Here is a 44,854-nt window from a genome sequence, read left to right as displayed (position 1 = left end):
TCATTGGGTGGCTCCTTTCCTAGCAGTCGATGACAACTGCACTTTGGCACATTCGATGCCGGTGGAGCAGGAGCCACCCACCTCATCCGGTAGGGCTGTCTGTCCGAATTCACCGCGCGCTACAAGAACACCGTGGCGATGCACAAATGTTCATTGATTGATGGAAACATTGCTAAATCAACGAGTTGACCTCTCTAACGAACGGTAGATTCTGTGCGGCCCGAATCTTGGGTCATGCTGCGTTGGCATAGGGCGACTGCGAGCCTCAAAGTGCCATTAGTAGGTCCGTATCTGCGCAAGCATCGGGCAAGAAACGTTTCCGATGTTACAGTTGGCCGTAAGTTCATTCAGAGCGGCCTCCAATCGCTTTAGTTCGTTTATCTTCATACGCACATTGGAGATATGAAGCTCGGCCAGTTCCTTAACGGATTGGCAATCCTCGCTATCACCTTCGGACAGGTTGAGAAGCACCTTTGCATCGGCAAGCGAAAAACCCAAGTCTCGGCACTTCCTTATAAAACAAAGCCGTCCCACATCGTGCGCAGAGTACATGCGTCGATTATTCGACGCCCTTTCTGGTTTCGGCACGATCCCTTCGCGTTCGTAGTAGCGGATAGTTTCAATTCCGACACCGCTTTGCCGGGATGCCTCCCCAATCGCAAACATGTGAGATTTCCTGTCTTGATCCTGTAGTGGCTACAGAAGTTAAACGAGTGGTTGTTGTCTCTACAACTCCGCGCGACGTAGTCCATCAGGGAAACAGAATGCAGAAGTACCTTAGCCTCAGCTATTTGGGATCGCTATCAGCGCTTGGCGTCGCGACTTGCTGCGTTTTGCCCATGACGATGATTTTACTGGGGCTGGGTGGCAGTTGGTTGGCAATCTTTGGGAAGGTTGCGGCAGCGAGTTACTATGTGCTGACGATGTCAACGGCGCTCGTCGTGATATCATGGATGGTATCTTATCGGCGCGGTTCCTTGCCGACGTTGAAATGGCGGCTTGCAGGAACGACTCTAATCACCGGCGTGGCTTGGGTCGTTGTGTTTAACGAGGCACGGATTAACGATTACCTGATCATGCAGATGTGAGACTATGACAAAACAAACTGTAGTCCTAGAAAGCACCCTGATTTGCCCGAAATGCGGCCGCAGCGAAACCGAGCAAATGCCAACGGATGCTTGCCAGTGGTTCTATGAATGCAAGTCGTGCAAAACAGTTTTGAAGCCGTTGGAAGGCGACTGTTGTGTTTACTGTTCATATGCCACGGTCCCGTGTCCACCAATTCAGCTAGGCGATAGCTGTTGCGGATGAAGTGAAGGACGGTTTTGTTGAGCGAACTGTGAGCTGCCGCCGCGAGCATCGCTGCTATTTGCATGAATGACAGTTCTTTCCGCTGCTTGGCCGCACAAGATATTCGGCAGTTGCAATGTTGTGGCTCTGTTGCAAAGTTTTGGCTGTTGACGCGCTTGAGTTTAGCGTTTGGATGGCTTTCGGTCCCAACTAGTAGAAAGCCAGCTCATGATCTCCTTTAAAGGCGCACAATATCCCAAGGATGTGATCCTCTTTGCTGTGTTCTTCTACGTCCGATACGGCGTGTCGTATCGTGATCTTGAAGAAATCATGTCTGAGCGTGGCGTTGCGGTAGATCACACGACGCTGAACCGGTGGGTGACAAAATACGCTAGTGCAATTGCCGAAGTCGCGCGCAGGCGCAAGGGACCGTGTGACCGGTTCTGGCGGATGGACAAAACTTACATCTAGGTTAAAGGTGCGCGGGTCTATCTCTACCGAGCCGTCGATAAACACGGCAAGACACTTGGCTTCATGCTTTCACGACGTCGAAACAAACCAGCCGCCACCAAGTTCTTCGTTCGAATGCTTGAATGCAATGGCCTTCCACGAAAGATCGTCATCGACAAGAGCGGCGCCAACACTGCTGGTATCAAAGCCGTCAACACCATGCTCAAGAGTTTTGGATGTCCAATTTCAATTGAGATGTTGCATCGGAAGTACCTTAACAATCTCATTGAACAAGACCATCGTTTCATCAAACGCCGGATCCGCCCAATGCTAGGATTCAAGTCGTTCGCTTCCGCCTCCGCTACGCTGGATGGGATTGAAGTTGCGCACATGATCCGCAAAATTCCCCATAACCAGAGCCCCCCACCTTACTATGCGCAAAATTCACCACTTTTGCTCGTTTCTTATGTCGTGCAATCAAATTCCTATTATACATGATAAGTACCCCTTATCGTGTTTGATTGATTTTGCCGGGAAACAGGTACAGACTGGCTGCCATGAAGCCTCCTGCCCCACACCTTCCCGGCCCTTTCCCGGCCCTCTCCCAGGCGGATCAGGAGGCCCTGACCGACCTCTATGTCCGCGGCACGCCGGCCAATACGCTGCGGGCCTATGAGCGCGACCTGCTCTACATCACGGCGTGGGCCAATGTGGCCTTCAAGAAGCCGCTTGAGTGGCCGGAGCGTCAGGACATCGCGCTGGCCTTCATCCTCGATCACGCCCGCGATCTGAATGACGCGGCACCAGACGATCGCGCCCGCCGGACGGCGGAAGCATTGATAGATCAAGGGCTGCGCAGATCGCTGGCCTGTCCGGCCCCATCCACCCTGGACCGGCGCATCGCCTCCTGGTTGGCCTTCCACCGCATGAAGAACCTCGCCAGCCCGTTTGACGCGCCACAGGTGAAACAGGCCCGCGCCAAGGCGCGCCGCGCCGCCGCCCGGCCCCCTGCCCCGAAATCGCAACACCCTATCACCCGCGATGTGCTGGAACAGCTGCTGGCCACCTGCCGCGGCTCCCGCCGGGATTGTCGCGACCGGGCACTGCTGATGCTGGGCTGGGCCAGCGGCGGCCGCCGTCGGTCGGAGATCACCGGGCTGATGCGGGAAGATGTCTCTTTCAAGGAGTTCGACAAATCCGGTGTGGTCTGGCTGTCCCTGCTGGAGACCAAGACCACAGCCAAGGGGGAAACGCCCCGGCTGGTGCTGAAAACCCGCGCCGCGCAGGCGTTGGTGCATTGGATCGAGGTTGGCCAGATCAGCGACGGCCCCCTGTTCCGCCCGGTCTCCAAGGCGGATCGGGTGCTGAAGCGCCGCCTGTCACCGGATGCGATCTATCAGATCGTCAAACACCGGTTGAAACTCGCAGGCCTGCCTGAAGGCTTTGCCTCACCGCACGGGTTGCGCTCGGGCTTCCTGACGCAAGCCGCTTTGGATGGCGCCCCGATCCAGGCCGCCATGCGCCTGTCCCTGCACCGCTCCATGGTACAGGCGCAGAAATACTACGATGATGTCGATATCGCAGAAAATCCGGCGACTAATCTGCTGGGGTGACTTTCGATAACGGGAAACGCCGGGCGATTGGCCCGGCGTTCGTCACAGTGCAGAATTCGATATCAAAACCTTACCCGTGGGTAAGATCGTCCTCTTCCTGCAGATCGCCGATCAGAGTTGCAATTGCCTGCTCCAGCCGGGCACGGTCGACGCGTGAGAAATCCAGGTCATAGCGCAATTCGAGCCGCCCGCTAGAGGCTGAGCATTTCGCAACCCCTGCCCGTCCCGACACCTGGAATGTGGTTTTTGCACGCCGCGTTTTTCCACCCGAAGCGGTGACCGGTCTCTTGGGGACGCTCCCTTCGGCTTCAACAAACGACCGCAGTATTGCCACTTCACGCGGGCCGTCACGATCCGGTTCACTCATCACCGCAGTGCTGACCTGACGGATCAAGCCCGGACTGGCGTCGAGCTTGCGTTTCAACTCGACCCCCAAATTGCGCGGAATATCGTTGGGATGCATCAGCACCTTGTCCAGCATCATCAGCAAGCTGGCGAAAGACCGGATATAGCTGCGCTTGGTATAGCTGGCGGATTTGAACAGGATCGCAACCGCCTTGTCGACATCGGCGCAGTCATTGGCCGGATCGTCAGCATAGGCCCGGGCCAGCGCCCCCATTTCGGCAAATGAGATATCCTTGCGGATCAGGTTCTCATCCACCATGCGGCGATAACTGTCATTCAAATCACTCGCGTCGGAGATGCCAGCCGGGATTTTGGAATAGATTTCTTCACCGGTCTCCTCGAACAGCGCCTGATATGCCGACAGGCGACGCATGCCCTGGATCAGGTCGAAACGACCATCGGAACGACGTTCCAACCGGATCGGGTTCGACAGGCCGATATCACGAATTGAGTCTTTCAACTCGTCCAGCTCAGGGTCAGGGCCGGGCTTGCGGTCTCGGGTCAGCTTCTCGGTGACCACGTCCACCAGAGCCACATGTTCGGTCACCAGACCTTCGGACCGCAAGCGGACAAGCTCGTGCGCCAAGCGGTCGTTTTCGGCCCGGATGGTTTCTTCGGTCGATCGCTGATCGCGCAGGGCGTCGGCGTTTTCCGAGATTGCCGTGGCCATCGGACCGCGCCGTTTCTCAAGCACCTTGTCCGGAACCTTGCCGACCGGGATGTCCTCCATGGCCGGCATGTCGATGTCAAACATTCTGCGTTTACGGCTCATGCGTCACCCTCCAGCTTGTCCCAGGCCGACAGCATCACGCCCCGGAATTCTTCATACACATTATCAAAGGTCGAGCGCGCGCGGCGCCAGGTTTCCCGCGTCATTTCGCGGTAATCCATCTCGTAGACCGAACTCAGGAAGCGACCGGATTGCTCGACGGCGCGGGTCATTTCCACCGGATGTTCGGCGACATGCTCACCGAACACTTTCCTGAACGCATCGAACATGGCCAAATGCAACGCGTTGCCCGGTTCATACCGGGTCAGCAGAAAGCGTATCTCGCAGAACGTCTTGGGCAGGCCGATCTTACCCGTGGGTAAGGTCTTATCGAAGCCATAAGCCAGATCCTCCAACGCCTCGGCCAACTGACCGATGAAGGAGGTGGTCGAGTCGTATTCCCAATATCCGGGCCCTGAAGGGACATAAAGCATGTCAGCGGCAAAAACCGCGTTCATCGACTGATACCCAATGGCAGGCGGGCAATCGAACAGGATCAGGTCATAAGCATCGTCCGGGATCTGATCCAGATACCGTGACACGGCGGCAAAGAACGACCATTCGGGGTTCAGGTGCCGGTACTGCGCCGAAGCAAATTCCACGAAGGCCGCGTTGGCGCAGGAGGGAATGACATCGATGGTCGACCACGAGCTCTGCTTTATGAAATCCGATATGCGCAGATCACCAAGCCCCATATCGGTGATCGAGGGCGGCAATTCGCGGCGGGGCAGGGCGGTTCCGGATTCGGCGGCGGCAGGGCGGCTGTTCATCCGCCCGGTCTCGCGGATCAGGTCTCGAGCCATGATGCCCCAAACGGTGAAGTCCTCGGCCACGTCGGTCAGACCCATGGAATGGCTTAGCGTCGCTTGTGGGTCGAAATCCACCACCAGCACGCGATAGCCATCCAGCGCCGCCGCATGGGCCAGGTGCAGGGCGACTGTGGACTTGCCCGCGCCACCTTTGAAGTTGGCTACCGCAGCTCGGATGGCACGCTTGCCCACGGGCCGGGGTGGCATCAGCGACTTGCGGTTCACCTTGAGCCGCCGGCGCAGCTCATTCACCTCTTCCAGGCTGAACCAGCGCTGACGGCCTTCGGGCTCCACTTCACCGCCGGGAAGGGATGGGTCAGCCGCAAGCTTGCCGCGGAAAGTCGATTGATTGACGCGAAAGATCAGCTCGGACACCTCCCAGCTTGAAAACCGGCGGAGGGTCTTCTCCATCTCGGGGCTGAAGGTCTGCTGGCGAATCCAGCCCTGCAGTTTGAGGGACTGATTGCGCAATGCGTTCAGGTCTTCGTGCGTGTACATGCCTCAAGTCTCATCGTTTGGGACGCTATTTTTTATGTGTTTCCTATTTACGCTTGATTTGCGCTTTAGGCAAAAGGAAATATGATGACACTGTGATCTTACCCACGGGTAAGAAATAAAGGGCCTCGCGCGTGTTGGCCGATTCGAAGCCCTGATGATTCGGAGCGGGACGAATTCACCGGCTTTGAAACAGGATTTAGGGGGGCATAAAGGCTAACGCCACTCCATATGGGGGGACAAAACTACTCAATAAGGGGACAGCCAGTATGTCCCCCATCACCAATACTTCACCAATATTTTTTTTGATTTTTGATTTGGGACAAGCCGGGACCTGGCTTCAATTCAGACTCCGCTTGACAGAATCGTCCGATTGGACGCTAATCAGGACATCAAGGCGAAAAGCGTTGGCAAACAGCGCGACGTTGGCGGTATAAACCGTCTGAGGCAGACAGAGCGGTGAGAACTGGAATGCAGGTTGCAAAACCGGTCGGGCGAAATGCGCCCGCGATCAAGTATGATATATTGTCAGCACTGACCGTGCACGCCCTGTCGGGCGACAAGCATCGGCAGCGCAGCATCCTGAGGATCATCGCCCTGATCACAACCCGATACAACTGGCGCAACAATGAGCTGTCGATCGGCCGAGAGGAAATCGCCCGTTTGTGGTCGGTGAACGAACGCACCGTCAAACGTGAAATGGCCAAGCTGCGGACAATGGGCTGGATCGCGGTCAAGCGCCCCGCAGCCCGCGGGCGCGTCGCGGTCTATGAGCTGGATCTGAAACAGTTGATGATCGACACGTCCGAAGTGTGGCCGACAATCGGGCCCGATTTCCTGGCGCGAATGACAGAGGAACCTGAGTCAGACACCAATGTGGTACCTTTTACGGCCAAACCGGCGCCGCCGGATACTTCGGATGGGGATGTCTGGACGCAAGTTCAGGCCATCCTGCACGGACGAGACCCCGAGCTTTGGGCTAGCTGGTTTCGGCATCTGGCCGAAGCCGACAGGGCAGGGGGGGCGGTTACACTTGTGGCGCCGTCGCGGTTCATGGCGGACTATATCGCGCAAAAATGGAATGGGAGGTTGCTGGCTGCCTACAGCCGCGTTGACCCGGATGTGCGTAGTGTCCGGGTCGAAGCTACGGAGTAGGGTTCAATCACAGCTTGAAGTTTTCACCTCTATGCGCGACCTGAAGCGATGCAGGATTTTAATTGCCCAAATTGCGGGTCTTTATGCCCGATCATTTTGAAAGCCGCCAAGCTCGTGACCTGCTCGTCATGTGGCACAACCCTGTTTTTGAAGGGCAACCACATCGTACAGGCCGGAGATCAAGGTGTGATGCATGATGCACCGCTGCTGTTCGCTGTCGGAGACACCATCGAACTGGGGCGCAAGACCATTCAGATCCTCGGCCACGCGCGCTTTTCCTATGGGCGGGGGTTCTGGGACGAATACTGCGGGATTTCGAAAAAGGGCGCGACCTCGTGGATTTCAGTGGACGAAGGCGACGTTGTTGAACAAGTCCGCATCCCGGAAGCGCAGATACCTAAGTCCCAGCCTCCGTTCAAACCCGGCGAGACGCTGGACTTCAACGGTGCCACCTACACCGTAACCGAAGTCGAACAGGCCGAGTGCATCGCCTTGCGCGGGCAGTTCGACGAGGAACTGCAGGTGGGCGAGACATATCGGTTCGTCAATGCCTCGACCGATGGTTTCCGGCTGCTGTCTGGTGAGTTCTGGGGCGAAAACACAGCGTGGTATGAGGGGCGCTGGTACGACCCGTTCGGTGTGAAGGTGCAGAGACAGGCATGACCCGGACACCCGAGCTTACATCCATCAATTGCACCTCCTGCGGAGCCGGATTGGACGTTTTGGGCGGTGGACGGGTAGTGGTTAAAATCTGCGAATTTTGCGGATCAGAATTGAATGCGCAGGACAATTATAAGGTTCTGCGTAGGTTCGCCGGGCTGAAGCGACCAGATACACCGCTGTCGATTGGGATGCGCGGCAGATTGTATGACGTCGAGTTTGTCATCATCGGCCTGATCCAGCACACCGAACGCTGGGCGGGGCGCGAATTCACCTGGATCGATCATCAGCTTTATTCGCCGACCCATGGCTATGCCTGGTTGACCCTTGAGAACGACCACCTGGTGTTTTCGCGTCGATACAGGGGAACAGGCTGGCTGTCCGAATACGTGGTGGAGAGCGCTGAGCATCGACCAACCATTCATATCAATAGGGAACCATTCCGCTACTACGAGACCACGACCAGCAAGATCACCTATGTCGAAGGCGAATTTACCTGGCGGCCAAAGTTCGGTGAGAGGGCGGTGACCGTCACGGCCATGTCCAACTCGGCGATGCTTGCGTTTTCGCAAACGGGCAGCGAGCGCGAAACCTACCGTTCGATCTATGTGACCAAGGCCGAGGCCGAAGCGGCCTTTGGCGTTACGCTGGACCTCAAGCCCTACCGCGTCCATCCGTTGCAACCCTTTGTGGCAGGGCAAAACTACTGGTTCCTGTTGTGGAGTTCGTTTGTGTTCGCGGCCATTTGCCTGGTGACGGCTTTGGCGTTCAACGTGCAGGACGGGCGGGTCGTGCTGCGCAACACAAAAGTGGACCTGCGGGACCTTCCGGTTGAGATCGCCATTCCGCTGGAGGCCGACAACAGGTTGACCTCGATCCGGGTGGCCGGGAACCTGCGGAACAGCTGGGCCCATCTGGAGATGGAGATGCTGGACCCTGACGGCCAGCCGGTGTTCGAGACCGGGCGCACCATCGAATCCTATTCCGGCCGTGATTCCGATGGCAACTGGAGCGAAGGGTCCCCGGCGACCCGGCTGCGCTTTCGACCTGAAATCAGCGGAACCTACACTCTGACTCTCTCGGCGGCCGAAAAAGGGCTGTGGCATGGGGGGAACGGACGGCAACACCCGTCAGGTGAACCGTTCACCCACCTGTCACTGGATGTCCGGACGGGTCTGTTCACCGGCAAGTGGATGGCCTATCTGGGCGCGGTCTTCGGGGCGTTGTTCCTGTATCAGTTCGGGCGTAAATGGCTGCATCGAAAGGCGCGCTGGTCGGGGACTGACTGGGTGGACGAGGATTAATGTGACAGCTTTCCGGATCATCTTCCTACTGATTTCCACCGCGGCCGTGGGGGCCACGGGATACGTAACTTACTACGGTTACGGCAGCGAAAGCCGTGACCTGGACAGGTCGGTTCGCGTCGGCAGCGACGGTGGCGGCTATTATCGATCAAATCGCGTGAAATAACGGGGACATCATGGACTATTTAGCAGCCATTCAGATTGCAGAGATTATCAGCACAATCTTTTACACTTTTCTCGGTGTCACGCTGATGTGGGTGGTGTGGAAGGTCATCGACTGGCTGACCCCGTTTTCGATCGTGCGCGAGATCGAGCATGACCAGAACGTGGCGCTGTCGATCCTGATCGGGCTGCTGTTCGTCTCGGTTGCCATCATCATCGCGGCCGTCATCCTGTCATGACGGCGGCCCGGGCGGTTGAGGCCCGCGCCGCGTGGCTGCTGGCCGCGACGTTTCTGGTTGCCGTCGCCGGGCTGATCTATGAGCTGATCGCGGCCACGCTCTCCAGCTATCTGCTGGGGGATTCGGTACGGCAGTTCTCACTGGTCATCGGGATATTCCTGTCGGCCATGGGGCTGGGCGCGTGGCTGTCGCGCTATGTCACGCACGCGTTTTCCGGCTTTGTCTGGGCGCAGATCCTGTTGGGGATCGTCGGTGGCTTCATGGCGCCAGTGCTGTTTCTGAACTATGCGTGGATGGGGCATGTGGCGACCCCGCTTTATGCCGCGCTGATCACCATCGGGGTGCTGTCGGGGATGGAAATACCCCTGATCGCGCGGGTACTGGAAGAGATCGGCGCGCTGAAGTTCCGGTTCGAAAATGTCCTGAGCGTCGATTACGTGGGTGCGCTGGTGGCCTCGCTGGCTTTTCCCTTGCTGGTGATCCCGCATCTGGGATTGATGTCGGCCAGTCTGGCCTTTGGCGGGTTGAATCTGGCGGTGGCGGGGCTGTCGCTGTTCCTGTTCCGGCACTGGGCCAGCCGGTTGCAGGTGGGCGTCTGGGTGCTGGCCTTTGCAGCGACCATGGTGGCGTTGTGGCATTCCGAGAAACTGGTTTCGGTCACAGAGGCGGAACTGTTCGAGGATGACGTGATCCTGTCCGAGGCGACGCCCTATCAGCAGATCACGGTGACGCGCTATCGTGACCGGGTGCGTCTGTTCCTGAACCACTCGATCCAGTTCGATACGCTGGATGAGCACCGCTATCACGAGCCGCTGGTGCATCCGGCCATGGCGCTTGCTCCGCGGCGGGTGGATATTCTGGTTCTCGGTGGCGGCGACGGTATGGCCGTGCGTGAGGTGCTGCGTTACGCAGACGTCGAAAGCGTGACGCTGGTTGATCTTGATCCTCGCGTCACACAGGTGTTCCGCGACCATCCGGACCTGTCGGCATTGAACGACAGGGTCTTGTCCGATCCGCGCGTCACCATCGTCAACAAGGATGCGTGGAAATTCCTGGAAGGGGAGGACCGGGTCTTTGACGTGATCCTCATTGATCTGCCGGACCCGAAATCCATCGCGTTGTCGCGGCTATATACACGGCAATTCTACGGGCTGGCTGTCGAGCGGCTGAGCGGGCAGGGGCTGTTGGTCACACAGGCCGGGTCACCATTCTTTGCGCGGCAGGCCTTCTGGTCGGTGGTGGAAACCCTGAACAGCAGCCGTAATCCGCAGCACCCGGGGCGAGGGCTGCATACTTTGCCTTATCACAGCTATGTGCCCAGTTTCGGCGAGTGGGGGTTTGTGCTGGCCTCACCCGAACCGCTGCCGGGTCGGGATCTGAACCTGCCAAAGGGGCTGAGTTTTCTGACCGATGACGTGTGGCAGGCAGCGCAGGCGTTCGGCTCGGACATGGACCGCGTCGCAGTCGAACCCAATACGCTGCAGACCCATGTTCTGACCGGGTACTATCTGGACGGCTGGGACTACTGGTTTCGATGAGCCGCAGCCAAGGCGTTCATCACCCGAACGCGTTCGATCGGCGCAGATGGTCCCTTGATATTCTCCGCAGAATGGTATACCGCCGCATACAAACAAAGCGCCGGGTCTCGCCAGAGCACCGCGAATCCGGCAGACAGCGTCATAAATTGCAAACAGCCGGATCAGCCATGAGCCTTTATACAGACTACCTCAGCGAAATCGAAACCCGTAAGGAACAGGGGCTGCACCCCAAGCCCATCGATGATGGCGCTCTTGTCAAAGAGATTGTCGATCAGATCAAGGATACCGGCAACGAACATCGGGCGGAGTCGCTGAATTTCTTCATCTATAACACGCTGCCCGGCACAACCAGCGCCGCAGGTGAGAAGGCCAAGTTCCTGAAAGAGATCATTCTGGGCGAGGCCTTGGTCGAGGAAATCTCGGTTCCTTTCGCGTTCGAACTGCTGTCGCACATGAAAGGCGGCCCCTCGGTTGAGGTTCTGCTGGATCTGGCGCTGGGTGACGATGCCGCGATTGCGGGTCAGGCCGCCGAGGTTCTGAAGTCGCAGGTCTTCCTGTATGACGCCGACACCGACCGGTTGAAGGCCGCTTTCGAGGCTGGCAACGCGGTAGCGAAAGACATTCTGGAAAGCTATGCCAAGGCAGAGTTTTTCACCAAGCTGCCCGATGTCGACGAAGAGGTTCAAGTCGTGACCTATGTCGCGGCCGAGGGCGATATCTCGACTGACCTGCTGTCGCCGGGCAACCAGGCGCACTCGCGCGCGGACCGGGAACTGCACGGTCAGTGCTTTGTCACCGAGAAAGCGCAGCAGGAAATCGAAGCCCTGAAAATTCAGCATCCTGACAAGCGAGTGATGCTGATCGCCGAAAAGGGCACCATGGGCGTGGGCTCGTCGCGGATGTCGGGTGTGAACAACGTGGCACTGTGGACCGGCAAGCAGGCCAGCCCCTATGTGCCCTTCGTCAACATCGCTCCGGTCGTTGCAGGCACCAATGGTATCTCGCCGATCTTTCTGACCACCGTGGGTGTGACCGGCGGTATCGGCATCGACTTGAAGAACTGGGTCAAGAAGGTCGACGAAGACGGCAATGCGATCCTGAACAATGACGGCAACCCGATTCTTGAAGAGAAGTATTCGGTCGCGACCGGCACGGTTCTGAAGATCAACACCAAAGAGCACAAGCTGCTGAGCGAAGATGGTGAAGAACTGGTGGATGTGTCCGCGTCCTTCACGCCGCAGAAAGTGGAATTCATGAAGGCGGGCGGTTCCTACGCCATTGTCTTCGGCAAGAAGCTACAGACATTTGCGGCCGAGACGCTGGGTGTCGAAGCACCTCTGGTCTTTGCTCCATCGAAAGAGATCAGCCACGACGGTCAGGGCCTGACCGCGGTTGAGAAGATCTTCAACAAGAACGCTGTGGGCACAACTCCGGGCAAGACCCTGCACGCCGGTTCGGACGTGCGTGTGAAGGTCAACATCGTCGGGTCGCAGGACACCACCGGCCTGATGACCATGCAGGAACTTGAATCGATGGCCGCGACAGTCGTGTCCCCCATCGTTGATGGTGCCTATCAGTCGGGTTGTCACACTGCATCGGTTTGGGATGCCAAGGCACAGGCAAACACGCCTCGCCTGATGAAGTTCATGAACGATTTCGGCCTTGTCACCGGTCGCGATCCCAAAGGCGTCTATCATGCGATGACCGACGTGATCCACAAGGTGCTGAACGACATCACGGTGGATGACTGGTCGGTTATCATTGGCGGCGACAGCCACACCCGCATGTCCAAAGGTGTGGCCTTCGGGGCCGACTCGGGCACCGTGGCGCTGGCGCTGGCCACCGGGGAAGCCTCGATGCCGATCCCGGAATCGGTCAAGGTGACGTTCAAAGGCAAAATGGCCGATCACATGGACTTCCGCGACGTAGTGCACGCCACGCAGGCGCAGATGCTGGAACAGCATGGCGACAACGTGTTCCAGGGCCGCGTGATCGAAGTGCATATCGGTACGCTGCTGGCGGACCAGGCCTTTACCTTCACCGACTGGACCGCCGAGATGAAGGCCAAGGCCTCGGTCTGTATCTCCAACGACGACACCCTGATCGGTTCGCTGGAACTGGCCAAGTCGCGCATCCAAATCATGATCGACAAGGGCATGGAGCATGATAACGGCATGCTGCAAAAGCTGATCAACATCGCTGATGCCCGCATTGCCGAGATCAAGTCGGGTGAAAAACCGGCACTGACCCCGGACGACAATGCGAAATACTCCGCCGAGGTCGTCGTCGATCTTGACCAGATCGTCGAGCCGATGATCGCCGACCCGGATGTCAACAATGCCGACGTTTCCAAGCGGTACACCCACGATACGATCCGTCCGATCTCGTACTACAATGCTGAAAAGCACGTTGATCTGGGCTTTGTTGGCTCGTGCATGGTGCACAAGGGTGACATCAAGATCGTCGCGCAGATGCTGAAGAATCTGGAAAAGGAAACCGGCAAGGTCGAATTCAAGGCCCCGCTGGTGGTCGCGGCACCGACCTACAACATCATCGACGAGTTGAAGGAAGAGGGCGACTGGGAAGTGCTCGAGAAATACTCGGGCTTCGAATTCGACGACCTGTTCCCGAAAACACAGGCACGCACCGAGTATGAGAACATTCTCTACCTTGAGCGTCCCGGCTGTAACCTCTGCATGGGTAACCAGGAGAAAGCCGCCAAGGGTGACACGGTTCTGGCCACGTCGACCCGCCTGTTCCAGGGCCGTGTCGTGGCAGATGCGCCGGACAAGAAAGGCGAAAGCCTGCTGGCCTCGACCCCGGTTGTCGTGCTGTCGGCCATCCTGGGCCGGACGCCGAAGATCGAAGAATACAAAGCAGCGGTCGAAGGCATTGACCTGACCAAGTTCGCCCCGCCGGTGGTGCCGGAAAACACCAAGTCGGCGCACTTTTAAAATTTTTTCAGGCCGGTTCAATTTGAACCGGCCTGATCTTTTCCGACACGGCGTTGAAACGCCTGTCAGTTTTAAAACCAGCGTTTGTGCCGCAAGCTTTTGGCACGGCCAGAGTCAGCGACTTCCTGGAAACACCCATGCTGCGATCTCGGTAAATAGCAGCAAGCCAGACGTCGCAGTGCTGGGGAATTGCCTCTTTGGGATCATGTTGGCGACCGCGATGCTGCCCTGAGCAGCCGAGGGGGATCTGAACGATTTGAACCCGCACATGTGCTGAATGAGACCTAAGTCGCTCAGACCAAGGTACAATATCGAAACACTGTTCTACTTCCTATGTTTGGCCCAGCACCGGTCCGGTGCCTGAACCAATGAGGATTGAGGCCATGGGATTCGCTGCATTTCTTGGAACTCTTTTAAAGGGGAGGAATGACATGAACATTCAAAACGTACAGGTCAGCACTGCGCTGGACACCTCGCACCTTGGCGTCGAATTCCCATTCAAAGCGCGCTATGGCAACTTCATCAACGGTGAATTCGTTGAACCCAAGTCGGGCCAGTATTTCGAAAACACCACACCGATCACCAACGAAGTGATTTGCGAAATCGCCCGATCGAACGCTGATGACATCGAGGCAGCGCTAGACGCCGCCCACGCCGCGTTCCCGGCCTGGGGCAAGACCTCGACCACCGAGCGCGCCAACATGCTGCTCAAGATTGCCGACATCATGGAGGCCAACACCCAGACCCTGGCAGCCGCTGAAACTCTGGACAACGGCAAGCCGATCCGCGAGTCCATCGCTGCTGATCTGGCGCTGTGCGTCGATCACTGGCGTTACTTTGCCGGCTGCATCCGTGCCGAAGAGGGCCATGTCTCGGAAATCGACGGCGACACCTATGCCTATCACATCCCCGAACCGCTGGGCGTTGTTGGTCAGATTATTCCGTGGAACTTCCCGCTTCTGATGGCGGTCTGGAAACTGGCGCCAGCGCTGGCCGCAGGCAACTGCGTTGTTCTGAAACCTGCCGAACAGACCCCGGCCTCGATTCTGGTTCTGGCTGAGCTGATCGCCGATGTCCTTCCTGCTGGAGTTCTCAACATCGTCAACGGCTATGGTCTCGAAGCCGGGAAGCCGCTTGCCTCTTCCAACCGCATCGCCAAGATCGCCTTCACCGGCGAAACCACCACCGGGCGCCTGATCATGCAGTATGCGTCGCAGAACCTGATCCCGGTCACCCTGGAACTGGGCGGCAAATCACCGAACATCTTCTTTGAAGACGTGATGGAAGCGGATGATGAATTCTTCGACAAATGCCTCGAAGGTTTCACCATGTTTGCCTTGAACCAGGGCGAGGTCTGCACTTGCCCCTCGCGCGCGTTGATCCAGGAATCGATCTACGACGATTTCATCGCCCGCGCTCTGGAGCGCGTAAAGGCGGTCAAGCAGGGCAACCCGCTGAGCATGGACACGATGATCGGTGCGCAGGCCTCGATCGAACAGAAGGAAAAAATCGCTTCCTACCTGCAACTGGGCAAGGATGAAGGCGCCGAATTGCTGACCGGTGGCAACGTGTCGACTCTGCCTGGTGTCGAAGGTGGCAACTATATCGAACCCACCGTGTTCAGGGGCCACAACAAGATGCGGATCTTCCAGGAAGAGATCTTTGGCCCGGTTTTGTCGGTCACCACATTCAAGGACGACGCCGAAGCGCTGGAAATCGCCAACGACACGCTCTACGGCCTCGGTGCCGGTGTCTGGACCCGCAACGGCAGCCGCGCGTTCCGGTTTGGCCGTGAAATTCAGGCCGGTCGTGTCTGGACCAACTGCTACCACGCCTATCCGGCCCACGCGGCCTTTGGCGGCTATAAGCAATCGGGCATCGGTCGTGAGACCCACAAGATGATGCTGGATCACTACCGTCAGACCAAGAACCTTCTGGTCAGCTACAGCCCCAACGCGCTTGGCTTCTTCTAAGAAATCCACGAACGGGCCGTTCCCGCGGTAATTCGGGGACGGCTTTTCCTTTGTGTTCCCGAAAGGCCACGCAATGACCGACACCATGACCGTTACCGCGACCGACGCAGCTTTGGCGCTTATTGCGGATCTCAAATGCCGGTTTGGAGAACATCTGCTGTTTCACCAGTCGGGTGGATGTTGTGACGGCTCGGCCCCAATGTGCTTTCAGCAGGACGACTACATAGTCGGGGACAACGATGTTCTGGTCGGTATGATTGGTGATGTTCCATTCTACATGAACGCTGATCAATACGAACGTTGGAAACACACGAACCTGATCGTCGATGCGATTGATGGGATCGGCGGCATGTTCTCGCTTGAAAATGGATCGGGGCGGCGGTTCCTGACGCGGTCGGATGTCTGTTTACGCTAGGTGGATCGTGTGCAGCAGATGCGTGCCGGAACAAATACCGAATTACAGTAATCCAATGCTCTAACCCGCTGTCCGGAGCCACCTTACAGACACTCAAGCAGACTTAGTCCCCGGTCCCTGCCAATGCATCTTCCAGAAATCCGCGAAGCTCATCCGGATCAATCGGTTTGTAGAACAGAGCCGCGTCGAGCGTTTCGCAGATCCCCTGCAGATCGCGCGAGCGGTTGGCAGTCACCAGACAGGCCGGCACCGGACCATGTATGGCGCGGATCGAGTTGATTGCATCGATACCGAGCGCCCCGTCATCCAGTTGATAATCGGCTATGATTACGTTCGGAGCTGTATCGACTTCCCGCAGCAGTTCTTGGGCCTCTTCCAGGTTCGCACAGGGCAACACATCAAGTCCCCAATTGTCCAGAGTGATGGTCATGGCGGAGCGCAGCTCGGCGTCGTTTTCGATCAGTACAGCGATCTGGTGTTCCAGTGATTTGCCGCTTGAGGCGGGAATTTTGGCGGGTTGTTTGCTTGGGGTCGCCGCGCTGAGCGGCAGTTCAACTTTAAAGCAGGTGCCGTACCCTACATGCGAGGAAAGGTGCAATGGGTGTTGCAGAAGGCGGCAGGCGCGTTCGACAATGGCGAGACCAAGGCCCATGCCCTCGGTCGGATTGGCCGTCGCGTTCAGGCGGTGGAACTCATAAAACACTTTCTCCTGCTGATCCTCGGGGATGCCGGGGCCCGTGTCCCAGACTTCGACACGGACCGAACCCGAACCGCGCCGTACGCCGACCAACACCTTGCCATGTTCCGTATATCGAATTGCATTCGAAGCAAGGTTCTGAAGGATGCGGCGCAGATAGGATGCGTCGCTTTCGACCCACGCGTCACAGTTGACCAGTCGAAACTCCAACCCTTTTTTCCGGGCCAGTGGTTCCAATTCATCGTTTAGCTGGGTCAGCATGTCCCGCAGGTTGATCGACGAGACGTCGACCGAAGCGAGACCTGAATCCAGTTTGGAAATATCCAGCAGGGCCGCGAGGATCTGCTCGACACTGACCAGCGCATTGCTGACTTTGGAAACGCGTTCGCGAAGTTCGGACCGTTGCAGATCGCAATCGAGGGATGCCACATAGAGCTTTGCCGCTGAAAGTGGTTGCAACAGGTCGTGGCTCGCCGCGGCAACAAAGCGCGATTTCGAAGCATTCGCCCGTTCGGCTTCGGACAAAGCGTCCTCAAGGTCCAGGGTACGTGTGGCCACGCGCTGTTCGAGGGTTTCGTTCGCTTGCTTGATTGCGCGGACGGCCGCCCGTTCCGCAGTGATGTCGGTGAAGCTGATCACGAATCCCTGATCGGGCATCTGTTGGGCAAAGACGGCGAGGACACGATCGGCGCCAATGCCAATTTCGAATGACAGCGGAGCGCGCGTGGTCTTGCTCGCCACCCAGGCTTCGACATCGGTATTGTCGATCGGGCCAAGGAATTCCAGATCGTCACGGATTTCGCGGTAGAACGATGAGAAAAAGGTTCCAAGCTGCATCTGGTTTGCCGGTATCGCCAAAAGCTCACCGGCGCGGCGGTTCCAGCCAACAAGCTGGCTTTGGTCGTCAAAGATAAGAACGCCTTGATTCAAATGCTCGAGCGTGGCCTTGATCAGCTTTGCCTGATCGTCCAGCAGGCGTTCGCGTTCCTGTAACTCGAGCCGCATCATTTCGGTGATGTCAGTCTGGATGATCACGGTGCCGCCATCCGGCGTGCGATGCTCGCTGACTTGCAGCCAGCGGTTGTCGGCCAAGCGGACGCTAAAGGCGGCGTGACTGTTCTTGTGCTGGGCCAGTCGGTAGGCCTCCCAACCCTGTGGAGTTTCGCCATCGGGCAGCGACAGATAGGGGCTGTGGGCGATCAGGTGGACATAGTTTTCGAAATTCAGCCCCGGCTTGAGCAGGTGATAAATATCCCGCATCTGCTTGCTGAACCGGCTGTTGCACATGACCAGCGCATCGCTTGGATCGAATAGGGCGAACCCTTCTTTCAACGTCTCGATCGCATTGGCGAGGTTGGCCCGGGCCGCTTCGGTTTCGGCGTTGGCATCTGCCAGTTTCGCGTTCGAGACGTTCAATAGATCCAGCGCGTGCTCGAGTTCCTTGGTACGCGAGCGCACTTCCTCCTCAAGCATCACCGCCCGCTGAAACTGGGTGTAGGCGGCACCTGAGGCTTCGGAACTCTGTTCGACCCGCCGCATCAGTGTTTCGGTGATCTTAAGCAGTTTTTCGTTTTGACGCTCGAGCGTGTCCCGGGGATCGATCAGTTCGCTGGTCATGGCTCAGCCATCCTCGGGCGGATAAATCGCGACGCCTGTGAGCGTCTGATTCACATGCATCGAGTTGACCTGTTCGCCATAGGTGGAAAAGCCGACAACACGGTTTTCCCCGAGCACCCGTGAGATGTCGGTTGTCATCTGCTTCTGCTGGGCTTCGAGGCGGCGCAGGATGCAATCGCAGGCCAGCACGATTTCCGGCTGTTTCTGCTCCGACAGGGCCGCCATTTCACGGGACAGATGCGTGACCATATTCTCAGCATCGGCCAGCGTGAGGACGACACCCTCGTCAATGGCCGAGAAAAACACCAGATCGCCGTTTTCGGCCACCTGCTGGATCGCGCGCACATGGTGCTGATCACCGATCTGCACCACCACCGGATGGGCCGCAAAAGTAAAGGTTGTCAACTGCTCGGGATCCTTGTCGAGCAGACGTGCGTATTCCCGCGCAGCCGGTTCGGCATTGATCTCGTGGACGATGCGCCGGGCCGGATCGGCTCCGGTCACCACCATGCGTTTCTGGGCCGGGATGAGATGGTCGGTCTTGAAAACGTGGATAGGGCAGCGGCTGCGGACCTGAATGAGAATGGCGGCGTTGGAATGCGCGCGCCCACCATGCAGCACATAAGTTTTTCCGAAATCAGTGCCGTCGCCGGCCGAACCGCCAAAAAAGGGGACTGGTCCGAGTCCGACGGACAGTTGCGACGTTAGCATATCTTCCTTGGTGGACAGTCCGTCGATTAACAGAAAGGTAAAATCCGAGATCCAGCCCGGCGTTTCCCGCGCCATATGGTTTCGGTTGCGGATCATGCGCTCGATCAGGTTCTGGGCGTCAAACCGATCGAGATCGTCGATGAGGATGGTCCGGGTGTGAAAGTGGGTTTGCGGAAACCCGACAGCCACGATCTTGCCATCGGTATAACCCTTTTCGCCGATCTCTCCGGCCGTGGTGCAGCCAACCACCTGGGCTGGCGCAAAAACCCGCTGGGCTTCGTCGATCAGCCGGGACACATCAGTTTCCGGAGACAAAAATAGTAAAACCAGGGACAGATCTCCGGGCCTGAGCGCCCTGGCCAGTTGCGTAACCGCATCCGGGGCCAGGCAATCGACTTGTCCAGACCGCACGATTTGTGCCGCCCCGGACAGACCATGAATATGGCCCATCTCATTTCCTCCCCTGAAAACCGCGGGCCAGATTAGCCGTGTGGTGTTTGGTCGTGCAAGACATTTGCAAAGCTGGTCTGCTTTGCGATCAGTACCGCCTGCGTACGGCTCTGAACACCCAGTTTCCGCATGATCGCGGTGACATGCGCTTTGACCGTAGTCTCGGCAATCGACAGATCATAGGCGATCTGCTTGTTCAGCTTGCCTTCGCAGATCAGCTGCAGAATGCGGCCCTGCTGATTGGTCAGCGATGCCAATCGCTTCATTGCATCGTCCTTTTCGGCCGCGTCCGTTTCTTCGAGCAGAACGCAGTCGGACGGGATAAAGGTTTCCCCGCGCTTCAGTGTTTCCAGCGCCTGATAGAACACGTCCCGCTGGCTGTGCTTGGGAATGTACCCGGCGGCCCCGGCGTGAATTGCCGAACTGATGATGCGATTGTCGGCCATTGACGATGCCACAAGGATCGGGCATTTGGTGGCGTTGCGCAGACGCAAAAGCCCATCAAGCCCGTTCACGTCCGGCAGGTTCAGATCGAGCACGATCAGATCCGGTTCAGTGCCACGCGAGATCATGTCAAGCGCCCCTTGAAGAGTCGGGGCGGTGTGCATGCTGGTGATCGACGACACAACCTGCAATGTCATCGACAGGGCATCGCAAAACAAGGGGTGATCGTCCACGATTAGGGCGGAATTGAAAGTGATCGCCTGTGCTATGTCGGTGTTCGCGTGCATTTGAATCCAGATCAGATAGCGTTGCCTGCCATCATACCAAAGTAGCGGCTTAGCAGGATATACGCCTAAAGTCGTAGAACGACAAACGCGCACCTCGGGAGTGCGCGTTCTTGGTTGAGTGTATCGGTGCCGGATCAGTCGGCTGCAGCCAGTTCCTTGGGCAGCTTGAATGTCCAGACCATGCCACCCTGGTTCAAATAGTTGACCTTTTTGGCCACTTCACCGCCCCAGAGAGGAACCGCGCCGCCCCATCCCGAGACAATCGAGACATATTGCTCGCCGTCCTGCTCCCAGGTTACGGGCTGGCCAACAATGCCCGAACCGGTCTGGAACGACCACAGCTCTTCGCCTGTTTCGTCGTCAAAGGCGATGAACTTGCCTTCCGGCGTGCCGGTGAAGACGAGGCCGCCGGCAGTGGTCATCACACCGCCCCAAAGCGGTGCGTCGTTCTTGAATTCCCACTTGACCTCGCCGGTGTCGGGGTCGATCGCCTTGAGGCTGCCGATGTGGTCCTCGTAATTGGGCTTGATGGTGAAGCCTGCGCCCAGATATGCGGCGCCTTTCTTGTACGAGATCGGTTCGTTCCAGATATCCATGCCCCACTCGTTCGACGGGACATAGAAATTTCCTGTGCGCTGCGAGAACGCCATCGGCATCCAGTTCTTGCCGCCCAGGAACGAGGGCGAGGCAAAGATCACGTCACCCTTCTTGCCGTCTGCCGCATCTGCCGGGTTACCGGGCCGGTTTTCCTCTACAAAGATCGGGCGCCCAGTCTCGTCGATGCCGCTGGCCCACGAGATGTCCTTGACGAAAGGCGTGGCGCTGACAAAAGCACCGTCCTCGCGGTTCAGCACGTAGAAGAAACCGTTACGGTCGGCGGTGGCAAAGCGCTTGTTGCCTTCGCGGTCGGTATAAGCGACCACTTCGTTGACACCGTCATAGTCCCAGCCTTCGCGCGGGGTGGTCTGGAAATGCCACTTGATCTCACCGGTTTTCGGGTCGATGCCGATGCGGCTGGCGGCATAGAGATTGTCGCCCTTGTTGCCTTCTGTCGGGGTGCCGGCGTTACGTAAATGGCTGTTCCAGGGTGCGGGATTGCCGGCACCAAAGACGAGCGTATCGGTGTCGGCATCGTAGGAACCACCCAGCCAGGTTGCGCCTCCACCGGTTTTCCACATATCGCCCGGCCAAGTCGCGTTGAGCGTTCCGGTCATGGTGGATTCTTCACCGTTGAGCGTGCCCATGTGACCTTCGATCACCGGGCGGGTCCAAACAAGCTCGCCGGTTTCGGCGTCGCGCGCCTGCACTTCACCGATGATGCCGAACTCACCACCCGAGTTACCGGTCACGACCAGACCGTCCACGATCAGCGGTGCGGCTGTATAGGAATAGCCGGCCTTGTAGTCGGCGATTTTCTTACGCCATTTCACGTCGCCGGTTTTCAGGTCCAACGCCACGATGCGGGCATCCAGGGTGCCGAAATAGAAATTGTCGCCATAGATGGCACCGCCGCGATTGATCACGTCACAACAGGGCAAGATGCCTTCGGGCAGGCGTGCGTCGTACTGCCAAAGCTCTTCACCCGTGTTCACGTCGATGGCATAGACACGGCTGTAAGAGCCAGTGATATACATCACCCCGTCATAAATCAGAGGCTGGGTTTCCTGACCGCGCTGCTTTTCGCCGCCCAGGCTGAAGGCCCAGGCCGGGATCAATTTATGGATGTTTTCCTTGTTCAGCGTGTCCAGCGGGCTGAAACGCTGCAGGTGGCGTCCCATACCGTTGGTCACGATCTGCGACGTGACGGACTGGTCATTCCTGATTTCTTCTTCGGTCACTCCGGCGTGGCTCGCGCCAGCCAACATGACCCCTGCAACTGCTGCAGTGATAAAGCGATTCATGTGGGCTCCTCCCATGATGTATTTGTTCCAAAGCCAGGCGCCTAGTCGCGCGGGTTTCCGGCTATGTGCATTATTGGGAACAGGTTGACCCCGGGGTATTGCACAAAGGTCGTAAGACAGATCAGGTCATGCGCCGTGTCAGCCCCCGTGCGGGATCGAACCCCCTGACCGACAAGCCAAGAAACACCACTGAGGCAACACAGGTCCACATCAGCGCGATGCCATTGAGCAGCTGGATCAGGCAACGGGCGATTTCCAGTCGCCTCCGGTGACCACCGCTGAGGTTGCGCACGGTTTCCTTTGACCGGTTGCGCGTGATGAGCCGGTCCAGAACGGCATCGGCGCGGGATTGGGTCAGCTTGCCCGGCAATCCGTGTAGCGCGGCGAAATAGGTGAGGGTGAGTATAACCGAGAGATTCAAATCAAACGTGGGCTGCTGAAAGACAACTCGGATGTTTTTCAAGGCAATGCGGGGGTCCCTTGCCATGTCGTGTTAGGCAATTTCGATGCGGTCTTGGGGGACGTAAACAGCCGGATTAGAAGGCCGAACAGGGTGGATTCCCGGCCCAGTTCGGACCCAGCAACGTACAGAAAGCGCCGGACGGGACGTGAAAATTCTTATCGTCCCACGCCTGTTTCGTACTTTTGGCATAGCTCAGGTTTTGGACACTGAGGCAGATCACTGTATGGCGATCTCTAGTTTCTGGGTCTCGCCGGTAGAGCCGGGAACCTTGAGATGGTAGCGACCTGGTTTCAGTGCGATGAAGCCTATCTCCATTTCGCCGGCCTCATCAAACTCGATACTGTCGAGCCCCAGCGGGCGGATTTCGAGCCCTTCGACCACGATTTCGTCGATCCAGATGGCGCGGAAGAATTCAGAGCCGACAAGCGCCAGCTCCTGGCTGCCGTCGCCCTGGATTTCGAATTCGTAATAAGTGCCGGATTTGAGTTCCCAGGGGGCGTCCGTCAGGGGCATGCCGGCAGAGAGGATGATCGGCGGCAGATCTTCCTTGTTGGTGGCCGAGAGCAGGCCGGCCATGCCGAACTGGGGTTCGTCATCGTTGTTATCTGCTATGGCAGCGGCGGGCAGAACCAGGGTCAGAAGGGCGACGGTTAGGGGTTTGGTTAGCACGGTTAATCTCCTGTCGGTTCGTTTTTTGGGGCTAATAGGCACCGGACTTGCATCGCGCGTGCCCTAACTGGCAGCCCAGGCGGAGGATGGCGGATGGGGAGCGTTACGGTCGCATCGCCGCGCCCCAGGGGAAGCGGCCCACTTTGACGGATTTCAACGCCTCGCGGCTGGCCACGTCGATCACGGTCACGTCGCCCGAAACACCGTTGGTTGTGAACAGCAGCGATTTGTCCGGGGAGAAATCCATGTGCCAGACCCGGCGGCCGACAAGGATATAATCCTCGACCTCATACGTTTCTGCATTGACGACAGCGACGTGGTTTGAGGGGCCCAGTGCGACGAAAACGGCCTTTTCGTCTTCGGTGAATTCGAAGCCGACGGGTTGTACACGGTCGGGATGCACGCCCTTGACAGCGAATTCGATCTTGGCCTTCTCGGATTGGTTGACTGTGTCAAAAACAGTGATGGTGCCGCCAATCTCGGAACTCACCCAGAGCTCGGAACCGCCTGCGGTGAATTCGGCGTGACGCGGCCGGCTGTCAACCAGCGTGTTGGCGAACAACTCGCGGGTTTCGGTGTCGATCCAATGCGCCATGTTGGTGGTTTCCGAGGTGGTGATGGCGATCTTGCCGTCGGGGCTCACGGCCATGCCTTCAGGTTCGATGCCTACATTGATCTGGGCGATCACCTTGCGGCTTTCGGTGTCGACTACAGTGGTTACCGCGTCATCCTCGTTAGCGATGTAGAGATGGCGGTCATTGGGGTGCAGAACGAATTGTTCCGGGTCTTCACCCGATGGCAGGTCGTGCAGGATTTGACCTGTATTCGGATCCATTACCTGAACCGTGTCGCTGTCCGAGGCACAGATATAGACGCGGCTGTAATCCTTGGAAAAGGTGATGCCGCGCGGGCGCTCGCCGGTTGGAATCGTTCGGGTAACTTCAAGCGTGTCCACATCAATCACGCTGATCGTGTCGTCCTTTTCGTTGGTAACCCAGATCTCGGCGGCATGAAGCGGCGTCGTGATGCTGAGGGCGGCAGTGAAGAGCAGGTGTTTCATTGTGCGGCTCCGTTGGATGCCTCTCGCGAGAATTTTCGAAATAGATGAAAGCAGGTCATTGGAAGGCTTTGCAGGCGCTGTCCGGCGCATCGAGGCCCAGCGAGTCAAGCTCGTTATGCTGGTGCAGGTACCCTTCGAGCGGTGGCTGGGCGGCGAGGGCACTTTGGGTGACCAGCGGGATCGGCTGGCGCAGCTGACCGTTCCATTTGCGGTAACTGAGCGGGCGGCCCTTGAAGCCAGCCAGTTCGAATGTATCCGACAGGATGAATTCGCGAAGATCGGCGGGTTCCGAGCTATTGGTGCGGGTCGCGGCCTCGCCAATCGTGCGAATGGCGGTCCAGGCGGCATAGTCCCGGGGCCGCATCGGACGGTTGGCCAGGTCGCGGAACCGCGATTGCAATTGGGCCGCGCCCCATTGTTCGACCACTGGTGCCCAGGCTGTGGGCCTGAGCCCTTCGGAGCCGGCAACCGGGCGCGGCAGCCAGGTGTTGAAGGCAATATAGCGGCCAAAATCGTTCAGCTCGTCGGCGATCAGCAGCAAGTCGTATGTGCCGAGGTCTTGCGTCAACAGAGGAACCTCCTGCGCTGCATTGCGGCGCATATCCGCATCAAAGCTCCAGGTTTTTTCGGCCGTGATGCTGAGGGCGAATTTAGCGGCACTTTGGCGCAAAGCATCGGCAAAGGCTTGGTCCTGCGGGTGTTCACCGGAAATCAGGGCCAGCGTGTCCCAGCGTTTGGTGCGGGCAAATTGCATCATGGCGTCGCTGCGCATCTGGTAGGACGGCAAAGTGTGCAACAGGTTGGCGCGACAGTTCTGACTGCGCAAACTCATGTCGGCACTGGAAGTGTTGAACAGCAAGGCGTCGCCCGCAGCGGGCAGGTCGGCAATTTTCAGCAAGGTGTCTGCCGGGACATCTAGGATCAGGAAAGGCGTCTGTTCCAGCGCTTGGCCCGCAGCCGCGAGCGGGTCGCCTCCCACGGGGATCACCACGGTTTCCAGGTGGTACTTATGGCCGAGAAAAGCCCCGGTGGTTTGGTTGTCACTCAACCCCAAATGGGCGCCCTTCTCGCCCAGGTCGTCGGGGATTGGGTCAAGGTTCGACAGAGTTGGAGGGCGGTCGGTTTCCTGCTTGAGAAAGACCATTGGTATACGAATCTCGGCAACCGCGGTGCCAGCTGCAATCATCATGACAGTGAATGTGAGCATGAGATTTCGCATGTTTCCTCACCAAAAGGTTTTCGGTTACTCCAAGGCTAAGGCCTGATCGACAGGGGGGGCCATTGGACCATGGTCGTATGGTGAATCGGCTGATCTAGAACTTAAGTCTCGTATCGAGCGTGTGTTCGTCTCCGCTAAAAACTGAGTGGGAAACACACGAACGGGAGGACTAGATGTTCAGACTGTCCATGGCCACGATTGGCCTGATTACCGCAAGTTCGATGGCGCATGCTCATGGCGATGTGGCACCGCAACCGATGAATACCGATGCTTTGCCGGATGTGGGCGAAGAGTGGCTGATCGAAAACCCTTATCGCGATCAGGGTGAAGAGGTCTGGAAGGCCGCAATAGAGATCGGAGACAGCGGTTACAATCAGAACTGTGCCCGGTGCCACGGTCTGGGAGGTGTGTCCGGTGGGCTGGCGCCTGATCTGCGCTATCTCGAAGCCGAAGAATATGGCGACGAATGGTTTGTCGAACGATTCCAGACCGGATACACCCAGAATGGTATCACCAAGATGCCCGCCTTTGGCGAATTGCTGGGGCAGAAGGCCGCATGGGCGATCCGCACCTATATCGAGACCCGGCCCGATGATGGTGAATTGGACGATGTGACGCCACGGCTGATACAGATCCGGGATGAACTGACCGCAATGGCGGATGGTGGCACAGGTGATGTCGAAGCCCTGCGCAGCGAGTTGAATACGGTTGCCGAAGGTGTGGCGACCGGCTCCGGAGCACCCGTGGCCGACAGCGTTGCCTTTCGTGCGGCGAGCCTGATTTCCGGCGATCAACCGGATTTTGCCGGTGCGGCCGAGGTCCTGACCATCGGTCTGTCAGCAGCCAACTAGAAAATACAGATTGGGGCACATGAAACGTTTTCTTACCGGAACTTTTTTCTCCCTGTCGGTTGTCTGTGCCTCGGCACAGACCGCATCAGCCCGATGCGAAGATCATGTGCCCCAAGCCAAGCCCCAAAACGTGTCGCGGGATCGGGTTGGGCAGGATCTCGATACGATTCAGGAACGCGGGTTCATTACCTTTGCCGCCTACGAGGATTTTCCGCCCTGGTCGTTCGAGGAGGACGGGAAGATCAAGGGCGTGGATGTTGAGATCGGACGCCTGATCGCGCAGGAGCTGGGCGTCGAGGCCCGGTTCAATCTTGTGGCGCCAGGCGAGGATCTGCAGACCGATCTGCGCAACTGGATTTGGAAAGGCCCTATCGTCGGCGGCAGTGTGGCCAATGTCATGCTGCATGTGCCTTATGACAGCGAATTTGCCTGCCGGGTTGAACAGGTGGTTTTCACCGGGCAGTACCATGTCGAAGAAATCGCAATCGCCTATCGTAAAGAAGCCTATCCGGAGGACCCACCGGTTCCGGCCTATTTCCGCTTTGACACGGTCGGGGTCGAGAACGACTCGATTGCCGATTTCTACCTGTCATCCTTTCCCGGTGGGCAGCTGTCGCACAATGTGACCCGGTTCCCTTCGATGGCGGATGCCATGGCGGGGCTGGCTGTGGGTGAAACCATGGCGGCGATGGGGCCTCGGGCGCAGCTGGAACACGGCGCAACCGAAGATCTGGCAGTGCATAGCCCACCGCTGCCGGGCTTTGCCGTGGGGAAATGGACCGCCGGGGTTGCGGTTCATTTTGCGTATCGGCCACTGGCCTATGCAGTTGGAGATGCGGTTTTTGCCGGGGTAGAAGATGGGCGCGTGGCGCAGATATTCGCCGAATATGGTCTGACATTCGCGCCACCGGAATTGCGCTGAAGCGGCTTTATCCCAGGGTCTTCAGATCCCCGTGGTGATCGACCAACGTCGCTTTCGGGGTTCCGGGCAGGGCGTGCAGCGCATCACGTATACGAGGTTCAGACATCAGGCAGAAGGCGGTCGAGGCCGCGTCGGCAATGGCAGCGCTGTCGGCCTCGACGCTGACCGTGGACCAGCGCGGTTTCCCGTTAGGGTGCAGGATATGGCTCTGATCCGCGCTGAGTGTCAGTGCTGAAGGGCTGGATGTGGCAATCGCTCGGTTTTCCAACGTGCGGGTGGCGACTAGTCCGAAATCAGGGTCTTCCACGCCAATGCGGAAGGGGCCGCCGAGGGCTGCAAATTCTCCGATGTTGATCAGCGTTCTGGTCAGGCCCGATTGCTGCAGGACCTGCCGGGCAATGTCGGTGGCAAAGCCCTGCGCGATCCCGTTCAGGGTTAACGCCTGACCGTAATCCAGTCTAACAACCCGCGGTGAGACCATTACGCGATCCCAACCCAACAAAGCGCGCGTCGGTGCGGGGTCCTCGCCCCGTGCAAGCGCCAGCCAAAGCGGTTGTACGGTCGGATCGAACAGCCCGCTTGTTGCGCTGTTAACCTGACCGACCTGTTCCAGAAGTGCGACGAAATCCGGATGGGGTGCGTCCAGCCTGCCGCTTCGGTTCAGGCGGGACAGATCGGAGTTGCTGTCATAAAGGCTGAACAGACGCTCCAGGCGCGGCAGTAACTGCCTCAGCTGATCAAGGGCGGGTTTTGCCTGATCTTCCGGAGCATGCAGTACCACTGAAACCCGTGCTCCCATGGCGTAGCCCTGCCAGCGCAGCGGGGTTGCGATGGCGGGCGTTGCCAGCGCGGCGGCGGAAATGGTCAGGAACCGGCGGCGGGATAACGGGCTCATTCGGCTGCCTCCATCCGTTTGGTGGCGCGCCGCGAAGCGATTATCAAAGGTACGCATCGGTTTCGATCGTTGTGGATGGCGACGCAATCAAGGCAGCCGAAACACTCGGAATATCGGATTGCGCCGGATTGACGGATCGCGCCATAGGCGCATTTCGCCCTGCACAGTTGGCAAGGTGACCCGCATTCCCTTCTCCGTTTGATCCAGTCGCGCCCCCGGATCAAGCCGCCAATGGCCATCATCGCACCCAGCGGGCATACATAACGGCAAAACCCCTTGAACAGCACCATCCCCAGGATCAGCCAGATTGCAGCATAGGCGACATAGCCCCAGTCGCGGATGAAGTACGTGGTGATGGCAGTCTTGAAAGGTTCGACCTCAGCGGCTTTGTCCAATTGGTCAGGCGCTGTGAACAGAGTGATGAAAAGACCCGCCAGCACCGCGTACTTTAAAAGCTTGAATCGTGAGTCCCACGCGGGTGAAAGTTCAAGCCGGGGCAGGCTCAGAGTGCGTCCGAGGTAATGGGCGAATTCCTGCAACGCGCCAAAAGGGCAGAGCCAGCCGCAGAAATAACCGCGACCCCAAAGAACGAACCCGAGAAAAGTGGCCCCCCAGATCAGCAGCGAAAATGGATCATAGGTCAAAAAGGCGAAACTGCCGCCTTCAAACGTGGCACGAACAACCGCCAGCACCGTGACAACTGACAGCTGGCCCTGGCCCCACCAGCCGACAAACACTGTCACAAAAGCAAGAATCACCAGTCGAGCCGGGATGAGGGTGCGGCTTTGTGCCAGTGGATTCTGGGCAAATAACAGCAGCGCGGTCAGGCCGGTCAGGAACAGGGTCAGAATGATCATGTCGGCCTGCCGCGCGCGCAGAGCATCCAACCAGGGGGGGCTCGCCTTTGTTGCTTTTGCGCGCGAGAAAAACCGCTCGTCGGTTGCGTGGGTGACCGGCAGATTGATAGAGCCGGTTTCAGGCTGGAACATGCCGTGCTGGCGGATGGCGGCGACGTTCAGGGTCCATTTCCGGGAAGGATCAAACCCGAGGCGCCGGTCCGTTCGCAGGATCATCATAGCCCCGTCATGCAACTCGCCAGGCAAGTTGTCCGACAGTTCGACAAATAGATCGCTGTCGCGCAGCGCAACCGGCAATCCGTCTTGTTCCGCAGACAGCCAGTCCGGCGCGGTGTTGCGCACGAAATCCGGGCTGACCAATCCGTGACGAGCGGTTTCAATCACCAGAATCGGTTCGTCATTCGGTGAGATTGCGAGAAAGTCCTGCAACTCGCGAAACCCGCCATCGGACAAGACCGTGCGGGCGATGGAGGGTGGACCGAGATCCACGATCCAGAGATCGAGGTAAGGCGCGTCCGGGTCAGTTTGGGCCTCGGGATCGTCATCCTCCCAAATGGTGTCGTCAAAGGCGTCGTTGACCTGAGCATTGGAAATGACTGTATGGGTTGCGATGCCCTGCGACACGAGATCTTCCCATGTCAGGGCTTCGGAATACTCCGGATCGGGATGTGCGGGCGGAATGGTCGAAATCCCTTCCATCTTCTCCCGTGCGACGGCGAGGGCAGCGGCCATAACCGATTCATGGGCGATACGAACCGAGGCTGTGGCTTTGGTGACGCCATCCAGATAGACCAGCGACGAACCGGTCCCACCGCTGCCATAGGGGGTTCCGACGACGATGGATGAGGAAATGGATAACCCGGGATATTGTTCGAAAAATCTGTGAAACGGAGCTTCGCCCAAGCCTGACACAAAGATCGGCTCATTGTGTTCGATCAGGCGTACGTCCAGGAATATTCCCTCTAAATCGAGGACAACCAGCGCGTTGATCGCCGATCCCGAAAAGCCGGGCAGGGGGGCAAGCGGTTCGGTTTCAAAAACATATCCTGCCTTGGCCCCCCCCGAGTTCAGCAACTGATAGACACCGTTGTCACCGATGGGATCACCGAGGGAGAACGGTGGCATGATAAGCTCGGAAAGCGTCGCCCGGTCCAGCGGCGCGGCCGGAACAAGGCGCGCCGAAAGGCAGAACAGCAGTGTGAACAAAATAACGCGCATGGAACGACCCTACGCAGCGGAGGTGCGCGCACCCTATTGGACATTGGTCGCAGACCCGGTCTACGACCAAAGGCCAATACGCAAGATTGGGGCTCGTTGGTAGGTTTACGGCATTCTAACCAGCCAGCGGAGGAAGTAAGATGGCCTGGACAGCACCCAAACTAAAAGAAGTGAACTGCGGCATGGAAATCAACATGTACGCGCCGTCCGAGGACGAAGGTCGCGAATACGAACGCGATCTGTTTTGAACCGCGTCTGAACGGGTAACGGCCATGCGGTTTCTGGTTCTTGGCGCGGCGGCAGGTGGCGGACTGCCACAGTGGAACTGTGGTTGTTCCAATTGTCAGGATGCTCGTAGCGGCAAGATCGCCCCGGCGAGCCAGTCATCGCTGGCCGTTTCTCTGGGTGGGCGCGATTGGGCGGTGCTGAATGCATCCCCCGATATTCGCGCCCAGATGATGGCCTGCCCCTCGATGCATCCGCGCGGCTTGCGGGGTTCACCTATTGCATCAGTTTTGCTGACAAATGGCGATATCGACCATATCGCCGGATTGCTTTCCCTGCGCGAGCAGACGCCGTTCACAATCTATGCGACTTCCGAGATCCACAAGGTTCTGGAGGGCAACTGTGTGTTTGACGCGGTGAACGCGGAAAAGGTTTCGCGGGAACGGATTAAGATCGGCCACGGCTTTGAGGTTCTGCCGGGATTGCAGGCCCGGGTGTTCCCGGTGCCGGGCAAGGTGCCGCTGTTCATGGAAGGCGAGACGGTTCAGACCGATATGGTCGGGGAACAGACTGTGGGGGTTCGCCTGAGCGACGGGCAGACCGTGGCCTATTACGTTCCCGGATGCGCGGATGTGACCGTGGATCTTCTGGAAACCTTGTCGGATGCGAACCATTTGTTCTTTGACGGCACGCTGTGGGACGACAACGAGATGATCCGGTCGGGAACCGGCGTGAAATCCGGAAAACGAATGGGGCATATCTCGATCGGCGGACCGGAAGGTTCGATTGCCCGACTGGCCGGGCTGAAGGCAGACAAGACTTTTATACACATCAACAACACAAACCCGGTCTGGCAGCCGGACGGCCCGGAACGCGCATTTGTTCACGCTCAGGGCTGGCGCGTCGCTGCTGATGGGATGGAGATAGTGACATGAACGCACACAGCCGCAACGTCGGAACACTGGAAGAGCGGCTGCGTGCGATCGGGGCCGAACGCTATCACGACAAGCACCCGTTTCACCACATGCTGCACGGAGGGCAATGTAATCCGGACCAGGTGCGGGCCTGGGTCATCAACCGCTGGGCCTATCAGGCAGCGATACCGATGAAGGATGCCGCTTTCCTGTCCCGGTGCAGCGATCCGCAGATGCGGCGGGAATGGCGCAGCCGGATCGAGGATCACGACGGTAATGTGGACGGTGGCGGAGGAATTCGCCGCTGGTTGAAGCTGGCCGAGTCGGTAGGGCTGGACCCTGATTATGTCGCAAGCGGACGGGGGGTTCTGCCAGCCACGCAATTCGCTGTGGACGCTTATATCCGCTATGTACGAGATAAACCTTTGCTCGAGGCGGTGGCTTCGTCGCTCACTGAATTGTTCGCGCCCTCGATCCACGAACGCCGCATTGAGGGTATGTTGCAGCACTATGATTTCGCCGATGCCGAAAGCATGTCGTATTTCAAAAAACGTCTGACCGAGGCCCCAAAGGACGTAAAATTCGGATTGGCATGGGTTCTGGAGCACGCCGACACGCCGGTAAAGGAGGATGCGGCCTGTGAGGCGTTGATCTTCAAGACCAATGTGCTGTGGGCGCAGCTGGATGCCTTGTGGGGAGCATATGTGGAACCGGGCCGCATTCCGCCCGGTGCCTGGCAGCCCGGAGAAGGCATGGCATGAGCCTGGCGCTAACCGATACGGATCGCCCTTATCTGCCGCGTGGTGTTCGAATGGTGGAGGACCGGCTGCGGGGCGGCAAGGTTCTGCTGGCGCCTGAAAAGGCCATAGCTCTGGACAAGATTGGCGAAGCTATTTTGTCCCGGGTGGATGGCAACGCCGAGTTTGGCGCAATCATTGCTGACCTCGCAACGACTTACGACGCCCCCGAAGAGCAGATTTCCAAGGATGTGCAGCGGTTCATGATCGGGTTGCGCGCCCGGATGTTTCTGGGGGTCCACTTATGAGTGTACCTTCACCCATCGCCATGCTGGCGGAACTGACGCACCGTTGTCCGCTGGCTTGCCCTTACTGTTCGAACCCTTCCGATTTGCTGGGTCGTGACAGCGAACTGGACACTGAAACATGGGTCGATGTTTTTCGGCAGGCGGCAGAGCTCGGTGTTCTGCAGTTGCATTTGTCGGGCGGTGAGCCTGCATCGCGCACGGATATCGTGGAATTGATGCAGGGGGCACATGATGCCGGGCTGTATACCAATCTGATCACCAGTGGGATTGGTCTGACCCCGCGACGGCTGGATGCGTTAGAAGCGGCGGGGATGGATCACATCCAGCTTTCACTGCAGGGTACCAATGCGGAGCTGGCGGATTGGGTTGGCGGGTATCGGGGCGGATTTGATCGCAAGATGAAGGTGGCGGCCGAAATCAGAGACCGGGGAATTCCTCTGACGCTGAATGCGGTGATGCACCGGCATAATCTGGACGTTCTGGAACGCACCATCGAATTGGCGGTCGAGATGGGCGCGCGCCGGCTTGAAGTGGCCTGCGTGCAGTTTCACGGCTGGGCCACGAAGAACCGCAATCACCTGTTGCCAACGCGTGAGCAGACAATAGAGGCCAAACGTATCGTGGCCGAGGCTGAAAACCGGCTGCGCGGGACGTTGGCCTTCGACTTCGTGCCGCCTGACTATTATGCGGATTTCCCCAAATCCTGCATGGGCGGTTGGGGATCGACTGGGCTGAACGTGACGCCAAACGGGACAGTTCTTCCGTGCCACGCGGCCGAGAGTATTCCGCATCTAGCATTCGAATCTGTACAGGATAAAAAGCTTGCGGAAATCTGGTTCGATAGCCCGGCGTTCAATGCCTATCGCGGCACTGACTGGCTGCCCCAGCCGTGTCAGAGCTGTGACCGAAAGGAAATCGATTTCGGTGGTTGCCGCTGCCAGGCGCTGGCCATCTCCGGGGACGCGTCGGCCTCGGATCCGGTTTGCGGAAAATCCCCGAACCATGGTCTGATCACCAAGATTCTCGAGCAGGCGGCTAAGCCGACAGAAACGCCCATGTTGTGGCGGGGGGCGGTATCGTAAAAGTGAACCTTTTTGAGGGGCTTTGTTGTCACGGTGCGCTTAAATGCTGGTTGCCTGCCTAATAACTTGCGCAAAATAAATGGTTTGTTGAGCAGTCGTTTTTGGGATGTATCATTAATTGCCGGGCTGTGTGACCTGCAGCGTGTGTCGCAAGCTTTTTCGTCTAGATTGGCGATCACGCAGGTTCCGACTTTTGTTCTCAGCATATGTTTCTTTCACAGGTTTCAGCATGGTCTCATTGAACGGCGGCCATTTTCCCAAGGATGCAGTTTTGTATGCTGTGTACTTCTAATTGCGACACATTTTGTCGTATCGGAGTTTAGAAGAGATTATGGCCGAACGTGGCGTTCAAGTGGACCTCGCCACTCTCAACAGGTGGGTTGTGAAGTCTTCATCGATGATCGCAGTGCGAGCGCGGGAAGCGTCCAGCCGTCGCCTAGTTCTCTGCCAAAGCGCTGTTCTTCGTCTGGCTCGGCTTGAGTCCACCCTTGGTATTGAGGGGAGTTCTTCTGCAGCAGGCACAATCGGTGCGGCCCATCGAGCAGACCCCGTGGCTGTACATCCCGGCGATGTTGACGCGACCCACAGCATCGAGCATTCGCATAACCGGCTTAAACCGGTGCAGGGTGATACTCCCGGCCCCTTGAGCCGGTTGACCGACTTCGAGTTCCCAGTCATAGGCGCACGGGCCACTTCCGGCATTTGAGACGCGAAGGAACTTGTTGAACCTACCCCGATGCCGGGCCTCACTGTGCTCTGCCGGCGGCACGGTGACAAAGATCAGAGCGCGACATGATTCCCAAAAGCGATACGCTGATCGAGGTCAAGGACCTGCCCGCCCACGTCCCGATCTAGACCCGCAAGAAAAAAGGTGACATCGATCTGCCGTATGCTTCCGAGTCCGAGCTGCGCAAGGTCCGTCCAAGATGAGACTGGTGTTTCAGGATACGTATTCCTCGCTGAACCAGCGCATGACCGTGCGCGATATCAATACCGAGCCGCTGGCGGCCGCAAGCACGATCAAGGAAAACAGATGGATGCCCGTGTGTGCGAGATCGCGGCGCGCTGCAGGCTAATTCTGGAACATCTGCTCTGCGACGAAGGCGTTTCAGCCTTGGATGTGTCGATTCTGGCCGAGATGGGTGTCCCGTCCCTGTACGTCACCTACGATCTGTTCGTCGTGGTGAGAATGTCGCACCGGGTCACGGAGCTCTATGTCGGGAAATTCGCCGAATGCGCCCCAACCGAAACGTTGTTCTTTGCGCCGAAACACCCCCTATATCCAAGTTCTGCAGTGCGCGATCTGCACCGCCGTCCCGGATGCGGGGTTATATCCGATCCGGCTCCGGGGCGAAACTCTCAACACGCTGGCCGCTCCGTTCGGGTGCCGGTTTCACACGCGCTGCCCGGTTGCCAAGGATAGATGCAGCGCCGAAGCGCCCGAATTGCGCGCGGTTGAACCGGAACATTTGGTTGCCTGTCACTACACGTAAGAGTACGATTTCTTCCGCTCGTGGCGGTCAGGGCAAAAGCATGGGGTCAGGATCGTGTGACAGCAGGTCCTGAACCAACGGATTGGGAAAACGGCGGCGCAGCGTGATGGCGTAGAAGGCTTCCTTGATGCGCGGATGTTCCTGCGCTTCGACCAGCCGCCCTGAATTCAGTTCGTCCGTAACGACGATGGGCGCGACAAGGGCCAGCCCGATATCCTCGCGCGCCAAAAGTCGCACCATCGCCATGTCATCGACCTCGGCCGCGACTTGCGGGCGTTCTGACAGGCGGCTGGCCATGGCATCAAACGCTGTGCGCACGCTGTTGTCGGTGGTGGGCAAGATGAAAGGTTGCGTTTTCAATAGCTCTTTGATCGGCGTTTTGGGGTCCAGCCGGTCGGGCGTGCCGATGATGCTGACCGGCTGTTCGGCGATCTGGTGAGTCTCAAACGGGGTTAGGCTGTCATCCGGTGGCAGGCGATTCATCAGAACCAGATCGAGGTTCAGCGTCTCAAGCCCCTCCATCAACTCGGCCGGGCTACCGGACCGCAGGATCACCTCGACATCCGGCCGCGACAGGATGGGGCGTAGAAATCCGATCTGAAAGTTGCGCGACAGGGTCGCCAAGGCCCCCACGCGCAAGGCTTTGCGGGTCTGCACCGTCTCGGTCAGAGTGGCGACAAGTTCTTGTCCTGTCGAGAAAATCGCATCCGCATGGTCCAGGGCGATGCGTCCGGCCTCGGTGAGGTACAATTGACGACCGCGACGCTCGAAAAGATCGTGGCCTAACCGTTCCTCTAATTGCTTGATTTGCACCGACAAGGCGGATTGCGACAGGTTCAGCCGTTGTGCCGTACGGGTAAGGTTCCCGTCATGGGCTACGGCCCAGAAATACCTCAGGTGATGATAGTTCAGTGGCATAACGTTCTATTTAGTAGAACGAAATAAGAAGAACAATGAATTTTTAATGACACAGAATCTGTCCTAACTGATTGTCCCAAACGGATAACCCAGGGACACGTCACCATGTTGTATCTCTATCTCCCACTCCTCAGCCCGCTGATCCTGATCGCTGCTGCAATCTATGCAGGGCGTCATCCGGGACTGCGCCCGGGCCGAGTGCCGAAACTGGCCGAAGCCGCGGCCTTTGCCGCCTTCGTGATCGCCTCCGCCGCTTCCTTTTTATTGGTGATCTACGGCCCCGGCACGTCGGCCTTGATCGGAGCCTTCGGCGTTGGGCTGTCAGTCAGGCTGGATGCGGTTGGCGCGGTGATGCTGGTGCTGGTCAGCTTCATTGGCTGGATCGTCCTGCGCTATTCTGTGACCTATATGGATGGCGAGGCCGGACAGGGCAAATTCACCCAATGGATGGCCTTGGTGCTGGCTTCGGTCCTGATGTTGGTTATGTCGGGCAACCTGATCCAGTTGTTGGTTGCGTGGACCACGACCAGTCTGGTTCTGCACAAGCTACTGCTGTTCTACCCGGACCGCGCAACTGCACAACGCGCCGCACGCAAGAAGGCAATTGTGTCACGGCTGAGTGAATGCGCCCTGGCCTCAGCCGTGGTTCTGCTGATCGCGGCAACCGGAACCACCGATATCCACACGATCCTGACGACGGTTCAGTCCAACTGGCTGACCACGACGGCGGCGCTGTTGATCGCAGTCGCGGCAGTTCTGGCCTCGGCCCAGTTCCCAGTGCATGGCTGGCTGACCGAGGTGATGGAGGCCCCGACGCCGGTTTCGGCCCTGCTGCATGCGGGTGTGATAAATGCGGGTGGATTCCTGTTGATCCGCTTTGCCGATGTCATGCTGGCGGCGCCCGGAGTGATGGCCCTGCTGGTGATGTTGGGCGGGTTCACCGCGCTGTTTGGTGGGTTGGTGATGCTGACCCAACCTGCGGTAAAAACCTCGCTGGCCTGGTCCACGATTGCCCAGATGGCATTCATGGTTATGCAGTGTGGGCTTGCGCTGTTCCCGCTGGCGCTGCTGCATATCGTGGCGCATTCGCTGTACAAAGCGCATGCGTTCCTCAGCTCGGGTGAGGCGGTAAAAAACGTTACCGCCATTCACCGACCCGGTCCCATTGCGGTGCCCAGTGCCAGCAACGTGCTACGGGCCTTCGGGACAGCGATCGTGATCTATGCTTTGGTCGGGACGGTGCTGGGCTTTGACGGCAAGTCGGTTCAGGCCATTACTCTTGGCGTCATCCTGATCTTCGGCGTGGCTTACCTGCTGGCGCAGGGCTTTGCCGATGCCGCGCCGCGTCAGCTGACACAGCGCACGGCGGTCTATGCGCTGGTGACCTCGGTCAGTTACTTCGTGCTGCAGATCATTGCGCAGCATGTGACCGCCGGAGCCTTGCCCGCCACCCCCGCGCCGGGACCGCTGGAATGGGCGCTGATCGTGCTGGCCTTGCTGAGTTTTGGGTTCGTTGCGGTGGCGCAGGCGACTTTCCCGCTGTGGGCGGCGCACCCGGCAGCGGCGGGCCTGCGGGTTCACCTGTCAAACGGTCTTTATGCCAACGCGATTTTCGACAAGTTGCTGGACGGTTGGTCCAGACGGTCCGCAGCCTGAAAGGAACTGAACCGATGTTTGCAAAGCTCGAAGCGTATACCGCACCACTTCTGGAACTGGTGGCCGAAGCCAAATCCGCCGCTTATGCGATCCCGCCCTTGTTCCCTTTATCTTCGAATGTCGCGGTGAACCCGTTTCTCGGCCAAAGCGACGAGCCGCTGGCCGTGACCTCGGCGCGACTGGCGCGGGTTGCGGGCACACGGATCACACCTGATCGGACACATTGGGCTGCAAAGTTGCGTACGGGTGAGATGACCGAGGCGGACATTCTGGATGCGCTTTCTTCAATTGAGGGACCGTTCAACGTCCCAAGCCTTGAGGATGTCATGGTTTCGCTGAAAACGGAGGCACCGCATACCGAAGCTTTGCCCACTGTGGCTGAACTGGCGGCCGAGGTTTCCGGTACGGACTGGCCTGCCCTGATTGAGGACCGCATCGGCATCTGGGCGGCCAGCCATTTCGATCAAGGGCAGGCTTTGTGGCAACAGGCCCGGACCGGAGGCGCTTTCAGCGTCTGGCGCGAGTTTGCCTCTCGCGACCTGACGCCGGAAATTCAGGGTCTAACCGGGTTTGGCGCCTTTGTTGCGGGTACCAACCGATCGCATTGGCGGGCAGTTGGCCGGTCGTCCGAACGGCTAGGGCTCAGCACCGAGGCAGCCGCTACCGCCTATCATCGGTGGCTGACGACCCTGGGCGGATGGGCGCAATACGCGCGCTACCTGCAGTGGGAAGCTGAGCTGAAAGGTGAACAGAACAATACCGTGACCGAGCTGTTGGCCGTGCGGATGGTCTTCGATGAGGCGCTGTTCGTGCTTTACGAAGATCAGATCGCCGAGCGATGGGCAGAGATTGTGGCCGCGCATGCGGCACCGGTGACGCCAACCGCCGAATTTGTGATCGATGCTGCTCTGCAGGAGGCCGCCGAACGGGCACAACAACGCGCATTGGGAGAAAGGCTGCTTTCGGGCACCGCGCGCAAAGCCGATGGTCGGGCGCAGGTGCAGGCCGCGTTCTGCATCGACGTCCGGTCCGAGGTGTTCCGCCGCGCGTTTGAGGCGCAGGATCCCGGGATCGAAACGCTTGGGTTTGCGGGGTTCTTTGGCCTTGCCAGTGCGCACAAGGCAGCGGGGTCGGATGTCACCGAGGTCCATGGCCCGGTGTTGTTACAGCCATCCGTGTGCTCTCAGGCCAAGGAACCGGCGGGTGCGGATCTGGCCCGCCGTTACTCGGCCCGGGCCAAGCGGGCCTGGGGCCGGTTCAAGCTGGCCGCTGTATCCTCGTTTGCTTTTGTCGAGGCGACCGGGCCCTTGTATGCCGGAAAGCTGATGCGCGACGCATTGGGGGTTGCCGGAAAGTCCAAGGTTGACCCGACACCTCAATTGGACCCGAACATCGATCTGGACACTCGCGTTGGCATGGCCAAGGCGGTGCTGACGGCGATGTCTCTGACCGACAGTTTCGCCAGGATCGTTCTAATGGTCGGGCACGGGGCCGAGGTGACCAACAACCCGCATGAAAGCGCGCTGCATTGTGGCGCGTGCGGAGGTCATTCGGGCGACGTGAACGCGCGGCTGTTGGCCGGGCTGCTGAACGATGCGCAGGTCCGTTCGGGGTTGGTTGGGCAGGGGATCGACATCCCCGCCGACACCCTGTTTGTCGCAGCAATGCACTCGACCACAACAGATCGGGTCAGCCTGTATGAACAGGATTTGCCGCCCGGCGACCGGGCCGGTGATCTGGCGCAGGTGAAAACCTGGCTGGATGTGGCCGGGCAGCTTGCCCGGGCCGAACGCGCGGTACGTCTGCCGCGCGCCGACAACGCCACGGATATTCAGCGCCGCGCGCAGGACTGGGCTGAAACCCGCCCCGAATGGGGCCTGGCCGGATGCCGTGCCTTCATCATAGCCCCGCGTCATCGCACGGACGGGGCGAACCTGGAAGGGCAAGCCTTCCTGCACAATTACGATTGGCGCAAGGATGACGGCTTTGGCGTGCTGGAACTGATCATGACCGCCCCGGTGGTGGTCGTCAGCTGGATCAGCCTGCAATATTACGGCTCGACCGTGGCGCCCGCCCTGTTCGGCGGCGGCAACAAGCTGCTGCACAATGTGGTCGGTGGTATCGGTGTGCTTGAAGGCAACAACGGCGCGCCCCGTCCGGGCTTACCGTGGCAGTCGATCCATGATGGCGAAAGCTATCAACATGAACCGCTTCGCCTGTCGGTTGTCGTCGAAGCACCGCCCGAGGCGATGTCGGGCATTCTTGATCGGCACCCGCAGGTGCAGGCGCTGTTCGACAACGGCTGGCTGCATCTGATCGCCATGGACGACCAGGGCAAGCTGGCCTGGCGTTATACCGGAGACCTGAACTGGACCCCGATCAGCGCCCCGTCCGATCAGGTCATCGCGGCGGAATAAGGTGAAGCCGACCAACGGACAGCATGCGAAACGGGTTGTCTTTTGGTCGGTTCCCGCCTAGTCAGAGCCTCACCTCGGGGTGCGTGGCCTGCCACGCTGAGATGCCATAGGCGAACCCGTTGAACCTGAACCGGCTAGAACCGGCGGAGGGAAAGGTAACGGTTTCATCCATCCTTGCCCTCTCGCCGCAATGGAGGATGACATGAAACATCTGATGATTGCTGCGGGAATCCTGAGCGCAACCACGGCTATGGCGGCCGATAAACCTCAGCTGACCGTGTACACCTATGACAGCTTTGTTTCGGACTGGGGCCCCGGCCCGCAGGTGAAAGAGGCGTTTGAGGCGGTCTGTGACTGCGAGCTGAACCTTGTCGGCGTCGAGGACGGCGCGGCGCTGTTATCGCGTATCCGGCTGGAGGGCGAGAACTCGGACGCCGACGTGGTGTTGGGGCTGGACACCAATCTGATCACCGCGGCCAAGGAAACTGGCCTGTTTGCCCCAAGCGCAGTCAGTGCCGAATACACGCTGCCGATCGAATGGACGGATGACGTGTTCGCGCCCTATGACTGGGGCTATTTCGCTTTTGTCCATAACGCGGATGCTGCGGCTCCTGCGAACTTCCGTGAACTGGCCGAAGGTGACACCAAGATCATCATTCAGGACCCGCGCTCCTCGACCCCCGGTCTGGGACTGCTGTTGTGGGTGCAGGCGGCTTATGGCGATGAGGCGCCAGATGTCTGGGCCGGTCTTGCCGACAATATCGTTACCGTGACCAAAGGCTGGTCCGAGGCCTATGGCCTGTTTCTGGAAGGTGAGGCCGACATGGTCCTCAGCTACACCACCTCGCCCGCCTATCACCTGATCGCCGAGGAAGACGCCAGCAAAGCGGCGGCCGCTTTCGACGAAGGGCACTATATGCAGGTCGAGGTTGCGGCCAAGCTGGCCGGGTCCGATCAGCCGGAACTGGCGGATCAGTTTCTGAGCTTCATGGTCACAGATGCGTTCCAGCAGATCATCCCGACCACCAACTGGATGTATCCGGCGGTGACCCCGGCAGTTGGTCTGCCCGAAGGGTTCGAGACGCTGATTCAGCCGGAAAAATCCCTGCTGTTTTCTCCGGATGAGGCCGCGGTGATGCGGGAACAGGCGCTTGCGGAATGGCTGAGCGCGCTCAGCCAGTAAGCCCCTGGCCGGGTGTTGGCGCGGCGGCTATGGTTGCCGCGCTGATTTTGGGGACACTCGCCGCCGTAGCCCTGCGGGCTGATGCGGCAGGTGGATTCGGCCCGGCGGATTGGGCCGCCTTGCGGTTCACGCTTGTGCAGGCGGTTTTGTCGGCCCTGTTCAGTGCAGCGCTAGCGGTTCCTGTTGCGCGGGCACTGGCCCGGCGGCGATTTCCGGGACGACGCTTTCTGATTGCTTTGCTCGGGGCGCCGTTCATTCTGCCGGTCATTGTGGCGATCCTCGGGCTGTTGCAGGTCTTTGGCCGCGCGGGCTGGATTTCGGAGGTATTGGGGTTCTTTGGTTTGCCGCCGATGCGGATCTACGGGTTGCACGGCGTTGTGCTGGCACATGTATTTTTCAATTTACCGCTGGCCACGCGGCTAATCCTGCAGGCCTGGCAGGAAATCCCGGCCGAACGCTTTCGTTTGGCCGCGCAACTGGGCTGTGACGGGATGGCGATGTTTCGTCTGATCGAACTGCCAATGCTCAGGCGCATCCTGCCGGGTGTACTGGCCGTGATCTTCGCTATTTGTCTGACCAGTTTTGCCGTCGCCCTGACCTTGGGCGGAGGGCCACGCGCGACGACGATTGAACTCGCGATCTATCAGTCCTTTACCTATGATTTTGACCTTGGCCGGGCGGCGCTGTTGTCCGCCTTGCAACTGGCCCTGACTGCGGTGGCCGCACTGGCCGCCTTGAAGTTCTCGCGCGGAGATGGGTTTGGGGCAGGTCTGGACCGGGCCATCAGCCGCTGGGACGGCGGCGCGCCGGTGCTTGACACGTTTTGGATACTGGCGGCGGCGGCGTTTCTGCTGCTGCCCTTGGCGGCAGTGGTCATTTCGGGGATCTCGGGGCTGTTCGAGATGCCTGCGCTGGTGTTCCGCGCCGCGCTGATCTCGGTTCTGGTGGCGGCGGCCAGTACGGCCGTCCTGTTGGTGCTGGCCTTGCCCATGGCCATGGCCGTTGCGACCGGGCGGTATGGGATCGTCGAACTCAGCGGTATTCTGGGGCTGGCGGCGTCGCCCTTGGTGATCGGAACTGGCCTGTTCATCCTGATCCGTCCGGTGGCCAACCCAACCGCACTGGCGCTGCCGGTGACGGCGCTGGTGAATGCGGTTATGGCGCTGCCATTCGCCCTGCGTATTCTGGTGCCTGCGGCGCGGGATGTGGTCAAGCGGCATGGGCGACTGGCACTGTCATTGGACATAGGCAAAAAGACCTTCTTCACCCGGATTCTGCTGCCCCGAATGCGCCCGCAAATCCGCTTTGCTGCAGGTCTTGCGGCCGCGCTGTCGATGGGTGATCTCGGCGTGATCGCCCTGTTCGCCGATCCGCAGATCGCAACCTTGCCGCTGCAGATTTACCGGCTGATGGGGGCCTATCAAATGCAGGCGGCGGCCGGGGCGGCGCTGTTGCTTTTGTTGCTTTCGATGGGGGCGTTCTGGCTTTTGGATCGCGGAGGGCGATTACATGCTGAAACTTGACGGTTGCGTCATTGAGAATGGCGGTTTCGCCTTGCAGGCTGACTTTTCTGTCGAAGCCGGGTCCAGCGTTGCTATCGTCGGCCCCTCCGGCGCGGGAAAGTCGACGCTGTTGGAGGCTATTGCCGGGTTTCGCGGCCTCAAACAGGGGAAAATCCTGTGGCAGGGGCAGCGCATCTCCGGTCTCGCTCCTGGCAAGCGCCCGCTGGCGATGCTGTTTCAGGATGGCAACCTGTTTCCACATCTGACGGTTGAACAGAACGTTGCTCTGGGCCTGCGCCCCAACGGGCGGCTGTCGGCCGAGGAGCAATCGCAGGTCCAGATCGCGTTGGCCCGCGTGGCGCTGCCCGGCTTTGAGGGACGCAAACCGGCCGAGTTGTCGGGCGGGCAACAAAGCCGGGTGGCGTTGGCCCGGGTCCTCGTGCAACACCGTGAAATGCTGTTGCTGGACGAACCTTTTGCGGCGCTGGGACCCGCACTGAAAGCCGAAATGCTGGACCTTGTTGCGGGGTTGCTGACCGAGACCGGAACAACCCTGCTGATGGTCAGCCATGACCCGCAGGACGCCCGCCGCATCACCGACCAGACCGTGCTTGTGGCCGACGAACGGGTGCATCCGCCCGCGGCGACAGAGCAGTTGTTCGACAACCCGCCACCCAGTCTGCGTGCCTATCTGGGTTAGCCACTATCTTCGGTTGTGGAAGATGAAACCAAGGAAGTTCAGCAGAACCTGCGCCGCCAGGATTTGCGTGCTTTCCGTCTGATCATAGGCCGGGGCAACCTCGACCAAGTCGATGCCGACCACGTTGCCGCGCTTGCTCAGCCCCTGCAGGATTTCCAGCACGTCATAATACAGAAACCCGCCATGACTGGGCGTGCCGGTTCCCGGCGCGATAGAGGGGCAGAACGCGTCGATATCTATGGTGACATAATAGCGTGCGCCCTCGGGAATTCGGTCCAGAACACCATCCGTTCCCAGTTTGCGCACCTGCCGGACCGAAAGGATATCCGAGCCGCGCGCGCGGGCATCCACATAGCCTTCCCTGGCAGTCGAAGACACGTTGCGGATGCCCAACTGCGTCATCCCCGAGACATAGTCCTTTTCGATCGCCCGTCGCATCGGGTTGCCGTGACCTTGGCTGACGCCGTGGCGCTCATCCACGAAATCCAGATGCGCGTCAATCTGGACTAAGTGAATGGGGCCGTTCTTTTCGCAATCCTCGGCAAAAGCACGGATGCAGGGAATGTTGACCGAGTGATCGCCTCCGATCGTCACCGGCAGGGCACCGGCGTCCAGTATTTTTTTCACCCCGTATTCGATATTAGCGTGGCTTTCGTCTGTCTTGGTATGAACGATATCAGCGTCGCCCAAATCAACGATACGCACATCGCTGCCCAGATAGGTGGCGTCATCCTCATGGTCATAGGCCCCGGCGTGGCCAAAACTAAACAGGGTCGAGGCCTCGCGTATGGCACGTGGTCCGAACCGAGCGCCCGAACGGTACTGACATCCGAAATCAAACGGCGCGCCAAGGATAGCGACATCGGCATCGATCTTGTCCCAGTCTTCAACATAAGGCTTCTTGCCAAAGGTCGCGATACCGACAAAGGGCAGGTTCAGACGACCCGATTCATAGCCATGATCCGACATGATTTCTCCGTACTTTATGCGTTACCGATACGCCTGCCCGACAGGAACTGCGTGAATTGAAGTGACGCCACCAGCAGCCCGGTGACGGTCCGCAGGATGATAAGACAAGAGTTGCACACCGCAAGCTAATGCCGGCACACGCCGCTGAAAAGCGGTGGTCTACGCCTTTAATTCACTGCGGCGTTGATAGGAGTTGTTACGAGGGATGGTGTGATTTGGCTGATTGTTCTTCCCCATCGGGTGACGGGGTTTTCTGCG

40 protein-coding genes, 2 pseudogenes and 1 riboswitch are annotated in these 44,854 nt (G+C 58.8%); of the genes and pseudogenes, 27 read left to right on the top strand and 15 right to left on the bottom strand.

Annotation, left to right across the window (positions count from 1 at the left end):
* Window positions 1–276 precede the first annotated feature (276 nt).
* Window positions 277–666, bottom strand: coding sequence for a MerR family transcriptional regulator (locus ACR1XY_RS21245; RefSeq protein ID WP_170545354.1), 390 nt, complete (start codon window positions 664–666; stop codon window positions 277–279).
* Between the two features lie 98 nt (window positions 667–764).
* Here ACR1XY_RS21245 and ACR1XY_RS21240 point away from each other — a divergent pair, with 98 nt between their 5' ends.
* The 4 genes and pseudogenes from ACR1XY_RS21240 to ACR1XY_RS21225 all read left to right on the top strand — a co-directional run bounded on the left by ACR1XY_RS21240 (window position 765) and on the right by ACR1XY_RS21225 (window position 3,353).
* On the top strand, window positions 765–1,088 hold the full coding sequence (locus tag ACR1XY_RS21240; protein ID WP_480596228.1) for a hypothetical protein: 324 nt from the start codon (window positions 765–767) through the stop codon (window positions 1,086–1,088).
* A 4-nt stretch (window positions 1,089–1,092) separates the two neighbouring features.
* Window positions 1,093–1,311, top strand: a complete 219-nt coding sequence (locus ACR1XY_RS21235; RefSeq protein WP_480596226.1) for a GDCCVxC domain-containing (seleno)protein — start codon at window positions 1,093–1,095, stop codon at window positions 1,309–1,311.
* A gap of 207 nt (window positions 1,312–1,518) precedes the next feature.
* Window positions 1,519–2,238: pseudogene (locus ACR1XY_RS21230) on the top strand (IS6 family transposase).
* Window positions 2,239–2,297: 59 nt separating this feature from the next.
* Window positions 2,298–3,353: a tyrosine-type recombinase/integrase gene (locus ACR1XY_RS21225; RefSeq protein ID WP_480596224.1), complete on the top strand. Its 1,056-nt coding sequence runs from the start codon at window positions 2,298–2,300 to the stop codon at window positions 3,351–3,353.
* Between the two features lie 70 nt (window positions 3,354–3,423).
* On the opposite strand, the gene ACR1XY_RS21220 is transcribed toward ACR1XY_RS21225, so the two are convergent.
* Both ACR1XY_RS21220 and ACR1XY_RS21215 read right to left on the bottom strand, forming a co-directional pair.
* On the bottom strand, window positions 3,424–4,530 hold the full coding sequence (locus ACR1XY_RS21220) for a ParB/RepB/Spo0J family partition protein (RefSeq protein WP_480596222.1): 1,107 nt from the start codon (window positions 4,528–4,530) through the stop codon (window positions 3,424–3,426).
* On the bottom strand, window positions 4,527–5,834 hold the full coding sequence (locus ACR1XY_RS21215; RefSeq protein ID WP_480596219.1) for an AAA family ATPase: 1,308 nt from the start codon (window positions 5,832–5,834) through the stop codon (window positions 4,527–4,529). The genes ACR1XY_RS21220 and ACR1XY_RS21215 overlap by 4 nt, the downstream gene beginning before the upstream one ends.
* 468 nt (window positions 5,835–6,302) lie before the next feature.
* On the opposite strand from ACR1XY_RS21215, the gene ACR1XY_RS21210 reads away from it, so the two are divergent.
* The 8 genes from ACR1XY_RS21210 to ACR1XY_RS21175 all read left to right on the top strand — a co-directional run bounded on the left by ACR1XY_RS21210 (window position 6,303) and on the right by ACR1XY_RS21175 (window position 16,231).
* A complete protein-coding gene (locus tag ACR1XY_RS21210) occupies window positions 6,303–6,986 on the top strand; it encodes a DnaA N-terminal domain-containing protein (protein ID WP_480596217.1) in 684 nt (227 codons plus the stop codon).
* 189 nt (window positions 6,987–7,175) lie between these two features.
* Entirely contained in the window at window positions 7,176–7,649 is a 474-nt protein-coding gene (locus ACR1XY_RS21205) for a DUF4178 domain-containing protein (RefSeq protein ID WP_480596215.1), read from the top strand.
* Window positions 7,646–8,950, top strand: a complete 1,305-nt coding sequence (locus ACR1XY_RS21200; protein WP_480596213.1) for a DUF4178 domain-containing protein — start codon at window positions 7,646–7,648, stop codon at window positions 8,948–8,950. The genes ACR1XY_RS21205 and ACR1XY_RS21200 overlap by 4 nt, the downstream gene beginning before the upstream one ends.
* Window positions 8,951–9,126: 176 nt before the next feature.
* Window positions 9,127–9,351 carry a DUF350 domain-containing protein gene (locus ACR1XY_RS21195; protein ID WP_480596211.1) on the top strand — a complete coding sequence of 75 codons (225 nt, stop codon included), beginning with the start codon at window positions 9,127–9,129 and terminating at the stop codon, window positions 9,349–9,351.
* Complete coding sequence (locus tag ACR1XY_RS21190; protein WP_480596208.1) at window positions 9,348–10,889, top strand: polyamine aminopropyltransferase; 1,542 nt, start codon at window positions 9,348–9,350, stop codon at window positions 10,887–10,889. The genes ACR1XY_RS21195 and ACR1XY_RS21190 overlap by 4 nt, the downstream gene beginning before the upstream one ends.
* A 167-nt stretch (window positions 10,890–11,056) precedes the next feature.
* Entirely contained in the window at window positions 11,057–13,843 is a 2,787-nt protein-coding gene (locus ACR1XY_RS21185; protein ID WP_480596206.1) for a bifunctional aconitate hydratase 2/2-methylisocitrate dehydratase, read from the top strand.
* A gap of 431 nt (window positions 13,844–14,274) precedes the next feature.
* A complete protein-coding gene (adh, locus tag ACR1XY_RS21180; RefSeq protein ID WP_480596204.1) occupies window positions 14,275–15,816 on the top strand; it encodes an aldehyde dehydrogenase in 1,542 nt (513 codons plus the stop codon).
* Between the two features lie 73 nt (window positions 15,817–15,889).
* Window positions 15,890–16,231, top strand: coding sequence for a DUF779 domain-containing protein (locus ACR1XY_RS21175; RefSeq protein ID WP_480596201.1), 342 nt, complete (start codon window positions 15,890–15,892; stop codon window positions 16,229–16,231).
* Between the two features lie 103 nt (window positions 16,232–16,334).
* On the opposite strand, the gene ACR1XY_RS21170 is transcribed toward ACR1XY_RS21175, so the two are convergent.
* From ACR1XY_RS21170 to ACR1XY_RS21135, 8 genes are all read right to left on the bottom strand, one after another.
* On the bottom strand, window positions 16,335–18,545 hold the full coding sequence (locus ACR1XY_RS21170; RefSeq protein WP_480596199.1) for a hybrid sensor histidine kinase/response regulator: 2,211 nt from the start codon (window positions 18,543–18,545) through the stop codon (window positions 16,335–16,337).
* A 3-nt stretch (window positions 18,546–18,548) separates the two neighbouring features.
* Complete coding sequence (locus ACR1XY_RS21165; protein WP_480596197.1) at window positions 18,549–19,706, bottom strand: FIST N-terminal domain-containing protein; 1,158 nt, start codon at window positions 19,704–19,706, stop codon at window positions 18,549–18,551.
* Window positions 19,707–19,738: 32 nt separating this feature from the next.
* A complete protein-coding gene (locus ACR1XY_RS21160; protein ID WP_480596195.1) occupies window positions 19,739–20,437 on the bottom strand; it encodes a LuxR C-terminal-related transcriptional regulator in 699 nt (232 codons plus the stop codon).
* Window positions 20,438–20,571: 134 nt separating this feature from the next.
* Complete coding sequence (locus ACR1XY_RS21155) at window positions 20,572–22,338, bottom strand: PQQ-dependent methanol/ethanol family dehydrogenase (RefSeq protein WP_480596193.1); 1,767 nt, start codon at window positions 22,336–22,338, stop codon at window positions 20,572–20,574.
* Between the two features lie 121 nt (window positions 22,339–22,459).
* Window positions 22,460–22,801 (bottom strand): ATP-binding cassette domain-containing protein, encoded by a 342-nt coding sequence (locus ACR1XY_RS21150; protein WP_480596191.1) that lies wholly within the window; start codon window positions 22,799–22,801, stop codon window positions 22,460–22,462.
* 216 nt (window positions 22,802–23,017) lie between these two features.
* The gene (locus ACR1XY_RS21145; RefSeq protein ID WP_480596189.1) at window positions 23,018–23,470 is read right to left on the bottom strand and encodes a cupredoxin domain-containing protein; all 453 of its coding nucleotides are present in this window, start codon (window positions 23,468–23,470) and stop codon (window positions 23,018–23,020) included.
* A gap of 103 nt (window positions 23,471–23,573) precedes the next feature.
* Entirely contained in the window at window positions 23,574–24,530 is a 957-nt protein-coding gene (locus tag ACR1XY_RS21140; RefSeq protein ID WP_480596187.1) for a YVTN family beta-propeller repeat protein, read from the bottom strand.
* A 55-nt stretch (window positions 24,531–24,585) separates the two neighbouring features.
* Window positions 24,586–25,749: an ABC transporter substrate-binding protein gene (locus ACR1XY_RS21135; RefSeq protein ID WP_480596185.1), complete on the bottom strand. Its 1,164-nt coding sequence runs from the start codon at window positions 25,747–25,749 to the stop codon at window positions 24,586–24,588.
* A gap of 173 nt (window positions 25,750–25,922) precedes the next feature.
* Here ACR1XY_RS21135 and pedF point away from each other — a divergent pair, with 173 nt between their 5' ends.
* On the top strand, window positions 25,923–26,600 hold the full coding sequence (pedF, locus tag ACR1XY_RS21130) for a cytochrome c-550 PedF (RefSeq protein WP_480596183.1): 678 nt from the start codon (window positions 25,923–25,925) through the stop codon (window positions 26,598–26,600).
* Window positions 26,601–26,619: 19 nt separating this feature from the next.
* Window positions 26,620–27,522 (top strand): substrate-binding periplasmic protein, encoded by a 903-nt coding sequence (locus tag ACR1XY_RS21125; RefSeq protein ID WP_480596181.1) that lies wholly within the window; start codon window positions 26,620–26,622, stop codon window positions 27,520–27,522.
* Between the two features lie 7 nt (window positions 27,523–27,529).
* Here the strand turns inward: ACR1XY_RS21125 and ACR1XY_RS21120 are convergent, their stop codons facing one another.
* Both ACR1XY_RS21120 and ACR1XY_RS21115 read right to left on the bottom strand, forming a co-directional pair.
* The gene (locus tag ACR1XY_RS21120; RefSeq protein ID WP_480596179.1) at window positions 27,530–28,417 is read right to left on the bottom strand and encodes an FAD:protein FMN transferase; all 888 of its coding nucleotides are present in this window, start codon (window positions 28,415–28,417) and stop codon (window positions 27,530–27,532) included.
* A complete protein-coding gene (locus tag ACR1XY_RS21115; protein WP_480596177.1) occupies window positions 28,414–30,492 on the bottom strand; it encodes a 4Fe-4S binding protein in 2,079 nt (692 codons plus the stop codon). Before ACR1XY_RS21115 ends, ACR1XY_RS21120 begins: the two co-directional genes overlap by 4 nt.
* 140 nt (window positions 30,493–30,632) lie before the next feature.
* Between ACR1XY_RS21115 and pqqA the strand changes: the two genes are divergently transcribed.
* The 8 genes and pseudogenes from pqqA (at window position 30,633) to ACR1XY_RS21075 (ending at window position 35,251) form a co-directional block, all read left to right on the top strand.
* Window positions 30,633–30,740: a pyrroloquinoline quinone precursor peptide PqqA gene (gene pqqA, locus ACR1XY_RS21110; protein WP_170429904.1), complete on the top strand. Its 108-nt coding sequence runs from the start codon at window positions 30,633–30,635 to the stop codon at window positions 30,738–30,740.
* A gap of 24 nt (window positions 30,741–30,764) precedes the next feature.
* A complete protein-coding gene (gene pqqB, locus ACR1XY_RS21105) occupies window positions 30,765–31,652 on the top strand; it encodes a pyrroloquinoline quinone biosynthesis protein PqqB (protein ID WP_480596175.1) in 888 nt (295 codons plus the stop codon).
* A complete protein-coding gene (gene pqqC / locus ACR1XY_RS21100) occupies window positions 31,649–32,392 on the top strand; it encodes a pyrroloquinoline-quinone synthase PqqC (protein ID WP_480596173.1) in 744 nt (247 codons plus the stop codon). Before pqqB ends, pqqC begins: the two co-directional genes overlap by 4 nt.
* Entirely contained in the window at window positions 32,389–32,676 is a 288-nt protein-coding gene (gene pqqD, locus ACR1XY_RS21095) for a pyrroloquinoline quinone biosynthesis peptide chaperone PqqD (RefSeq protein ID WP_480596171.1), read from the top strand. The genes pqqC and pqqD overlap by 4 nt, the downstream gene beginning before the upstream one ends.
* The gene (gene pqqE / locus ACR1XY_RS21090; protein ID WP_480596169.1) at window positions 32,673–33,758 is read left to right on the top strand and encodes a pyrroloquinoline quinone biosynthesis protein PqqE; all 1,086 of its coding nucleotides are present in this window, start codon (window positions 32,673–32,675) and stop codon (window positions 33,756–33,758) included. Before pqqD ends, pqqE begins: the two co-directional genes overlap by 4 nt.
* A gap of 229 nt (window positions 33,759–33,987) precedes the next feature.
* Window positions 33,988–34,176, top strand: a pseudogene (locus ACR1XY_RS21085) (IS6 family transposase); the annotation flags it as partial.
* A 508-nt stretch (window positions 34,177–34,684) separates the two neighbouring features.
* Entirely contained in the window at window positions 34,685–34,834 is a 150-nt protein-coding gene (locus ACR1XY_RS21080) for a hypothetical protein (protein WP_480596167.1), read from the top strand.
* Window positions 34,835–34,972: 138 nt separating this feature from the next.
* Window positions 34,973–35,251: an oligopeptide/dipeptide ABC transporter ATP-binding protein gene (locus ACR1XY_RS21075; protein ID WP_480596165.1), complete on the top strand. Its 279-nt coding sequence runs from the start codon at window positions 34,973–34,975 to the stop codon at window positions 35,249–35,251.
* Between the two features lie 27 nt (window positions 35,252–35,278).
* Here the strand turns inward: ACR1XY_RS21075 and ACR1XY_RS21070 are convergent, their stop codons facing one another.
* Window positions 35,279–36,169, bottom strand: a complete 891-nt coding sequence (locus tag ACR1XY_RS21070; RefSeq protein WP_480596163.1) for a LysR family transcriptional regulator — start codon at window positions 36,167–36,169, stop codon at window positions 35,279–35,281.
* Window positions 36,170–36,274: 105 nt separating this feature from the next.
* On the opposite strand from ACR1XY_RS21070, the gene ACR1XY_RS21065 reads away from it, so the two are divergent.
* The 5 genes from ACR1XY_RS21065 (at window position 36,275) to ACR1XY_RS21045 (ending at window position 43,627) form a co-directional block, all read left to right on the top strand.
* Window positions 36,275–37,825, top strand: a complete 1,551-nt coding sequence (locus tag ACR1XY_RS21065) for a proton-conducting transporter transmembrane domain-containing protein (RefSeq protein ID WP_480596161.1) — start codon at window positions 36,275–36,277, stop codon at window positions 37,823–37,825.
* 14 nt (window positions 37,826–37,839) lie between these two features.
* Window positions 37,840–40,242 (top strand): YbcC family protein, encoded by a 2,403-nt coding sequence (locus ACR1XY_RS21060; protein WP_480596159.1) that lies wholly within the window; start codon window positions 37,840–37,842, stop codon window positions 40,240–40,242.
* 65 nt (window positions 40,243–40,307) lie between these two features.
* Window positions 40,308–40,412, top strand: a riboswitch (TPP riboswitch).
* A gap of 32 nt (window positions 40,413–40,444) precedes the next feature.
* Window positions 40,445–41,425 (top strand): thiamine ABC transporter substrate binding subunit, encoded by a 981-nt coding sequence (gene thiB, locus ACR1XY_RS21055; protein WP_480596157.1) that lies wholly within the window; start codon window positions 40,445–40,447, stop codon window positions 41,423–41,425.
* On the top strand, window positions 41,401–42,948 hold the full coding sequence (locus ACR1XY_RS21050; protein ID WP_480596155.1) for a thiamine/thiamine pyrophosphate ABC transporter permease ThiP: 1,548 nt from the start codon (window positions 41,401–41,403) through the stop codon (window positions 42,946–42,948). Before thiB ends, ACR1XY_RS21050 begins: the two co-directional genes overlap by 25 nt.
* Window positions 42,935–43,627: a thiamine ABC transporter ATP-binding protein gene (locus ACR1XY_RS21045; RefSeq protein ID WP_480596153.1), complete on the top strand. Its 693-nt coding sequence runs from the start codon at window positions 42,935–42,937 to the stop codon at window positions 43,625–43,627. The genes ACR1XY_RS21050 and ACR1XY_RS21045 overlap by 14 nt, the downstream gene beginning before the upstream one ends.
* Window positions 43,628–43,630: 3 nt before the next feature.
* On the opposite strand, the gene speB is transcribed toward ACR1XY_RS21045, so the two are convergent.
* Window positions 43,631–44,596 (bottom strand): agmatinase, encoded by a 966-nt coding sequence (gene speB / locus ACR1XY_RS21040; RefSeq protein ID WP_480596151.1) that lies wholly within the window; start codon window positions 44,594–44,596, stop codon window positions 43,631–43,633.
* Between the last annotated feature and the right edge of the window lie 258 nt (window positions 44,597–44,854).

The organism is Ruegeria sp. AD11(2025) (genome assembly GCF_056542405.1).
The sequence above is the reverse complement of the archived record's forward strand: the minus strand, read 5'-3'. Positions and strand labels throughout refer to the sequence as shown.

Coding starts and splice junctions, on each gene's coding strand:
- pqqB (WP_480596175.1), top strand. CDS start 30,765: ATGCGGTTTCTGGTTCTTGGCGCGGCGGCAGGTGGCGGACTGCCACAG.
- ACR1XY_RS21185 (WP_480596206.1), top strand. CDS start 11,057: ATGAGCCTTTATACAGACTACCTCAGCGAAATCGAAACCCGTAAGGAA.
- ACR1XY_RS21125 (WP_480596181.1), top strand. CDS start 26,620: ATGAAACGTTTTCTTACCGGAACTTTTTTCTCCCTGTCGGTTGTCTGT.
- ACR1XY_RS21140 (WP_480596187.1), bottom strand. CDS start 24,530: ATGAAACACCTGCTCTTCACTGCCGCCCTCAGCATCACGACGCCGCTT.
- thiB (WP_480596157.1), top strand. CDS start 40,445: ATGAAACATCTGATGATTGCTGCGGGAATCCTGAGCGCAACCACGGCT.
- ACR1XY_RS21135 (WP_480596185.1), bottom strand. CDS start 25,749: ATGCGAAATCTCATGCTCACATTCACTGTCATGATGATTGCAGCTGGC.
- pqqE (WP_480596169.1), top strand. CDS start 32,673: ATGAGTGTACCTTCACCCATCGCCATGCTGGCGGAACTGACGCACCGT.
- ACR1XY_RS21240 (WP_480596228.1), top strand. CDS start 765: ATGCAGAAGTACCTTAGCCTCAGCTATTTGGGATCGCTATCAGCGCTT.
- speB (WP_480596151.1), bottom strand. CDS start 44,596: ATGTCGGATCATGGCTATGAATCGGGTCGTCTGAACCTGCCCTTTGTC.
- pqqA (WP_170429904.1), top strand. CDS start 30,633: ATGGCCTGGACAGCACCCAAACTAAAAGAAGTGAACTGCGGCATGGAA.
- ACR1XY_RS21080 (WP_480596167.1), top strand. CDS start 34,685: ATGAGACTGGTGTTTCAGGATACGTATTCCTCGCTGAACCAGCGCATG.
- ACR1XY_RS21160 (WP_480596195.1), bottom strand. CDS start 20,437: ATGCACGCGAACACCGACATAGCACAGGCGATCACTTTCAATTCCGCC.
- pqqC (WP_480596173.1), top strand. CDS start 31,649: ATGAACGCACACAGCCGCAACGTCGGAACACTGGAAGAGCGGCTGCGT.
- ACR1XY_RS21165 (WP_480596197.1), bottom strand. CDS start 19,706: ATGGGCCATATTCATGGTCTGTCCGGGGCGGCACAAATCGTGCGGTCT.
- ACR1XY_RS21050 (WP_480596155.1), top strand. CDS start 41,401: ATGGCTGAGCGCGCTCAGCCAGTAAGCCCCTGGCCGGGTGTTGGCGCG.
- ACR1XY_RS21155 (WP_480596193.1), bottom strand. CDS start 22,338: ATGAATCGCTTTATCACTGCAGCAGTTGCAGGGGTCATGTTGGCTGGC.
- ACR1XY_RS21115 (WP_480596177.1), bottom strand. CDS start 30,492: ATGCGCGTTATTTTGTTCACACTGCTGTTCTGCCTTTCGGCGCGCCTT.
- ACR1XY_RS21215 (WP_480596219.1), bottom strand. CDS start 5,834: ATGTACACGCACGAAGACCTGAACGCATTGCGCAATCAGTCCCTCAAA.
- ACR1XY_RS21200 (WP_480596213.1), top strand. CDS start 7,646: ATGACCCGGACACCCGAGCTTACATCCATCAATTGCACCTCCTGCGGA.
- ACR1XY_RS21220 (WP_480596222.1), bottom strand. CDS start 4,530: ATGAGCCGTAAACGCAGAATGTTTGACATCGACATGCCGGCCATGGAG.
- ACR1XY_RS21070 (WP_480596163.1), bottom strand. CDS start 36,169: ATGCCACTGAACTATCATCACCTGAGGTATTTCTGGGCCGTAGCCCAT.
- ACR1XY_RS21075 (WP_480596165.1), top strand. CDS start 34,973: ATGTCGGGAAATTCGCCGAATGCGCCCCAACCGAAACGTTGTTCTTTG.
- ACR1XY_RS21170 (WP_480596199.1), bottom strand. CDS start 18,545: ATGACCAGCGAACTGATCGATCCCCGGGACACGCTCGAGCGTCAAAAC.
- ACR1XY_RS21065 (WP_480596161.1), top strand. CDS start 36,275: ATGTTGTATCTCTATCTCCCACTCCTCAGCCCGCTGATCCTGATCGCT.
- pedF (WP_480596183.1), top strand. CDS start 25,923: ATGTTCAGACTGTCCATGGCCACGATTGGCCTGATTACCGCAAGTTCG.
- ACR1XY_RS21120 (WP_480596179.1), bottom strand. CDS start 28,417: ATGAGCCCGTTATCCCGCCGCCGGTTCCTGACCATTTCCGCCGCCGCG.
- ACR1XY_RS21245 (WP_170545354.1), bottom strand. CDS start 666: ATGTTTGCGATTGGGGAGGCATCCCGGCAAAGCGGTGTCGGAATTGAA.
- ACR1XY_RS21045 (WP_480596153.1), top strand. CDS start 42,935: ATGCTGAAACTTGACGGTTGCGTCATTGAGAATGGCGGTTTCGCCTTG.
- ACR1XY_RS21205 (WP_480596215.1), top strand. CDS start 7,176: ATGCATGATGCACCGCTGCTGTTCGCTGTCGGAGACACCATCGAACTG.
- pqqD (WP_480596171.1), top strand. CDS start 32,389: ATGAGCCTGGCGCTAACCGATACGGATCGCCCTTATCTGCCGCGTGGT.
- ACR1XY_RS21190 (WP_480596208.1), top strand. CDS start 9,348: ATGACGGCGGCCCGGGCGGTTGAGGCCCGCGCCGCGTGGCTGCTGGCC.
- ACR1XY_RS21060 (WP_480596159.1), top strand. CDS start 37,840: ATGTTTGCAAAGCTCGAAGCGTATACCGCACCACTTCTGGAACTGGTG.
- ACR1XY_RS21210 (WP_480596217.1), top strand. CDS start 6,303: ATGCAGGTTGCAAAACCGGTCGGGCGAAATGCGCCCGCGATCAAGTAT.
- adh (WP_480596204.1), top strand. CDS start 14,275: ATGAACATTCAAAACGTACAGGTCAGCACTGCGCTGGACACCTCGCAC.
- ACR1XY_RS21175 (WP_480596201.1), top strand. CDS start 15,890: ATGACCGACACCATGACCGTTACCGCGACCGACGCAGCTTTGGCGCTT.
- ACR1XY_RS21195 (WP_480596211.1), top strand. CDS start 9,127: ATGGACTATTTAGCAGCCATTCAGATTGCAGAGATTATCAGCACAATC.
- ACR1XY_RS21235 (WP_480596226.1), top strand. CDS start 1,093: ATGACAAAACAAACTGTAGTCCTAGAAAGCACCCTGATTTGCCCGAAA.
- ACR1XY_RS21225 (WP_480596224.1), top strand. CDS start 2,298: ATGAAGCCTCCTGCCCCACACCTTCCCGGCCCTTTCCCGGCCCTCTCC.